The 55,668-nt window shown below is 61.3% G+C and carries 56 protein-coding genes and 1 pseudogene; 41 read left to right on the forward strand and 16 right to left on the reverse strand.

What is annotated here, in order from left to right; genetic code table 11:
• Positions 1-73 precede the first annotated feature (73 nt).
• From glmU to VJX68_RS18360, 3 genes are read right to left on the reverse strand one after another with little or no spacing between them, the layout of a single operon-like run.
• Positions 74-1,510, reverse strand: coding sequence for a bifunctional UDP-N-acetylglucosamine diphosphorylase/glucosamine-1-phosphate N-acetyltransferase GlmU (glmU, locus tag VJX68_RS18350; RefSeq protein ID WP_324097179.1), 1,437 nt, complete (start codon positions 1,508-1,510; stop codon positions 74-76).
• Positions 1,497-1,925, reverse strand: a complete 429-nt coding sequence (locus VJX68_RS18355; RefSeq protein ID WP_324097180.1) for a hypothetical protein — start codon at positions 1,923-1,925, stop codon at positions 1,497-1,499. The genes glmU and VJX68_RS18355 overlap by 14 nt, the downstream gene beginning before the upstream one ends.
• The gene (locus tag VJX68_RS18360; RefSeq protein ID WP_324097181.1) at positions 1,922-2,125 is read right to left on the reverse strand and encodes a hypothetical protein; all 204 of its coding nucleotides are present in this window, start codon (positions 2,123-2,125) and stop codon (positions 1,922-1,924) included. The genes VJX68_RS18355 and VJX68_RS18360 overlap by 4 nt, the downstream gene beginning before the upstream one ends.
• Before the next feature lie 202 nt (positions 2,126-2,327).
• Between VJX68_RS18360 and VJX68_RS18365 the strand changes: the two genes are divergently transcribed.
• The 15 genes from VJX68_RS18365 (at position 2,328) to VJX68_RS18435 (ending at position 16,496) form a co-directional block, all read left to right on the forward strand.
• Positions 2,328-3,254 (forward strand): tyrosine-type recombinase/integrase, encoded by a 927-nt coding sequence (locus VJX68_RS18365; RefSeq protein WP_324097182.1) that lies wholly within the window; start codon positions 2,328-2,330, stop codon positions 3,252-3,254.
• Positions 3,235-3,807 (forward strand): ATP-dependent protease subunit HslV, encoded by a 573-nt coding sequence (gene hslV / locus VJX68_RS18370; RefSeq protein WP_324097183.1) that lies wholly within the window; start codon positions 3,235-3,237, stop codon positions 3,805-3,807. Before VJX68_RS18365 ends, hslV begins: the two co-directional genes overlap by 20 nt.
• Positions 3,808-3,832: 25 nt before the next feature.
• Positions 3,833-5,203, forward strand: a complete 1,371-nt coding sequence (hslU, locus tag VJX68_RS18375; RefSeq protein ID WP_324097184.1) for an ATP-dependent protease ATPase subunit HslU — start codon at positions 3,833-3,835, stop codon at positions 5,201-5,203.
• A 119-nt stretch (positions 5,204-5,322) separates the two neighbouring features.
• Positions 5,323-6,264, forward strand: coding sequence for an acetylglutamate kinase (gene argB / locus VJX68_RS18380; RefSeq protein WP_324097185.1), 942 nt, complete (start codon positions 5,323-5,325; stop codon positions 6,262-6,264).
• Complete coding sequence (locus VJX68_RS18385; protein ID WP_324097186.1) at positions 6,261-7,448, forward strand: aspartate aminotransferase family protein; 1,188 nt, start codon at positions 6,261-6,263, stop codon at positions 7,446-7,448. The genes argB and VJX68_RS18385 overlap by 4 nt, the downstream gene beginning before the upstream one ends.
• Complete coding sequence (argF, locus tag VJX68_RS18390; RefSeq protein ID WP_324097187.1) at positions 7,445-8,386, forward strand: ornithine carbamoyltransferase; 942 nt, start codon at positions 7,445-7,447, stop codon at positions 8,384-8,386. Before VJX68_RS18385 ends, argF begins: the two co-directional genes overlap by 4 nt.
• A gap of 13 nt (positions 8,387-8,399) precedes the next feature.
• Entirely contained in the window at positions 8,400-9,620 is a 1,221-nt protein-coding gene (locus VJX68_RS18395) for an argininosuccinate synthase (protein WP_324097188.1), read from the forward strand.
• Between the two features lie 2 nt (positions 9,621-9,622).
• Positions 9,623-9,799 carry a hypothetical protein gene (locus VJX68_RS18400; RefSeq protein ID WP_324097189.1) on the forward strand — a complete coding sequence of 59 codons (177 nt, stop codon included), beginning with the start codon at positions 9,623-9,625 and terminating at the stop codon, positions 9,797-9,799.
• A 34-nt stretch (positions 9,800-9,833) separates the two neighbouring features.
• Positions 9,834-11,216 (forward strand): argininosuccinate lyase, encoded by a 1,383-nt coding sequence (gene argH / locus VJX68_RS18405; RefSeq protein WP_324097190.1) that lies wholly within the window; start codon positions 9,834-9,836, stop codon positions 11,214-11,216.
• Positions 11,213-11,719 (forward strand): hypothetical protein, encoded by a 507-nt coding sequence (locus tag VJX68_RS18410; RefSeq protein ID WP_324097191.1) that lies wholly within the window; start codon positions 11,213-11,215, stop codon positions 11,717-11,719. Before argH ends, VJX68_RS18410 begins: the two co-directional genes overlap by 4 nt.
• A gap of 92 nt (positions 11,720-11,811) precedes the next feature.
• Positions 11,812-13,071 carry a diaminopimelate decarboxylase gene (gene lysA / locus VJX68_RS18415; protein ID WP_324097192.1) on the forward strand — a complete coding sequence of 420 codons (1,260 nt, stop codon included), beginning with the start codon at positions 11,812-11,814 and terminating at the stop codon, positions 13,069-13,071.
• 15 nt (positions 13,072-13,086) lie between these two features.
• Positions 13,087-13,977, forward strand: a complete 891-nt coding sequence (gene dapF / locus VJX68_RS18420; RefSeq protein WP_324097193.1) for a diaminopimelate epimerase — start codon at positions 13,087-13,089, stop codon at positions 13,975-13,977.
• A 22-nt stretch (positions 13,978-13,999) separates the two neighbouring features.
• Positions 14,000-14,872: a 4-hydroxy-tetrahydrodipicolinate synthase gene (dapA, locus tag VJX68_RS18425; protein ID WP_324097194.1), complete on the forward strand. Its 873-nt coding sequence runs from the start codon at positions 14,000-14,002 to the stop codon at positions 14,870-14,872.
• Between the two features lie 13 nt (positions 14,873-14,885).
• The gene (locus tag VJX68_RS18430) at positions 14,886-15,692 is read left to right on the forward strand and encodes a methyltransferase domain-containing protein (RefSeq protein ID WP_324097195.1); all 807 of its coding nucleotides are present in this window, start codon (positions 14,886-14,888) and stop codon (positions 15,690-15,692) included.
• Positions 15,693-15,725: 33 nt separating this feature from the next.
• Positions 15,726-16,496 (forward strand): DUF1499 domain-containing protein, encoded by a 771-nt coding sequence (locus VJX68_RS18435; RefSeq protein ID WP_324097196.1) that lies wholly within the window; start codon positions 15,726-15,728, stop codon positions 16,494-16,496.
• Between the two features lie 8 nt (positions 16,497-16,504).
• On the opposite strand, the gene VJX68_RS18440 is transcribed toward VJX68_RS18435, so the two are convergent.
• On the reverse strand, positions 16,505-17,440 hold the full coding sequence (locus VJX68_RS18440) for an LLM class flavin-dependent oxidoreductase (RefSeq protein WP_324097197.1): 936 nt from the start codon (positions 17,438-17,440) through the stop codon (positions 16,505-16,507).
• A gap of 204 nt (positions 17,441-17,644) precedes the next feature.
• On the opposite strand from VJX68_RS18440, the gene VJX68_RS18445 reads away from it, so the two are divergent.
• The gene (locus VJX68_RS18445) at positions 17,645-18,061 is read left to right on the forward strand and encodes a hypothetical protein (protein ID WP_324097198.1); all 417 of its coding nucleotides are present in this window, start codon (positions 17,645-17,647) and stop codon (positions 18,059-18,061) included.
• Between the two features lie 65 nt (positions 18,062-18,126).
• On the opposite strand, the gene VJX68_RS18450 is transcribed toward VJX68_RS18445, so the two are convergent.
• Positions 18,127-19,479, reverse strand: coding sequence for a sigma-54-dependent transcriptional regulator (locus VJX68_RS18450; protein WP_324097199.1), 1,353 nt, complete (start codon positions 19,477-19,479; stop codon positions 18,127-18,129).
• 218 nt (positions 19,480-19,697) lie between these two features.
• On the opposite strand from VJX68_RS18450, the gene VJX68_RS18455 reads away from it, so the two are divergent.
• The 9 genes from VJX68_RS18455 to ilvA all read left to right on the forward strand — a co-directional run bounded on the left by VJX68_RS18455 (position 19,698) and on the right by ilvA (position 27,216).
• Positions 19,698-21,740, forward strand: a complete 2,043-nt coding sequence (locus VJX68_RS18455; protein WP_324097200.1) for an APC family permease — start codon at positions 19,698-19,700, stop codon at positions 21,738-21,740.
• Between the two features lie 67 nt (positions 21,741-21,807).
• Positions 21,808-22,107, forward strand: coding sequence for a PepSY domain-containing protein (locus tag VJX68_RS18460; RefSeq protein WP_414643501.1), 300 nt, complete (start codon positions 21,808-21,810; stop codon positions 22,105-22,107).
• Positions 22,108-22,200: 93 nt separating this feature from the next.
• Complete coding sequence (gene hisH / locus VJX68_RS18465; RefSeq protein ID WP_324097202.1) at positions 22,201-22,821, forward strand: imidazole glycerol phosphate synthase subunit HisH; 621 nt, start codon at positions 22,201-22,203, stop codon at positions 22,819-22,821.
• A 2-nt stretch (positions 22,822-22,823) separates the two neighbouring features.
• Entirely contained in the window at positions 22,824-23,624 is an 801-nt protein-coding gene (gene hisF, locus VJX68_RS18470; RefSeq protein WP_324097203.1) for an imidazole glycerol phosphate synthase subunit HisF, read from the forward strand.
• Entirely contained in the window at positions 23,605-24,042 is a 438-nt protein-coding gene (gene ribH, locus VJX68_RS18475) for a 6,7-dimethyl-8-ribityllumazine synthase (RefSeq protein ID WP_414643502.1), read from the forward strand. Before hisF ends, ribH begins: the two co-directional genes overlap by 20 nt.
• A gap of 93 nt (positions 24,043-24,135) precedes the next feature.
• Positions 24,136-24,960, forward strand: a complete 825-nt coding sequence (locus VJX68_RS18480; RefSeq protein WP_324097205.1) for a tetratricopeptide repeat protein — start codon at positions 24,136-24,138, stop codon at positions 24,958-24,960.
• A gap of 323 nt (positions 24,961-25,283) precedes the next feature.
• Positions 25,284-25,643 (forward strand): hypothetical protein, encoded by a 360-nt coding sequence (locus VJX68_RS18485; protein WP_324097206.1) that lies wholly within the window; start codon positions 25,284-25,286, stop codon positions 25,641-25,643.
• Positions 25,640-25,990, forward strand: a complete 351-nt coding sequence (locus VJX68_RS18490) for a hypothetical protein (protein ID WP_324097207.1) — start codon at positions 25,640-25,642, stop codon at positions 25,988-25,990. The genes VJX68_RS18485 and VJX68_RS18490 overlap by 4 nt, the downstream gene beginning before the upstream one ends.
• Before the next feature lie 8 nt (positions 25,991-25,998).
• Positions 25,999-27,216, forward strand: coding sequence for a threonine ammonia-lyase (ilvA, locus tag VJX68_RS18495; protein WP_324097208.1), 1,218 nt, complete (start codon positions 25,999-26,001; stop codon positions 27,214-27,216).
• Between the two features lie 608 nt (positions 27,217-27,824).
• Here the strand turns inward: ilvA and VJX68_RS19205 are convergent.
• Together VJX68_RS19205 and VJX68_RS18505 are read right to left on the reverse strand one after the other, a co-directional pair.
• Positions 27,825-28,115, reverse strand: a pseudogene (locus VJX68_RS19205) (YfhL family 4Fe-4S dicluster ferredoxin); the annotation flags it as partial.
• Between the two features lie 67 nt (positions 28,116-28,182).
• Positions 28,183-28,488, reverse strand: a complete 306-nt coding sequence (locus VJX68_RS18505; protein ID WP_324097210.1) for an ASCH domain-containing protein — start codon at positions 28,486-28,488, stop codon at positions 28,183-28,185.
• A 126-nt stretch (positions 28,489-28,614) separates the two neighbouring features.
• On the opposite strand from VJX68_RS18505, the gene VJX68_RS18510 reads away from it, so the two are divergent.
• Genes VJX68_RS18510 through VJX68_RS18520 form a run of 3 tightly spaced genes read left to right on the forward strand, consistent with a single transcriptional unit; the run spans position 28,615 to position 31,947 of the window.
• Positions 28,615-29,802, forward strand: coding sequence for an acyl-CoA dehydrogenase family protein (locus VJX68_RS18510; RefSeq protein ID WP_324097211.1), 1,188 nt, complete (start codon positions 28,615-28,617; stop codon positions 29,800-29,802).
• A gap of 8 nt (positions 29,803-29,810) precedes the next feature.
• On the forward strand, positions 29,811-30,917 hold the full coding sequence (locus VJX68_RS18515; protein ID WP_324097212.1) for an acyl-CoA dehydrogenase family protein: 1,107 nt from the start codon (positions 29,811-29,813) through the stop codon (positions 30,915-30,917).
• 10 nt (positions 30,918-30,927) lie between these two features.
• Complete coding sequence (locus VJX68_RS18520; protein ID WP_324097213.1) at positions 30,928-31,947, forward strand: LLM class flavin-dependent oxidoreductase; 1,020 nt, start codon at positions 30,928-30,930, stop codon at positions 31,945-31,947.
• A gap of 8 nt (positions 31,948-31,955) precedes the next feature.
• On the opposite strand, the gene VJX68_RS18525 is transcribed toward VJX68_RS18520, so the two are convergent.
• Both VJX68_RS18525 and VJX68_RS18530 read right to left on the reverse strand, forming a co-directional pair.
• Entirely contained in the window at positions 31,956-33,737 is a 1,782-nt protein-coding gene (locus VJX68_RS18525; RefSeq protein WP_324097214.1) for a chloride channel protein, read from the reverse strand.
• A 37-nt stretch (positions 33,738-33,774) separates the two neighbouring features.
• Positions 33,775-34,056: a hypothetical protein gene (locus VJX68_RS18530; RefSeq protein WP_324097215.1), complete on the reverse strand. Its 282-nt coding sequence runs from the start codon at positions 34,054-34,056 to the stop codon at positions 33,775-33,777.
• 522 nt (positions 34,057-34,578) lie between these two features.
• Here VJX68_RS18530 and VJX68_RS18535 point away from each other — a divergent pair.
• The 5 genes from VJX68_RS18535 to VJX68_RS18555 all read left to right on the forward strand — a co-directional run bounded on the left by VJX68_RS18535 (position 34,579) and on the right by VJX68_RS18555 (position 41,161).
• Positions 34,579-35,061 carry a response regulator gene (locus VJX68_RS18535; RefSeq protein ID WP_324097216.1) on the forward strand — a complete coding sequence of 161 codons (483 nt, stop codon included), beginning with the start codon at positions 34,579-34,581 and terminating at the stop codon, positions 35,059-35,061.
• Between the two features lie 152 nt (positions 35,062-35,213).
• Positions 35,214-36,455, forward strand: coding sequence for an aspartate aminotransferase family protein (locus VJX68_RS18540; RefSeq protein ID WP_324097217.1), 1,242 nt, complete (start codon positions 35,214-35,216; stop codon positions 36,453-36,455).
• 75 nt (positions 36,456-36,530) lie between these two features.
• Entirely contained in the window at positions 36,531-39,917 is a 3,387-nt protein-coding gene (locus VJX68_RS18545; protein WP_324097218.1) for an adenylate/guanylate cyclase domain-containing protein, read from the forward strand.
• Between the two features lie 24 nt (positions 39,918-39,941).
• A complete protein-coding gene (locus tag VJX68_RS18550; protein ID WP_324097219.1) occupies positions 39,942-40,613 on the forward strand; it encodes a chromate transporter in 672 nt (223 codons plus the stop codon).
• Positions 40,610-41,161, forward strand: a complete 552-nt coding sequence (locus tag VJX68_RS18555; protein WP_324097220.1) for a chromate transporter — start codon at positions 40,610-40,612, stop codon at positions 41,159-41,161. Before VJX68_RS18550 ends, VJX68_RS18555 begins: the two co-directional genes overlap by 4 nt.
• A 210-nt stretch (positions 41,162-41,371) precedes the next feature.
• Here the strand turns inward: VJX68_RS18555 and VJX68_RS18560 are convergent, their stop codons facing one another.
• From VJX68_RS18560 to VJX68_RS18575, 4 genes are all read right to left on the reverse strand, one after another.
• The gene (locus tag VJX68_RS18560; RefSeq protein ID WP_324097221.1) at positions 41,372-41,920 is read right to left on the reverse strand and encodes a P-loop NTPase family protein; all 549 of its coding nucleotides are present in this window, start codon (positions 41,918-41,920) and stop codon (positions 41,372-41,374) included.
• Positions 41,921-42,283, reverse strand: coding sequence for a DOPA 4,5-dioxygenase family protein (locus VJX68_RS18565; protein ID WP_324097222.1), 363 nt, complete (start codon positions 42,281-42,283; stop codon positions 41,921-41,923).
• Between the two features lie 17 nt (positions 42,284-42,300).
• On the reverse strand, positions 42,301-42,732 hold the full coding sequence (locus VJX68_RS18570; RefSeq protein WP_324097223.1) for a nitroreductase family deazaflavin-dependent oxidoreductase: 432 nt from the start codon (positions 42,730-42,732) through the stop codon (positions 42,301-42,303).
• Positions 42,733-42,797: 65 nt separating this feature from the next.
• Positions 42,798-44,207, reverse strand: a complete 1,410-nt coding sequence (locus VJX68_RS18575; RefSeq protein WP_324097224.1) for an amidase — start codon at positions 44,205-44,207, stop codon at positions 42,798-42,800.
• A 279-nt stretch (positions 44,208-44,486) separates the two neighbouring features.
• On the opposite strand from VJX68_RS18575, the gene VJX68_RS18580 reads away from it, so the two are divergent.
• Both VJX68_RS18580 and VJX68_RS18585 read left to right on the forward strand, forming a co-directional pair.
• Positions 44,487-45,179, forward strand: a complete 693-nt coding sequence (locus VJX68_RS18580; protein WP_324097225.1) for a TetR/AcrR family transcriptional regulator — start codon at positions 44,487-44,489, stop codon at positions 45,177-45,179.
• 29 nt (positions 45,180-45,208) lie between these two features.
• The gene (locus tag VJX68_RS18585) at positions 45,209-46,402 is read left to right on the forward strand and encodes an LLM class flavin-dependent oxidoreductase (protein ID WP_324097226.1); all 1,194 of its coding nucleotides are present in this window, start codon (positions 45,209-45,211) and stop codon (positions 46,400-46,402) included.
• 160 nt (positions 46,403-46,562) lie between these two features.
• Here VJX68_RS18585 and VJX68_RS18590 read toward each other — a convergent pair whose 3' ends face one another.
• The 3 genes from VJX68_RS18590 to VJX68_RS18600 form a co-directional block, all read right to left on the reverse strand.
• On the reverse strand, positions 46,563-47,108 hold the full coding sequence (locus VJX68_RS18590) for a hypothetical protein (protein ID WP_324097227.1): 546 nt from the start codon (positions 47,106-47,108) through the stop codon (positions 46,563-46,565).
• A 102-nt stretch (positions 47,109-47,210) separates the two neighbouring features.
• Positions 47,211-48,410, reverse strand: a complete 1,200-nt coding sequence (locus VJX68_RS18595; RefSeq protein ID WP_324097228.1) for an amidohydrolase family protein — start codon at positions 48,408-48,410, stop codon at positions 47,211-47,213.
• 38 nt (positions 48,411-48,448) lie between these two features.
• Entirely contained in the window at positions 48,449-49,375 is a 927-nt protein-coding gene (locus VJX68_RS18600; RefSeq protein ID WP_324097229.1) for a cyclase family protein, read from the reverse strand.
• A 111-nt stretch (positions 49,376-49,486) separates the two neighbouring features.
• Between VJX68_RS18600 and VJX68_RS18605 the strand changes: the two genes are divergently transcribed.
• The 6 genes from VJX68_RS18605 to VJX68_RS18630 all read left to right on the forward strand — a co-directional run bounded on the left by VJX68_RS18605 (position 49,487) and on the right by VJX68_RS18630 (position 55,283).
• Positions 49,487-51,007, forward strand: a complete 1,521-nt coding sequence (locus VJX68_RS18605) for a SagB/ThcOx family dehydrogenase (RefSeq protein ID WP_324097230.1) — start codon at positions 49,487-49,489, stop codon at positions 51,005-51,007.
• A 120-nt stretch (positions 51,008-51,127) separates the two neighbouring features.
• Positions 51,128-52,210: a sensor histidine kinase gene (locus tag VJX68_RS18610; RefSeq protein WP_324097231.1), complete on the forward strand. Its 1,083-nt coding sequence runs from the start codon at positions 51,128-51,130 to the stop codon at positions 52,208-52,210.
• Positions 52,207-52,635 carry a response regulator gene (locus VJX68_RS18615; RefSeq protein WP_324097232.1) on the forward strand — a complete coding sequence of 143 codons (429 nt, stop codon included), beginning with the start codon at positions 52,207-52,209 and terminating at the stop codon, positions 52,633-52,635. The genes VJX68_RS18610 and VJX68_RS18615 overlap by 4 nt, the downstream gene beginning before the upstream one ends.
• Positions 52,632-52,838, forward strand: a complete 207-nt coding sequence (locus VJX68_RS18620; RefSeq protein WP_324097233.1) for a response regulator transcription factor — start codon at positions 52,632-52,634, stop codon at positions 52,836-52,838. Before VJX68_RS18615 ends, VJX68_RS18620 begins: the two co-directional genes overlap by 4 nt.
• A gap of 354 nt (positions 52,839-53,192) precedes the next feature.
• Positions 53,193-54,692 carry an ammonium transporter gene (locus VJX68_RS18625; RefSeq protein ID WP_324097234.1) on the forward strand — a complete coding sequence of 500 codons (1,500 nt, stop codon included), beginning with the start codon at positions 53,193-53,195 and terminating at the stop codon, positions 54,690-54,692.
• A 168-nt stretch (positions 54,693-54,860) separates the two neighbouring features.
• Positions 54,861-55,283: a hypothetical protein gene (locus tag VJX68_RS18630; RefSeq protein ID WP_324097235.1), complete on the forward strand. Its 423-nt coding sequence runs from the start codon at positions 54,861-54,863 to the stop codon at positions 55,281-55,283.
• Positions 55,284-55,668 lie beyond the last annotated feature (385 nt).

A 55,668-nucleotide genomic window follows, 5' to 3' on the forward strand; every position in this document is an offset into this window, starting at 1 on the left:
AGTATCAAGATCACTCGAGTGCGGCGGCGTTCCAACGGCATCGGAATTCAAACTGACCCACTACGGTCTGGTCTTATTGATCCTTCTTGCGCCGCAAACTGCCGTCGGGGCTGTCGTTGTGGCGTTTGCGCCAGGTTGCCATCCAGCCGGACTTTTCGCGCTGCGGATGATGCGACATCACGAGCGCGCCGTCGGGAACCTCGCGGATGATCGTCGTGCCGGACGCGACGTAGACATCGCTGCCGACCTTGACCGGCGCGACGAGTTGCGTGTCGCAGCCGACCATGCAGCGATCGCCGATTTCCGTGTGATGCTTTTCGTAGCCGTCGTAGTTCACGGTGATGACGCCGCATCCGATGTTGGTGTCGGCGCCGATAGTGGCGTCGCCGAGGTAGCTTAGATGGCTGGCTTTGGTGCCGCGGCCGAGGCGCGCTTTTTTGGTCTCGACGAAATTGCCGATGCGATTGTGGCCGGCGAGTTCGGTGCCGGCGCGCAGGTTAGCGAACGGGCCGATTTCGGACTCCTCGCCGATGATGCAATCTTCGGCGCGCACGCCCAGCTTCAGATGGCATCGCGGGCCAATCGTGACGTTGCTCAGCCATGCGGTGCCGTCGATTCGCACGCCCTCGGCGAGCTTGCACGCGCCGAGAATCTGGACGTTGGGACCGATCACGCAATCGGCCGCGATTTCCGCTTGCTCAGAAATGTAGGCGGTCGAGGGATCAACGAGTGTGACGCCGGATTGCATCAGCTTTCGGTTAACGGCCGCACGAATTTCGGCTTCCATATTTGCCAGCTCCTCGCGCGAGTTGATGCCGGCGAACTCCACCGGGTCGTCAGCAGCCCACGCTTCGACTTTTTCGTTTCCACAGCGCGCACGCGCAATCGCGACGATATCGGTCAGGTAGTACTCATCCTGGGCATTCGCCGGTTTCAGCTCGGCGAGCGCAGAGCGAAGCAGGGCGCTATCGACGATGTAACAGCCGGTGTTGATTTCCTTGATGGCGCGCTCGGCGGGTGACGCGTCGCGGAACTCGACAATTTTGTCGACGTTGCCGCGCGCGTCGCGAATCACGCGGCCGTAAGCGGCGGGATCCTCGAGAATGATGCTGATGAACGATAGCTTTGCGGCGCGCTTTCGATGGGCGTCGAGGAAAGCGCGCAGAGTTGACCCCTTGATCGCGGGCATGTCGCCGTAAGTGATTAGCACGTCGCCAGTGAAGTCCGCGGGAAGCTGGCCGAGACCGCATCGCGCGGCGTCACCCGTGCCGCGCTGCGGCTCCTGGAGCGCGAATCGCGCGTTCGAGGAATTTACGGCGGCCTCGACCTCGCGCGCTTGGTGGCCGACGACGATCACGATTGGATCGGGCTTAAGTGCGGCGACGGCTCGAACCGCGCGCGCGATCATCGGCTCTCCGCAGAGTTCGTGCAGGACCTTGGCGCGCTCCGAGCGCATCCGGGTGCCTTTGCCGGCGGCGAGGATGATAGCCGCGACGTTACTCGTAGTCATCGAAGTTCGAGACTTTCCAGGTGTCGGCGTCCTTGCGTGCCGTGATCAGCCAGTTGCGATTGAAGGTGCCGCCTTCGGGCACGTCGATGGTCGCGCGAAACAGGAACTCGATATGGTCGGTGGCGTCGCGCTCGGCAGTGAGCTTGTAGTGCACGACGGGCTTGCGGGTGTTGGCGTCGATTTTCTGATTACCGATTAGTTGAATCTCGTGACGCAGCTTGTCGAGTGCCAGCCCCGTACAGAACGGCTCGGCCGCTTTCAGATCGATCGCGACATAGTATTGGTCGATGAACCGATCGACGACGCCGCGCGCGCTGTTCGCCGGATGGCATCCGATCGCGACGATCGAAGCGAACGCCGTGACGAAGAGAAGCTGGGCGCATCGGTCATGAAGCTGGGATTTGCGGGACGTCATGATCTTTTCTTGAAGAGAGCCTCCAGCTTGTCCTGGGCGCCCGTCTTCGTTTTCAATTGCGCCTTAGCGGCGGCGTCTCCCGGGATAAAATATTCGCAGAAGTTGAATCGTTCCTTGTCCACCACCCGCTCCGAGATCGTCTCGCGGCAACTGTTGTTGTAGGCCAGATCGTAAAATCCGCAGTTGCTGCACGAGTGCATCGCGCGGCCGCATCCAGGGCACTCGTCGCGAAAACCGACACGATCGCCAGTTACAATCTCTATTTTTCGGGCGCAATTCCAACAGTTCATCGGGAAGCGGCGAGTTCTTCGTGCGGCATGGTGCTCCGCGGGACTGGAATGCGAGGGGCTTGGAAATGCACGCTTTTTCGGCCGAATCGCCGCTGATAGCATAGCCGCTCAGATGGGTGCGCGCGAGATGATGGAGGTGGAGGTCGAGGCGTTTGCCGCGGCGCTGAGAAAAGCGTCGCGCGCGGCGGACAATACGGTGACGAACTATCGCCGCGACCTGCTCGCGTTCCGAAGTTTCCTGCTCGAGCGCGCGGCGATATTGGGCAAACGCGTCGATGAAATCGACGTCGCGAGTATCACGGCGGATCATATCCGGAGCTATCTTGCTGAATTGATGAAGACAGCAAAACGGGCGACCGTCCAGCGCCGACTTAGCGCGATCAAGGCGTTCTTTCGATATCGCGAAACGACGATTGGCGTGGCGAGCCCGGCGCGATCGATTCGCTCGCCGAAGAACGAACGGCGGCTGCCGTCGATATTGCAGGAGGACGAAGTTCGCCGGCTGCTCGAGTTTTCGTTGGCGCCGCACGACTCGACGCCCGCGTCGATTCGCGACCGCGCGATATTCGAGACGCTGTACTCGTCTGGGCTGCGCGTCGGCGAGTTGGTCGGGCTGGACTGGCGCGATATCGACGAAGAACTCGGGATGGTGATGGTGCGGGCGGGCAAGGGCAACAAGGATCGGCTGGTGCCGCTCGGCGAGCCGGCGCTGGACGCATTGAAAAAGTGGAAGACCGCAATGCCGATAGCGTGGGAGCATAACGGTCCCGTGATTACGAATCTTCGCGGCGGACGGCTGACCACGCGCAGCGTCGAGACGATACTGCAGAAGAGAATTGAGGCCGCGGGCGTGAGCTCCGGTGTCACACCCCATGGGCTGCGTCATTCTTTCGCAACGCATATGCTTGGCAATGGAGCCGACTTACGGTCGATACAGGAAATGCTCGGTCATGCGAGCCTAGCGACGACGCAGCGCTATACTCATGTCAGCGTGAATCATTTGAAAGAGGTTTATCGACGTGCCTTCCCACGAGTCTGACAGGGGTATCGAGCCGGGCGCCGAATTTCGCCACACGACGATTCTGAGCGTGCGCCACGAGGGGCACGTCGTCATGGCGGGTGACGGGCAGGTGAGCGTCGGACAAACGATCATGAAGGCCAAGGCGAAGAAGGTGCGCCGGCTGCATCAGGATCGCGTGCTGGCGGGATTTGCGGGATCGACCGCGGACGCGTTGACGTTGTTCGACAAGTTCGAATCGAAGCTGCAGGAATACAATGGAGTGCTGCGGCGCGCAGCCGTCGAGCTGGCCAAGGACTGGCGCACGGATCGAATCCTGCGGCGGCTCGAGGCGATGCTGGTAGTCGCGGACAAGGAGAGCTCGCTGCTTATTTCGGGCGTCGGCGACGTGCTCGAGCCTGACGATGGAATCCTCGCGATCGGATCGGGCGGCAATTTCGCGCTGTCTGCGGCACGTGCGCTGATTCGCCACGGCTCCGGCATGACTGCGCGCCAGATTGCGGAAGGCGCGATGAAGATCGCGTCGGAAGTCTGCGTTTACACCAACGACCAATTCGTGTTCGAAGAATTGTAGCCACAAAATCCTGGAATCCAACAAGATGGCAGTTCCACAAGTGATGACGCCGCGCGAGATCGTCTCGGAGCTCGATCGCTATATTGTCGGGCAGCATGACGCGAAGCGCGCAGTTGCGATCGCGCTGCGCAATCGATGGCGGCGGCAGAATGTCGCGCCCGAGTTGCGCGACGAAATAGCGCCGAAGAATATCCTGATGATCGGGCCGACCGGCGTCGGCAAGACGGAGATTGCGCGGCGGCTGGCGCGGCTGGCGCAGGCGCCATTCGTCAAGGTGGAAGCGTCGCGCTACACCGAGGTCGGCTACGTCGGGCGCGACGTGGAGTCGATGATCCGCGACTTGGCGGAGTGTTCGGTCAAGATGGTGCGCGACGAAGCTCGCGATCGCGTCGCGGTCAAGGCGCGCGAGAATGCCGAAGAACGATTGCTCGATCTCCTGTTCCCCACGCCCACCAAGGTTCGGCGTCCTGCCGGTATAACGCCGGAGGGGCATCTCGAGGCGATCGACAGCGACTCGCACAAGGACACGCGCGAGAAGTTGCGCAAGCTGCTGCACGGCGGCCATCTGGACGATCGCGAGGTCGAGCTCGAGGTCAGCGCAAACGCCGCGCCGAATATCGAGGTCTTCACGCCGCAGGGTATGGAAGAGATGGGCCTCAACATGAAAGAGCTGATGAATCAGCTCATGCCCAAGAAGACGCGCACGCGCAAAGTGAAAATCCCCGAGGCGCTCGAGCTGCTGACGACGGAGGAAGCGGCGCGGCTGGTGGACATGGAGGCGGTGGCGCACGAGGCGATCACGCGCGCCGAGCAATCGGGGATAGTGTTCATCGACGAGATAGACAAGATTGCCGGGCGCGAGTCGCACGGGCCGGACGTCTCGCGCGAGGGCGTGCAGCGCGACCTGCTGCCGATCGTCGAAGGATCGACGGTCAACACGAAATACGGCGCGGTGAAGACCGATCACATTTTGTTTGTCGCGTCGGGGGCGTTTCACACGTCGAAACCGTCGGACCTGATTCCCGAGTTCCAGGGACGCTTCCCGATTCGCGTCGAGCTGAAGGCGCTGACGCGCGAGGACTTCATCCGCATCCTGACCGAGCCCGAGAACGCGCTGACGCGGCAGTACGTCGCGCTGATGGAAACCGAGGGCGTTCGTATGCGCTTCACCGAGGACGGGGTCGCGGCGCTGGCGGAGATTGCGGCCAAGGTGAACGCGCGCTCGGAAAATATCGGCGCGCGCCGGCTGCATACGGTGCTCGAGCGGCTGCTGGAAGAGCTGTCGTTCAACGCGCCGGAGATGCAGGATCGCGAGCTGACTATAGACGCCGCGTACGTTCACGGCCGCCTCGACGAGATCGTCAAGGACGAGGATCTGTCGCGCTATATTCTGTAGCTCGCGTCTGCCCGTTACACTGGTATTAGCTGCCCGGCAGGCGATGGATTGCGCCGCGCGCGCAATACTGTTTTGATTTCCCTTTTCGGCTTTCGGGTTTCGGCGAGGTTCTTTGAGGCGTGAAAGAGGCCATCCATAATCGAGCCGACGTGCTCATCGAAGCGCTGCCCTACATTCGGCGCTTTCGCGGCAAAACGTTCGTCATCAAGTACGGCGGCCACGCGATGCAGACCGAGGAGATGCGCGAGAGTTTTGCGCGCGAGGTCGTGCTGCTCGATCTGGTGGGCATCAACCCGATAATCGTGCACGGCGGCGGGCCGCAGATTACGGAACTGATCGGCAAGCTCGGGCTGAAGTCGCGGTTCGTGCGCGGGATGCGCGTGACCGATCCGGCGACGATGGAAGCGGCCGAGATGGTCTTGCAGAGAATCAACAAAGATCTCGTCGCGACGATTTCGCGCATGGGCGGGCGCGCGGTCGGGCTGTCGGGCAAGGACGGCGACCTGATCAGATCGCGCAAGATGCGGATGGTCGTGACGGACGACAACGGCAAGCGCTCGCGCGTCGATATCGGGTTGGTCGGCGAAGTCGATCGGGTGAATCCGGAAGTGCTGCGCACGCTCGAGGCGAGCAACTTCATCCCGGTGATTGCGCCGACCGGGTTTGGGCGCGACGGCCAGACCTACAACATCAATGCCGACACTGCGGCGGGCGAGATTGCAGCCGCGCTCAAGGCGGAAAAATTGATCCTGCTGAGCGACGTCGAAGGCGTGAAAGACAAGGACGGCAAATTGCTCTCGACGCTCGACGCGGCGGAAGCGCGGCGCCTGATCGCCCGCGGCGTGATCCATGAAGGGATGATTCCGAAAGTCGAGTGCTGCATCGAGGCGCTGAATAAGGGTGTCGCGAAGACGCACATAATCGACGGTCGCAATAAGCACGCGGTGCTGCTCGAAATCTTCACCCGCTCGGGAATCGGCACTGAAGTCGTCCAGCGCCGCGCAAAGGTTTCGGCGCTGAGCGATACGGCGCGCAGCGCGGAGGGCGGCAAAGCTCGATGAACAACACCGAGATAATAGAACTCACGCATCGCAACATGGTCGATGTTTACGGATGCCTGCCGATCGCGTTCGCGCGCGGGCATGGCGCGTACCTGTACGACGCCGACGGTAACCGCTATCTCGATTTTTTCTGCGGGCTCGCGGTCACCAGCCTCGGTCATGGAAATCCGCGCGTCGTGCGCGCGATCAAGGAGCAGGCGGAAAAGCTCACGCACGTTTCCAACGTGTTCCACACCGAGCCGACGGCGCGACTGGTCGAGCGGCTGGCGAATCATTTCGGCGAGGGAAAAGTCTTCCTTGGCAACTCGGGCGCTGAAGCCAACGAGGCCGCGATCAAGCTCGCGCGGCGATGGGGCAGCGGACGTTTCGAGATTTTGACGACACTGGGATCGTTCCACGGGCGCACGCTCGCGACAGTGAGCGCGACTGGCCAGGAGCGGTACCATCAGGGGTTTCAGCCGCTGATGCCCGGTTTCAAGATGATCCCGTTCGACGATGTCGCGGCGCTCGATCGCGCGCGGCGCGACGAAACCGTCGGCGTGATGGTCGAACCGATCCAGGGCGAGGGCGGCGTGGTCGTGCCGCGCGCGGATTACCTGAAGCGCGTGCGCGACTGGTGCGATCGCAACAAGATGCTGCTGATTCTGGACGAAGTGCAGACCGGAATGGGGCGGACGGGAAAATTCTTCGGGTTCGAGCACGCCGGTGTCAAACCGGACATCGTGACGCTGGCCAAGGCGCTGGGGGGCGGGCTTCCGATTGGCGCGATGATCGCGCGAGCGGAGATTGCGTCGAGCTTCACGCCCGGCAGTCATGGCAGCACGTTCGGCGGAAATCCAGTGGCGTGTGCGGCAGCGGTTGCCGTGATCGACGCGCTCGAACAGGACGGCGTGCTCGAGAACGCGACGAGCGTCGGCGGTTACATGCTCGAACGCCTCGGCAAGTTCGCGCGCACTTGCGATCGAATCGTCGAGGTTCGCGGACTCGGAATGATCATCGGCGTGGTGCTCAAGCACGACGCGCGTCCGATCGTCGAGGAGTGCCTCAAGAATCGGCTGCTCGTCAACGCCACCGCGGGCAACGTGCTGCGGCTGCTGCCGCCGTTGAACCTCACGCGCGAGGAGGCCGACGCCGGACTCGCGATCATCGAAAACGCATTCAAGAACGCGCTGATTCCGAAATGAAACGCGATTTTCTCGATCTCAGCTCGCTCACGCCGGCTGAACTCGACGGATTGCTCGCGCTCGGCGCGCGGCTCAAGGCCGAGCTCAAGATAGGACTTGAGCATCCGTACCTGCGCGGGCGGACGCTCGCGATGGTGTTTCAGAAGCCGTCGCTAAGGACGCGAGTTACGTTCGAGACCGGCATGGCGCAGCTTGGCGGGCATGCGATTTATCTCGCGCCGAATGATATCGGTATTGGCGAGCGCGAATCGGTGAAGGACGTCGCGCGCAACATTTCGCGGGCCGTGGATTTGATCATGATTCGCACGTTCTCGCACGAGACCGCGGTCGAGCTTGCGCGCGAGGCAACGGTGCCCGTCATCAACGGGCTCACCGATTTGCTTCATCCATGCCAGTTGCTCGCCGATCTGATGACGTTGCAGGAACGCTTCGGGCGCGACCTCAGCAAAGTGCGCGTCGCGTTCGTCGGCGACGGCTTCAACCTCGCGCAGAGCTGGATCGAGGCGGCGGCGCTCGCGGGTTTCGAGCTGCGGCTCGCGTGCCCAAAAGGCTACGAGCCTGAGAAGGAGTTCATGAAGCGGCTGCGCAACGAGGAGGTCGGTACTCTCACCGACGATCCTGCCGAGGCGGTGAAGGACGCGGACGTGGTTTACACCGACACGTGGACCTCGATGGGCCGTGAGAAGGAAGCGGCGCAGCGCCGTCGCGACTTCAAGGGCTTCCAGCTCAACGACGCGCTGCTGAAGAACGCGCGCAAGGGCGCGATCGTGATGCATTGCCTGCCGGCGCATCGCGGCGAGGAAATCACCGACGACGTGCTCGACGGCCCGCGCTCGGTGGTGCTCGATCAAGCGGAGAACCGGCTGCATGCGCAGAAGGCCGTGATGGTCTGGCTGATACGTCCTGAAATTTTGCGGATTTCGCCGTCGCCGGAATGATGACGTAGGAATCGTGGCAACTGAGAAAATAAAAAAGCTGGTGCTTTCGTACTCGGGCGGACTCGACACGTCGGTGATGCTGCGCTGGATCAAAGATCATTTCGGATGCGAAGTGATCGCATACTGCGCGGAAGTCGGTCAGGGCGACGAGACCGAGGGTCTCGAAGAGAAGGCGCTCAAGACCGGGGCGAGCAAACTTCATATCGTCGATCTGCGCGAGGAGTTCGCGCGGGACTTCGTATTCCCGATGCTGCGCGCGAACGCTGTGTACGAGGGCTATTACCTGCTTGGCACGTCGATCGCGCGGCCGGTGATCGCCAAGAAGTTGGTCGAGATTGCGCGCGAGGAAGGCGCCGACGCGGTCGCGCACGGTGCGACCGGCAAGGGTAACGACCAGGTGCGATTCGAGTTGACGTTTGCGCGGCTCGCGCCGGATCTGAAGATCATCGCGCCGTGGCGGCGAACCGATTGGCCCTTCGTGGGCCGCGCCGACATGCTCGCATACGCCAACGAAAAGAAGATTCCCGTGCCCGTGACCACCGAGAAGCCGTACTCGATGGATCGCAACCTCGTTCACGTCAGCTACGAGGGCGGTATCCTCGAGGACCCTTGGCGCGAGCCTTACAACGATATGTTTCGCATGACGGTGTCCCCCGAGGACGCGCCGAACAAGCCGGAGTACGTCGAAATCGAATACGCCGGCGGCAATCCGGTCGCTGTCAACGGCGAGCGGCTCGCGCCCGCGCGAATCATCGAGCGCGCCAACGAGATCGCGGGCCGCCACGGGATCGGCCGCGTCGATTTGGTGGAGAACCGCTACGTCGGAATCAAATCGCGCGGAGTTTACGAGACGCCCGGTGTGACGATCCTCTTCCACGGGCATCGCGCGGTTGAGCAACTCACGCTCGATCGCGAGGTGATGCATCTGCGCGACTCGCTTATCCCACGCTACGCGGAAATGGTGTATTACGGATATTGGTTTGCGCCCGAGCGTGAGGCGCTGCAGGCACTGGTGGACGATACGCAGAAAAACGTGAACGGTGTGGCGCGGCTGAAGCTGTTCAAGGGCGGCGTGTGGATCGCCGGCCGCAAATCGCCCAACTCGCTGTACGATCCGAAGATCGCGAGCTTCGAGGAAGCGGGCGGTTACAACCAGGCCGACGCCGACGGATTCATCAGGCTCGCAGGCGTGCGGCTTCGAGCGCTGGCTCGCGCCACTAAAAAAGGCGGATAGAGTTGGGAAAAGTCATCCAGTTCAAGCCGCCGCGCACACAGCCCAAGCTCGTGCCCCGACCGCGCACCGGAGATTGCGATCACTGCCATCACAAGATGGACGTCCACATCACGCATCCCGACGGTTCGATGAGTTGTGCGGCGCGCGGATGCTCGTGCCAGCTGCGGCCCCTCAATTGATTCGCTCGTCGCGGATTACTCCGCTCGTTTCACAATGAAAGTGGGGCGCAGCCGGAAAAATCTCATACGGGGAAGATTTGCGCGGGGACGTCTGCCCGAAGTCGAGGCGTTCACCGCGTCGTTGCCCTTCGACCGCCGGCTTTTTCGGCACGACATTCGCGGATCGATCGCGCATGCGCAAATGCTCGCGAAGGTCGGGCTGCTCAAGGCCAGCGAGTCGCGCGCGATCGTTGGCGGGCTCGAGCGCATCGAAAGTGAAATCGCGGATGGCCGCTTCAAGTTCGATATCGCCGATGAGGACATCCATCTGGCTATCGAGCGCCGGTTGATCGCGCTGATTGGCGAGCCCGGGCGCAAGCTCCACACCGGGCGTTCGCGCAACGACCAGGTCGCGCTCGATATGCGGCTATATCTCCGCGACGAGATTGCCGGCGTGATTGCGCTGGTCGCCGGGCTGCGCGCGACGCTCATTCGGCTCGCCAGGCGCCACGTCGCGACGATCATGCCCGGCTATACGCACATGCAGCGCGCGCAGCCGGTCACGCTCGCGCATCATCTGCTCGCATACGTTGAGATGCTTGGCCGCGATAGCGAACGCTTCGAGCAGGCGGCGGCGCGCACCTCGGTTATGCCGCTCGGCGCCGGCGCTCTGGCGGGGACGACGCTGCCGCTGGATCGCAAGATGGTCGCGCGGGCGCTGGGTTTCAAGGCGATCACCGCCAACAGCATCGACGCCGTGTCGGATCGCGACTTCGTCGTGGATTTTCTGTTGGCCGCCGCGCTCACGCAGGTGCATTTGTCGCGGATGAGCGAGGAAATAATTCTCTGGACGAGCGCAGAGTTCGGGTTCGCGTTGTTGCCCGACGAGTTTTCGACCGGCAGCTCGATGATGCCGCAGAAAAAGAATCCCGATCTGCTCGAACTGATCCGCGGCAAGACGGGCCGCGTGATCGGCGATCTGGTCGCGATGCTGACCGTGTTGAAGGGTCTGCCGCTCGCCTACAACTCGGACTTGCAGGAAGACAAGGAACGCGTGTTCGACGCGCTCGACGCGCTGAAGCCGGCGCTCGATCTGTTCGCGAAGCTATGGCCGGCGCTGCGGTTCGATGCGAAACGCATGCGCGCGGCGGCTGGAGGATTTGCGCTGGCGACGGATCTCGCCGAATACCTGGTCGGTCGCGGCACTGCGTTTCGCCAAGCGCATGAAATCGTCGGCGCGATAGTTCGCGAGGCGGCCGAGGCGGGCAGAACGCTCGAGGACTTGAGCATCGCGGAGTTGAAGAGGTACTCCAGCGCATTTGGTGCCGACGCGATCGCGATTCTTCGAGCCCAGAACTCGGTCGCGCGGCGCACGATCGAAGGCGGTCCGGCGCCGTCCACAGTCAAGCGCCGCCTCAAGGAGCTCGGACGTCGATGAATCGGAAACGCAACGGTGCGAACTGGCTGACGCTCGGGCTCATGATTGTTGCGCTCGCGAACGTGGCGTTCCTTGGATGCGGCGTGAAATCGCAGCCGATACCGCCGGAGGCCGCGCGTCCGGAGAAAATCCTGGGCCTCGAGGCCGCGAATGCGAAAGAGGGAATTCGGCTGACCTGGGATCGCCCCGACAATTACGCCGGTGGCGCAAAGATGAACGACCTCGGCAGCTTCTCAATCTCTCGCGCGCAGGAGGGCAAGCCGGCAGAAAAGATTGGCGACATCCAGGTGCATGACGAAGGGCGTTTCCAGGTGCAGCGCACATTTACCTTCATCGACGGCGCGACCATCATGGGCAAGACCTATCACTACCAGGTGACTTCTAGCACTACCGACGGTTACCTCAGCGAGCCGTCGAACGACGTGACGATCATACGCAAGCACGCATCGGCCCCGCCGAATCCCGAGAATTTCGTGGTGCCGACGCCGGTCCCGCTTAAGTAGAACAGGGTGCGAGTGGAGCCGCGGCGAGCGTCCGTTTATTCGCGGGGCCGCGCTATGATAAAAACGAGCCTCTACCGAATCGCCACATCGCAATGAACTACTTCGAATACCGCAGCGATCAACTTTATGCCGAGGACGTGCCGATCGCCGACCTGGCGCGGCGAATCAACACCCCATTTTTTGTCTATAGCGCGCGGACGCTCAGGCGCCATTTTCGAGTTTTTGACGAAGCCTTTGCCGGTACCGACCATTTGATCTGTTACGCGATGAAGGCGCTCTCGAATCTGAGCATCCTGAAATTGTTCGACTCGATGGGTGCGGGATTCGACATCGTCTCGGTCGGCGAGTTGATGCGATGCCTGCGAATCGGCGCCGACCCGCGCAAGATCGTGTTCTCCGGCGTCGGCAAGACCGACGAGGAAATCGCGGCTGCGCTCGAAGCCGGCATTCTGATGATCAACGTCGAGTCGCGCCCGGAACTGCATCGCGTGGCCGAGGTCGCGGGCCGGATGAAGCGTCGCGCGCCGGTCAGCCTGCGCGTGAATCCCGATCTCGATCCGGGCACGCATCCGCACATCTCCACCGGCCATCGCGACAGCAAATTCGGTGTGCCACTTTCGCAGGTGGACGAATATTACGCGGAAGCGAGCGCGCTGGCGCAGCTCGAAATCGTCGGTCTGAGCACGCATATCGGCTCACAGATAACCGAGATGGCGCCGTTTGCCGAAGCGGGACAGAAAGTTGCCGCGATTGTCGGGCGGCTGCGCAGCGCGGGAATCGCGCTCAAGTATCTCGATCTCGGCGGCGGTCTCGGAATCCCGTACCAAGAGCAGCCGCCTCCGCCCTCAGAATACGCAAGCGCGCTGCTGAAGCCGATCGCGGGTCTCGGGCTCAAGATTATCACCGAACCGGGCCGCGTGATGGTCGGCAACGCGGGCGTGCTCGTGACGCGCGTCCTCTACAACAAAGAGACCGACGTGAAGCGCTTCGTCGTTATCGACGGCGCGATGAACGATTTGATTCGTCCGGTGCTATACGAGGCCTATCACGAGATCGTTCCGGTCGATCGCCGGAAGCCCGGTAAAACCGTGACGGCGGACATCGTGGGTCCAGTATGCGAGAGCGGCGATTTTTTCGCGCGCGAACGTGAAATGGCCGAGCCGAAGGAGGGCGACCTGCTCGCGGTGATGAGCGCCGGCGCTTACGGATTCGTCATGTCGTCGAACTACAACAGCCGCCCGCGCGCGCCCGAGGTGTTGATTAACGGCGCCGACGTGCACGTGATCCGCGAGCGCGAGAGTTTCGAGGATCTGATTCGCGGCGAGCATATCGTTGACCTGAAGACGGCATGAGAGCGCATAAACGCGATGGCAACGCTCGAATTCACTAAGATGCACGGATGCGGCAACGACTATGTCTACATCGTTGCCATGCGCGCGCGTCCCGCCGATCCGTCCGCGCTCTCGGTCAAACTTTCAGACCGCCACTTTGGCATCGGCGGCGACGGCCTGATTATGCTCGCGCCGTCGAGCAACGCCGACATACGAATGGAGATGTACAACGCGGACGGCAGCCGTGGCGACATGTGCGGCAACGGAATCCGATGTCTCGCGCGTCTCGCTTTCGAGCGCGGTCTGGTGCGCGCGAATCCGATGGTTGTTGAGACCGACGCCGGGCTGAAGACGGTCGAGCTACGGCTGGAAGGCCGCCGCGTGGTTGGCGCGACGGTGGATATGGGTGAGCCGATTCTCGACGGGCGTGAGATCCCGGTCAATGCCGACGGGCGTATCATAGACTACCCGTTGCAGGTCGGAGGCCGTCTCGAGCCGATCACCGCGGTCTCGATGGGAAATCCGCACTGCGTCGTATTCGTCGGCGACGATGGCGTATTCAAACTCCAGGATCGCGATTTTGCCGCGCTGGGCAGCGAGTTTGAGCATCACCCGTTCTTTCCGCGCCGCGTGAATACCGAATTCATCCTGGCCACTTCGCGCCGCAATCTTAAGATGCGCGTGTGGGAGCGCGGCTCGGGCGAGACCTGGGCCTGCGGCACTGGAGCATGCGCGGCGCTGGTCGCGGCGGTTCTGACAAATCACTGCGATCGGACTGCGACGGTCGAGTTACGCGGCGGCAATCTTGAGATCGAATGGCGCGCCGACGGTCCCGATGCGAATCACGTTTTCATGACCGGCAACGCCGTTGAGGTTTTTCACGGCGCGGTCGAGTTGGGCGCCGGCGAGATGGTCCCGGTGAAATGAAAGAGTCGGGAGGCTTCGAACGATGTTCAAAGGCGCATTGACTGCTCTGGCAACGCCGTTTCGCGACGGCGAGGTGGACGCGCCGGCGTTGCGCGACCTTATAGAATGGCAGATTCAGAGCGGGATCGACGGGCTATTCCCGTGCGGCTCGACCGGGGAATCCGCCACGCTCACGCACGCCGAGCATGACAACGTAGTCAGGCTGACGATCGAGCAGGCGCGAAAGCGCGTCCCGGTGCTTGCGGGCACCGGCTCAAACTCGACCGCCGAAGCGATTCGACTGACCACCGCTGCGCGCGAGATGGGGGCGGACGGCGCGGTGTTGCTATCGCCCTATTACAACAAGCCCACCCAGGACGGCATCTTCAGGCACTACAAGATGATCGCGGCGAGCGTGGATCTGCCGCTATTCGTGTACAACATCCCGGGCCGCACGGCCTCGAACATCGCGCCCGAGACATTTGCGCGACTCAGCGAAATCAAAAGCATCGTTGGCATCAAGGAAGCGTCGGGCTCGATGGATCAGACGTCTGATATCCTCAAGCTGTGCGGCGACCGACTCGCGATCTTTTCCGGCGACGACGCCTTAACAGTGCCGCTGATCGCGCTCGGCGCGAAGGGAGTGATGTCGACGTGCAGCAACGTCGTCCCACGCGAGATGCACGATCTCGCGACGGCCGCGCTCGCGGGCGATTTTGCGAAGGCGCGCGAGATCCACTACCGGCTGCTGCCGCTGATCCGCGCGCTGTTCGTAGAGACGAATCCGATTCCCGTCAAGCAGGCACTCGCGTTCATGGGCAAGTGCGCCAACGAGTTGCGGATGCCGTTGGTGCCGATGACGGTTGGCCCAGCCGAGAAGTTGCGCATCGCGATGAAAGAACTACGCCTCGTCTGAGGACGCTTCGATTATGACCGAGCCTTACTACAAGCAGCACTGGGTCGATATCGACTCCGATCGCCACAGCGCGTATGACAAAATCCTCGCGTTTCATCCCGCGATGGAACCTCTCCTGCGCCCGCTCGATCTCAAAGCAGGTCTGCGCGTACTCGATGTCGGCTCCGGACCCGGCCACACCACCTTCGAGCTAGCGCGGCGCGTCGCTCCCGGCGGCAAAGTGACCGGCATCGATATCAACGCCGAGTTCATCCAACGATCCGGCGCTCGCGCACGCGAGGCAAAGTTGGCGGCGGAGTTCGTGCACAGCGCGTTTCCGCCGCTACCGTTTCCCGACGCTTCATTCGACCGCGTGTGGTGCAAAAATGTTCTTGAGTATGTCGATTCCGCGGCCGATACTGTCGCGGAAATGGCGCGCGTGACGGCGCCAGGCGGAGTGGTCGTCGCGGTCGACAGCGACTGGGACATGCTGGCGCTCGACATCGGCGCGGCGGCGCGCGAGCGCAGCGATCGAATCCTCGCGGCGTCGAAGGCGATTGCGATCAGGGAGCCGCAGATCGGGCGCCAGCTCTATCGGCTGTTTCACGCGGCCGGTCTTGACGACGTAAAAGTCGAGATTCACGCCGGCGCGGATATTGCGGGACGCTCGCTACCGATGCTGAAAGCCAGCTTCGCGCGGTACGCGCGCGACTCGGGCAGGATCGCGGCGGTCGAGGTCGAGGGATGGTTTGCCGACATCGATCGCGCCGTCGCAGCAGGATCATTTCTGTTCGTATTGCCACAGTTCGTGGTACGCGGAATCAGGAACCAGGCGTCTTAGTGTGAACGCAAATCTCTTTCGGGGAAAAAACGGATGACATTTGCATGGCTCGCATTTTTTGATGCGCTGTTGGCGATCACGATGATCTCGGTGGGAATCATCGGCGCGCACTTCTACTTGGTCGCGCCGTTCATGGGTTTCCAGCTGTTCGCGCTCGGGTTCCTGCTGAGCATCCTTGGTTCGTTAATCGGTCTGCTCGCCATTTTCCTGACCCGCAAGCCTCAACTGGCAGCCGGGCGCAATCGTGCATTGGTGGGCACGGTGATATGCGCGCTGATCGCGGTGCCGATGATCGTGATCGTGCTGGGCAGCCGCAAGTATTCGCCCATCAATGACATCACGACCGACTTCGACAATCCGCCCGAGTTCGTTTACGCGCAGAAGCTGCAGCCCGAGCCGAATCGCGACATGAAATACGACAAGGCGAAGTATGCCGACCGGCAGCAGGCCGGCTACGGCCCGATCGGTCCAATCAAGGAACGCCTGTCGCCGTCGGACGCATTCGCGCGCGTGACCGAAGTCGCTCAGGCCATTCCGACCTGGAAGATTACCTATTCGGATCCGGCCACGAATACGCTCGAGGCCGTCGCGACGTCAAAGATGTTCCATTTCAATGATGATGTCGTGATCCAGATTCGGCCGACTCCCGACGGCGCCAGCCTGATCGAGATGCGCTCGAAATCGCGCGACGGGATCGGCGATTTTGGCGTCAACGCCAAGCGCATCAAGCGCTTCTTCGATCGGGTCGCGCTCGCTCGCGGCCCCAGCGATCAGAACACCGGCGATCAAGAGGAGATGCCGTAAAGCTTCCGTTACTGCTTGAGAGCGCGGATCGTTCGCAGCACGGCGGCGTTGCGATCTTCGTTGACCGGATTTGTGAAGACGATCGCGGTGCCGATTCCCGGCGCGCATAATTCCTGCAGCCGCTCGCGAACCCGCGCCTCCGAGCCCACCAGCAGGGTCGCATCGATGAGCTCGTTGCTTACTGCCGCGATAGCTGCGTCGGCGTCGCGACCTGCGGCGCGAATCGCTCCGATTTCGCGCTCGAAGCCCGAATGCGCCATCATGTTGCCGTAGAACTTAAGCGCGCCGTAGCGTGACAGCAGCTTGCGCGCCGGACGGCGCGCGGCTTCGAGATCGTCCGAAATGAATGCGGTCGCGAACAGAGTCGCTTCGATCTGTTTGACGTCACGGCCGGCGATCTTCGCGCCCTCGGCCAATTCGCCCAGCGCTTCCCTGACCCGTGCCGGCGGAAAGAAGTTGAAGATGACGCCGTCGCCGATTTCGCCGGCCAGCTTCACCATCGGACGCGACACACCCGCCAGGTAAAGCGGGAGCTTGGTGCTGACGCGCGGGCCGGTCTTGCCGCCGTCGAGCGCCGCGCGGAGCGTCTTCACCGTTTCGCGCATGCGCGCCAGCGGAACTCCCATCTCGATTCCGAGCGCGGAATTGCCCTCGCGATGTCCTGTGCCGAGGCCGAGGATAAATCGACCGCCGGTAAATTCCTGGACGGCCGCGGCTTTCGCGAGCAGATTTGGATGGCGCAGATAGATGTTCGTGATCGCGGTGCCGAGCTTGATTCGCCTGGCGTGAAGTCCTAGCGCGAGCGAGCATGCCAGCGAATCGTTGTTCGACTCGGTCATGAAAACGCCCGAAAAGCCCGCGTCCTCCGCGGCCCGCGACCATTCGATCAAGCGCGCCGGCGGACTGTCGGGAAGAATAGTGCAAGCTAATGCTTTCTTGGCCATGGCGAATAATTCCTTTGTCAGACTCTCGGCGACACTTTCATTACGTAGCGGTTTTCGTCAAGCAGCTTTTCGCCGGAGCCGGATTCGTAGCAAGCGCTGGACTTTTTTGGCCGTGGGATCGTACAGATAAAAACGGCACTGCCAACGATGAGGCCGGGGCTTCCTTTTCACGGCGTCACATCTCAAACCTGGAGGACGAGTGCGATGAAACGATTTGCTGTGGCATTGATCGCGACAAGCATACTGATGACTGCGGCCGGAGTTGGATTCGCAAAAGACCTCAGTACGGTCGGAATCGAAGAGGCGTTCATCGACGCGGTTGGGACTTGCGGTCCGTCGAGCAACGTGGCGGGCTCACTCGGCAAGACTACCGATCCGCAGGTGAAGATCGAGTTGCGTGACGCGCTGATCACCGAAGCTGCCGACGATGCCGCTGGTGTCGCGGGCGCCAACCAGGCGCACAGCGACTGCACCAAGAAGGATCTGTCGGCGCGCGGATACAGTGAAACCGATATGGCGGCGCTACCCTATTGCGTCAAACACGACTGGCCGGATCCGTTCACCAGCCTGGGCACGTGCGTAAAGAGTCACAGCCGTCTCGAAGGCGCAATGAAAAAGTAGTCGCTCACATCGCTTGGTTTGAACTCCGGCGCGCTCCGTCTCGGAGCGCGCCGGTGCTTTGTCGTCTAGTCCAGTCCGTATCTCCGGCGCTTTCGCCATAGTGTCGCGACGTTGATTCCCAACATCTCGGCGGCTTCTTCGAGCGTCATCGCCTGTTCGAGGACTACCTCGATGTGGCGGCGCTCCATTTGCTCGAGCGTGTGACTGTGATCGAGCTTGTCGGGGGATGCGAGAATTTTGTCGGGCAGATCGCTTAGCGTGATTGTCTCGCCGCGGCTCAGGATTACCGCGCGTTCCATCACGTTGCGCAGCTCGCGGATATTGCCCGGCCACGAGTAAGAAACCAGCGCCTCGCGCGCCTCGGCGGCAAGCGCATGCGCCGGCTTATGATGCGTCTGTGCGGCTTGCGCGGCGAAGTGCTCGGCCAGCTTCAGGATTTCTCCCGGCCGATCGCGCAGCGCAGGCACCTGCAATTCAATCACGTTTAGGCGGTAGTAGAGATCCTCGCGGAAGCGCTTCTCCTTTACCAGTTGCTCGAGATGCTGATTGGTCGCGGCGATTATGCGCGCATCAACTTTGATCGTCTGCGCGCCGCCGACCCGCTCGAAGGTCCGCTCCTGCAGAAAACGCAGCAGCTTGGATTGAACGACCGGAGTCAGATCGCCGATCTCGTCGAGCAGAACGGTTCCGCCCTCGGCCGCTTCGAGGCGGCCGGGTTTGTCCTTGATCGCGCCGGTAAACGAACCGCGCACGTGCCCGAAGAGTTCGCTTTCCAGCAGATGCTCGCTGAGTGTCGTACACGCGACCTGCACGAACGGTCCGTCCTTGCGCGGGCTGAGGCGATGGATGTACGACGCCAGCATGCTCTTGCCGGTGCCACTCTCGCCGGTGATCAAAATGGTCGCGTCGCTGTCGGCCACTTGCGCGGCGATCTCCGCCAGCTTGCGCGAATGCGGACTGTAGGTGAGGAATGGCTCGGGCTCGGTCAGGGTCTCGATTCGATCGCGCAGCTCTTTGTTCTCAGCGCGCAGCTCGTGTACCTCGAGCGCGCGCGCAACCACGTGCACGATGTGGTCGGCGGTGAACGGCTTGGTGACGTAGTCGTAAGCCCCAAGGCGCATCGCCTCGACCGCGTCGGGAATCGAGCCGTAGGCGGTCATCATAACGACCGGCAGGGCCGGGTTGAGCCGCTTGAGCGATTCGAGCAGCTTCAACCCGCCCATCCCTTCCATCCGGACATCGGAGACGACTACTGCGGGGGCAGACGGGCCAAGCAGCTCCAATGCGCGCTCGGCAGTCTCAGCCACGGTCACTTGATGACTTGCGGATTCAAGGCTGGCCGCCAGAGTACGGCGGATATTGCGGTCGTCATCGACGACAAGAATGTTAGCCAAGTGCTTTCCCGGTGCGCTGTTCAATTACCATTCTAATGCTCAAGAGGGCCGGAAGCATCAAGAGAGCGTCAGAGGCTCTATCTATTGCAAGTTGCATGGCCTTAACCGACCAACACATTGCTGTTCGCAGGTTTAGATTTGGGAATCGCAATCAGATCATGCCTAATCATTGCGGTCTGCATCTTGCACATTGAAATCCCTACATCGCCCCTGTTTTCGGCGTTTGCGCGGGAGATTCATACTTGGCAGCGACTCCAAAAGTCCTTGGCGCCGAGCGGGCCCAACCACAGGCGACCTTCGGCAAACAAACCAAAGCAATCGTAGTTACCACCGGGATGCTCGCCTTTATCTCTTTCTGGCGCGCGTCCGCGATCGTGCTGTGCGACCTCGCTTCGACAGCCTACTACATCGGCGGCATCGTCGAGCAGGCCTGCGGACGCTCGGCGCCATATTTCATTCTCGCGGTCATGCTGTTCTCGTACGCGGTGCGCGCCGTGTACGTGGAGTCCTGTTCGATGTTCACGCGCGGTGGCGTTTATCGCGTTGTCAAAGAAGCGATGGGCTCGACGCTGGCAAAAATCTCGGTGTCGGCCCTGATGTTCGATTATATCCTGACCGGACCGATCAGCGGCGTCTCGGCCGGCCAATACCTGGTCGGTCTGATCAACGAGTTGCTCAAGCTGGCACATTTCAGCGTCATCCTGCCGCCCGATTTTTCCGCCGCCTTCTTCGCCATCGCCGTGACTGTGTATTTCTGGCGCCAGAACATTCTTGGCATCGAGGAATCCAGCGGCAAGGCAATGCGAATCATGCAAGTCACGACCGTGATGGCCGTGCTCATGATCGGGTGGTGCAGCTTGACGATTTACACGCGTGGGGCGCATCTGCCGCCATTCGAATTGAAGTTCACAAACGACTCGCTGGGATGGCTCAAGCACTTCCCCGGCGCGCGCACCATCGGCGCCTTGGGAATTCTGATCGCATTTGGCCATTCGATTCTCGCGATGTCGGGTGAGGAATCTCTCGCACAAATCAATCGCGAGATCGAGGCGCCGAAGCTCAAGAACCTGCTGCGCACAGGTCTCGTCATCTTCATATACAGCCTGCTGCTGACGTCGCTGGTGTCTTTTTTCGCGGTCATGATCATCCCCGATAGCGTCCGGATGTCCAACTACGGCGACGACCTGATCGGCGGGCTCGCGATGTTCATGGTCGGGCCGCTGTGGGCGCGAATCGCGCTGCGCGCGTTCGTGGTGTTCGTCGGATTCCTGATTCTCGCCGGCGCCGTCAACACGGCGATCGTCGGCTCGACCGGCGTGCTGACCCGCGTCGCCGAAGACGGCGTGCTGCTCGACTGGTTCCGCCATCCGCACAAGAAATACGGCACTAACTACCGCATAGTGAACATGGTCGCGATGCTGCAAATTGGCACGATTGTGCTCTCGCGCGGCGACATGTTCGTGTTGGGCGAGGCTTACGCATTCGGCGTCATCTGGAGCTTCGTTTTCAAAACGCTCTCGGTGCTGATTCTGCGCTACAAGGACAAGTACCATCGCTTGTGGCGGATGCCGCTGAACCTGACCTGGTTCCGCCCCGGCGGCAAAGACTTTCCCCTCGGTCTCACGCTCACGTTCGTGGTGCTGCTGGCAACCGCAATCATCAACCTGTTTACCAAGCAGGTCGCCACGATCTCCGGTATAAGTTTCACCTTTGCGCTCTTCCTGATTTTCGAGATTTCGGAAAAGATCAACGGGCAGGTCGCGCACGCCTACGGCGAAGAACCCGAGAAGTTCAATTTGCAACTGATCGAGGAAAGCCAGATCGATTCGATCGGTCTCGGCCTGTTCGCCACGGCGAAGAAGCTGATTGCGATCCGCGATCCGAACAATCTCGCACATCTGCATCGCTACTTGTCCGAGCACGATGAGGCCGAGCTGATCGCGCTGACCGTTAGAACCGAGAAGGGACTTGCGTCGAGCGACGGCGGCCAGATTTTCAGTGACGCCGAAGAAAAATTGTTCAGCAAGGTCGTCAAGGTTTGCGAAGATCACGGCCGGGCCGTCACTCCCCTGGTGGTTGTCTCCAACGACCAGGTCTATGCGATCGCGCGCATGGCGTTCCTGCTCAGCGTCGATGAAGTCGTGATGGGGGTGTCGGAGCGCTTCAACCCCGACGTCCAGCTTGAGAACTTCGCGATGCACTGGGGATCGCTCGGCGACTCGGAAGAGCATCACGTAAACGTGCGCGTGCTTTCCGACCAACGGGACATCCGCGCCGAAATCTGATCGGATTTGTCTCGTCCTGTTCAGCATAGGGGCCGGAAGCGTAATCGGCTATGATCTGGTCATGCTTATGTGTCGTCGATTTTTCCTCAGCCTTCTGACCGTGACTCTGTTGACCGGGACCGCCTTCGCCCTGAACGGTGAAAAGTATCTCCCGGACGCAAGCGTTACACTGGCGCAGGCACGCGAGACCGCACTCAAGACCTACCCGGGCAAAATCATCTCGGAGGAACTCGAGAAGGAATCCGGCGGCAGCGGACTTCGCTACTCGTTCGTCATTCGCCATCACACGGCCAAGCACGAAGTCGGAATCGACGCGAAGACCGGCGCCGTGCTGGAGAACTCGGTCGAGGGCAAGAATCCCGATTAAGGTCTCGCCTCGTCGAGCTCGTGCCGTGCCTGCCAGCGCCCGCCTTGGGTGGCGATGCGACACCAGCTATGATCGCTTTTCTGGATTAAAGCGATGATCGCAATCGTCGACTACAAGGCCGGCAACCTCACCAGCGTTCAGCGCGCGCTCGAATTCCTCGGTCACAAATCCGAGATTACAGATCGCGCCGAGCGCATCATCGCCGCCGATCGTGTGATACTGCCGGGTGTCGGAGCGGCCGGCGCCACGATGGAAAATCTGCGCGTGCTCGGCCTCGTCGAGGTTCTCCGCAGTGACGTCGCACGCGCCGGCAAACCGTTCCTCGGCATCTGCATCGGTATCCAGGTCCTGTTCGATCGCAGCGAAGAGGACGGCGCCGAATGCCTCGGCATCATCGCGGGCCGCGTCGCACGCTATCCGCGCTCGATTGACGGACGCCCGCTCAAGGTCCCGCAAATCGGATGGAACCGCGTGCGCCAGACGCGGTCGCATCGAGTGTTCGCGGGCGTGCCCGACAACACCCACTTCTATTTCGTCAATTCCTACTATCCGATTCCCGACGACCCTTCGATCGCGATTGGCGCGTCCGACTACGGCGTTCAGTTCACTGCGGCGGTCGCGCACGACAACGTGATCGCGACGCAGTTTCATCTCGAGAAGAGCGGCACCGCCGGACTCAAGCTGCTCGACAACTTCTGCCGGCTGAGTTGCTGACGATGCTCGCGAAACGAATAATCCCGTGCCTCGACGTGCGTGACGGCAAGGTCACCAAGGGCGTGCAATTCCTGGAGAACGTGGACGTCGGCGATCCGGTCGCGATGGCGCGTTACTACTATAATGAAGGCGCCGACGAGATCGTCTTCTACGACATCACCGCGTCCAACGAGCGCCGCGGCATCATGCTTGATGTAGTGCGCGCGGTCGCGCGCGAGATTTTCATTCCGTTCAGCGTCGGCGGCGGACTGCGCACCCTCGACGATATGCGCGCGGTCCTGCTCGCGGGCGCCGAGAAGGTCTCGATCGACTCCGGCGCGGTGCGCAATCCCGCGATCATCTCGGAGGGTGCGCGCGCGTTCGGCAGCCAGTGCATAGTGCTCTCAATGCAAGTAAAAAAAACCGGCGTGCGCCCCGAAGTGCCGACCGGTTACGAAGTCGTGATTGACGGCGGACGCCAGCCCACCGGCCGCGACGCGCTGGCATGGTCGCTCGAGGGCGAGCGGCTCGGTGCCGGCGAGTTGTGCATCAACTCGATCGATCGCGACGGCACCAAGCTCGGCTACGATCTTGAAATAACGCGCCGCATCAGCGAAGCAGTTTCGATCCCGGTGATCGCGTCCGGCGGCGCCGGCGAACCTGCCCATCTGCGCGACGCGTTTACCACCGGTATGGCAGACGCTGCGATCGTCGCCTCGATCGTTCACTACGGAGAGCATCCTATCCCCGCGCTGAAGTCGTATCTCAAGAGCAACGGCGTTGAGATTCGCGACGCCGTCTCGGTTGAGCTCGGCGCACAGTGAAAAAATGAAAATTGCGTTCGTCGTTTCGGAGTTCAACTCCGAGGTCACTACCCCGATGGAACAGCGGGCGCGCCACCATGCCGAGTCGCTCGGCGTCGAGGTCGCGCGCGTGGTTCACGTCCCCGGCGTGTACGACATGGCCCCGGTCGTAAAGGCGCTCCTGCAGCGCAAAGAGATCGAGGGCGTCGTGATGATCGGCGCGGTAATCAAAGGTGAGACCAAACACGACGAGCTGATCTCGCACGCGATCGCGAGTGCCGGCATCCAGCTCTCAATCGAATTCGACAAGCCGGTCGGCCTCGCCATCACCGGCCCGGGCATGACCGACGACCAGGCCGTCGCGCGAATCGACAATGCCAAAAACGGCGTCGAGGCTGTTGTCCGAGTCGCTCGCGCGCTCAAGGAAATCCGCGGCTAACTTCCTGACGCTCCACAGGTGTTGAGAAACCCCGCCGCCCCTCGTTGAGAGCGCGCGCTCGACTGCTTATACTCTTCGACGTTGGTGGTGAAGATGATGGCAGAGGCGGGCGGCGGGGGCGAGACTTTTTCCACGCGCACGGCTGCGAGAATTCTCGCGGTCACGCCTGAGCGTATTCGCTACTGGGTCAAGCGAAATCTCGTGCGCCCGTTGAATATGGGGGGCCGCAATTATCGTTTCGCGTTCAACGATCTGCTCGAGATGCGCATGGCCAAGGAACTGCTCGGCACCCGCCAGCATATCGATCCGATTCAGCGAACACTCGAGCGAGTGCGCACGCTCGTGGATCCCGATCGCTCCGTCACCTCGCTGAAACTCGTCAACGACGACGGGCGCATCGTCGTGCGCGACGGTCCGTCGCTGATCGAAGCTGAGACGGGGCAGTTGATTTTCGACTTCGAGCGCAGCTATCAGCCCGGCAAGGTCGAGGACGGCTTCGGGCCCGCCCGCGTGCGCGAGCGTTTCGAGGAGGCGCGCCGCGTCGCCGACGAGGATCCGCTCCGCGCGCTCACTATCTACAGCGAGCTGGTCGGCCGCGAGCCCGGCAACTTCGAGGCGCATCTGCGGCTCGCCACGCTGCTCGAACGCGAGGGCGACCTCGCCGGTGCGCTGCGCCATCTGCTCGGCGCGGCCACGATCGTTCCCGCCAGCGCCGATGTGCACCTGAAGCTCGGCCTGCTCTACCGCAAGAAGGACGAGCATCAGAATGCGCTGCGAAGTTTTCTGCGCACGCTCGAATGCGACCCCACCAACGTTGAGGCGCATCGCAACGCCGCCGAGGTGTACGAAGCGATGGGCCGCAAGCGCGACTCGCAGCGCCACCTGAGCGCCATCCATCGCCTGATCAGGGGCGACTAACTTCTTCCCCTCTCCCTGCAAGGGAGAGGATGGAAGGTGAGGGTCGAATTCAGCGCGCGCTTCGCGCGCGATTAGATTCCGCTCTCTAATCCATCTCCGTCTTCTACTTGAGCGACTAGGGGGATGAACTTCTTGGCCTGACGATACCGACGAATACGTGCTAAGTAATGACTATGAAGCGCCTTATCCGTCGCGCACAAATCTCCGAATCAAATGCTCTGCGCAGTCCGAGGGTCCCGCATCCTTTGCGAAAATCGTATTTTGACGGAACGAAACTACCCTTGGTGGTGCGCCTGCCAGAGAACCACAACCGGTAGTAGGTTTTGACGCAATCCAAGGACGACATGTCACGCGATTCGCTGAAACCTATCGACATCCTGCGCCACGAACTGAAAGCGTTGCGATTTATCCTCGACAACTTTCACGCGGGCAAACTCGGCGCCGAGGGCCTGCCGCCCCGCGAGGATTTCCAGTCCGTGCAAGGCCGTGCGCTCTACGATTCGATCGTCAAAGCCTCCGACCGCAAGTCTGCGGAGGGCGCGATTGCGGAACTCGAGCTCGACGACGTTGACATCGATTCGTTCCTGCACCTGAGCGGCGAGCACTACTACACGTATCCGGCGCTCGTCCGCGAGCGCGCGGCCGCAATTCGGATGGGCAAACTCACGGTCGAAGGCACGTGAGCGCATCGATCCCCAAGGAGTTGCATCTGCTGCTCGATTCGGCAGGCGCGCTGATCGTCTTTCAGGAAAAAGGCGCGCCGTGGGCGGGAGTGCTCGCGTTTTCGAGCGAAGACAATGCGCGCGAGTTCTGCCGCATCAGCAATCTCGACGCCGCCGAAGTCGCCGCAATCTCGACTGACGATCCTCAGGCCGTCTCAGGCTTGATCGCGTCGATCAAGCGCCGCGCCATCCGCAATCTCTTGCTCGATCTCGACTACAAGACCGGCGCCTGCACGCAAATCGACTTCGACGGCGACTCGTTCGGCACCGCGGCGCCGCGTCAGTTCACTCCGCCCGCTCATCATTAGATCTTCCGATGCCATCTATCCGCTCCTCGATGCTGGAACAGATTGAACAGGCGCGCGAACGTCTCGCCGGCATCATCAAGCCGACTCCGCTGATGCGCAGTGCGACGCTCGATCGCATCCTCGCCGCTCAGGTGCTCATCAAGCCGGAAAATTTGCAGAAGACCGGCTCGTTCAAAATTCGCGGCGCCTACAACCGCCTCATGACGCTCACCGGCGAGCAAAAATCGCGCGGCGTCGTCGCCGCGAGCGCCGGCAATCGCGGCCAGGCGCTCGCCTACGCCGCCACTCGCGCGGGCGTGACCGCGACAATCGTGATGCCGGCGACCGCGGCGATTGCGAAGATCGACGCGACGCGGAGCTACGGCCAGTCGGTCAAGCTCGAAGGCGTCGACTACCAGGAGGCGCGCGCGGCGGCGAAGATGTGCGCCGAGCGTGGCGCGAGCTTCGTCGACGCCTACGATGACGCGTATGTGATCGCCGGGCAGGGTACGGTGGGATTGGAAATCGCCGACGAAGTCACACCTGACGTTGTGCTCGTCCCCGTGGGCGGTGGCGGATTGATCTCAGGAATCGCGGCCGCGCTTGCAACATACGCACCCGCCGCCGAAGTGATCGGTGTCGAGGCGGGAGGCTCGCCGCAACTGTCCGCGAGTCTCGCCGCCGACGCGCCCGCGTCGATCGGCCGTCCTGTCGATACCATCGCCGACGGTCTCGCCACCGGCCGCGTCGGCGCGATTCCATTCGAGGTGATGCGCGGTCGCGTCAAACGCGCCGTCACCGTCGATGACTTCGAAATCGGCGAGGCCGTCCTCCTACTGCTCGAGCGCCTGAAGCTTCTCGCCGAAGGCGCCGGCGCGGCATCGCTCGCCGGCGCGCTCAAACTCAAGGACGAACTGAAAGGCAAGACCGTGGTCCTGGTCGTGAGCGGCGGCAACATCGATATCAACCTGCTCGATCGGATTATCGGCCACGGCCTGGTGAAGGTCGGGCGGCTGTTTCGAGTCGCCGTTGATTTGCGCGATCGTCCCGGCGAGCTAGGCAAGCTGGTGTCGATGATCGCCGCGACCGGCGCCAATGTTCGCGCGATCGATCACGATCGCACCCGCCGCGACATCGCGATCGGTGGCGCCCGCGTGATGCTCGAATTGGAAACCCGCGGCCCCACGCACATCGAGGAAATCCGCGAGCAACTAAAGAGTCGTGGGTACGTGTTTGAAGTCGGTTGATCCCTCGCCCGTTACTTCACGGGAGAGGTTAGGTGAGGGTTCTGCGATTCGTGCACCGTCTACGTGAACATCGAGGCAATGCCGGTCGGTCTCACCAACTTGCCCGCTGGCTTCATCGAATGCGCGAGCGCTTCGAGCTTTTGCTTGAACGCTTCCATCTCGGCTGCCTGCTTCGCTTCGAACGCCGCGGCCTCGCGCACGCGTTTGCGCTCGAACGCTTCGCGATCGGCGCGCCGGCGATTGTAGAAGCCTTCGAAGGTTTCTTTCACCGCGCAGTACATCGCGGTTTTCGGCACGAACGATCCCGAGCATGACGGGCAATGGAACACGACGCCGCGTTCGAACAGCCGATACGGAATCGTCCACGGCTCGCTGCAATCCTTGCAGATGACTGGCACTTCCCACGCGAGCGGATTGAATTCCTCGCTCGACGCTGACGTTGGCGCGGCCGCTGCTGGAGCAGTCGCCGCTGGAGCTGCAACAGTCGCGGGCTTTGGCGCCGCTGCCGGCGCCGGTTTGGGCGCTTCCGCTGCCGCCCTATTCGCTGCGGGCGCTTCGGCGCCGCCCTCCTTGCGGAAGCGCGACGGCGCATCGTCCGGGAATGTCGTCTCGGGATGCAGTTCACGCGCGCGCTGGAGCAGCACCGCTTCAGTCTCGAGGTTAGCCGGATCGGGGATGCAACAATCGACGGGACACACTGCCGCGCACGCTTCATGATCGTGAAAGCCGACACACTCGGTGCACTTCGACGGGACGATGTAATAGATGTCCTGCGCGATCGCGGGACTGGTCGCGCCGTTGAGCTCCCACGGCACTCCGCCCGCGTATATCGCCGTGTTGGGACATTCCGGCTCGCACGCGCCACAGTTGATACATTCGCTCGTGATCGTCGTCGCCATCTATCTGAACCCCGGTCTATTGCCGAATCTCGATTGTGATCAATTCCAAACTCTAACAACGCTGATTTCAGCGGGCAATCGGTCGCCCACGGCGGGTGTCTGCATGGTACGCGAACTCGATCAGATAGACATTTTCGCCTGGCCCATGTTTTGCCACCTTCAAGAGATCGACAACACCCACAAAGCCGGAGCGTCTCGCCAGTTCGGGCGTGATGTCGGCGAGCGTGATGCGTCGCAGCGAGGTGACCTCGATGAACCCGTCGCCCAAGCGGTAGTGTCCTCCCACCTTGACGTGCGGCCTGCGCCAGATCCGGACGCTGCACGTAATTTCGCGGCGCATGACGGGTTCGCGCAGCCGCTTCGTGAACATCATCGGACTATCCGTAGCGCAACTGCGGGTCGGGTGCGATCCACGTTTTCGCGGCGCCGCGGTTTTGACTATGCTGGGCGCGAAGCCGCGGTACCAACGCTTATCACGACCGCAGGAGTAGCTCAGGAAATGGATCTTCAATTCACGCCCGAGGAAGAAGCATTTCGATTAAAGGTCCGCAGTTGGCTCGCCGAGAACATGCCGACCAGCGGGATGTCCGACGATCGCGAGGGCCGCGACGACAAGACCTGGCTTGCGCGCGCGAAGGCGTGGCAGCGCCGCTTGTACGAGGCCGGCTACATCGCGCTCGCATGGCCGAAGGAATACGGCGGGCAGGCGATGGATCCCGTGCGGCAATCGATCGTTAACGACGAGATGGTTCGGGCGAAGGCACCGTACAACGTCGGCGCGTCGGGGCTCGGGATGCTCGGGCCGACGCTTATCTCGTGGGGCAGCGAAGAGCAGAAGCAGCGTTACCTGCCGAAAATTTTGACCGCCGAAGAAATCTGGTGCCAGGGTTACTCCGAACCCGGCGCGGGCTCCGACCTTGCGTCGCTGAAAACGCGCGCGGAAATCGTCGGCGATGAGTTCGTCGTCAACGGGCAGAAAGTCTGGACCTCGGGCGCGCAATACGCCGACATGATGTTCTGCCTGGTACGCACCGACCCCGAGGCGCCCAAGCATCGCGGCATCTCGTACATCCTCATCGACATGCGCACGCCCGGAATCACCGTGCGCCCGCTGGTTCAGATGACCGGCGATCGCGGCTTCAACGAAGTCTTCTTCGACAACGTCCGCGTGCCGCGGAAAAACCTGGTCGCCAAGCTCAACGAAGGATGGATCGTCGCCAACGCCACGCTATTTCACGAGCGCAACATGCTCGGCTCCGCCAGCGGCAGCGAGCAACGCTTCAACCGCCTCCTCGCGCTGGCAAAATCGATCACGCGCGGCGGACGACCGCTCACCGAGGATTCCGTCTTCCGCCAGCGGCTCGTGGAGCTGGAGATCCGCGTTGAGGCAATGCGCTTTCACGCGCTGCGCCAGCTTACCGATCAGATTCGCGGCAAAAATCCGGGAGTCGAGGCGATGATCAACAAGCTCGTCGGCACCGAGCTGAATCACGACCTTGCCACCGCCGCGATGGAGGCGATGGGCGACTACTCTATGCTCTCGCGCGACGACGAAGCGGCACTCGATCACGCCTACTGGCCATACGAGTGGATGTTCTCGCTCGGCCTGGTGATCGGCGGCGGCACCTCGCACATCCAGAAAAACATAATCGCCGAGCGCGGCCTGAAAATGCCGAAGTCGCGCTGAGGACAACAATGGATTTCGGACTAAGTGAAGAACAACAACAACTCAAGGAAAGCGCGCGAGCATTCCTGAGCGGCGAGTGCCCGACGACGTTCGTGCGCAAAACAATGGCCACCGGTGAGGGCTATCCGCGCGAACTCTACGATCACATCGCAAAGCTCGGATGGAGGGGGCTGATCGTGCCCGAGAAATTTGGCGGGGCGGGACTCGGGATGCTCGACATGGCTGTGATTCTCGAAGAAGGCGGTTACGCGGCGATGCCGGGGCCGTTCCTGTTCTCATCAGTGCTCGCGGCCAGCGCACTCAAACTCAGCGGCTCCGAACAGCTTAAGGCAAAGTGGCTCACCCCGCTCGCGGAAGGCAAGGCAATCGGCACCGTCGCAATCGTCGAGAGCGCCGGCAGCATCGATCAACGCGACATCAACGCAACTGCGACAAAAGGTGGCGCTGGTTTCCATCTCACCGGCGCCAAGATGTTCGTGCCGTATGCCAACGTCGCCGACTTCGTCGTTGTCGCCGCGAAAAATAATGCTCGTGAAATCTCCCTGTTCGTCGCCGATGCGAAAGCGCCGGGCGTGACGATCCGCTCGCTGAAGAACCTAGATCTCACGCGCCGCGTATCGAACGTCGAGTTGAAGGGCGCTCCGGCCGAGCAGCTTGGCGGCGGGGACGACCTCTTTGCGAAACTGATCGACGTCGCTGCAATCGCCGTCGCTGCCGACTCGCTCGGCGGCACTGAACGCGCGCTCGAGATGGCCGTCGATTACTCGAAAGTCCGCGAACAGTTCGGCAAACCGATCGGATCGTTCCAAGCGCTAAAGCATGCCGCCGCCGAAATCGTCGCGGACGTCGAGCCCGCGCGTGCGATGCTCTGGTACGCCGCCTACGCGCAGGACACGGGCGCCGCCGACGCAGAGCGCGTGGCCTCGATGGCCAAGGCGCGCCTGTGCGATATCTACAGCCGCGGCACAGACCGCGCCGTTCTGATGCACGGCGGAATCGGCTTCACCTGGGAGCACGATATGCATTTGTGGTTCAAGCGCGCGCGCTTCAACGAGTCCTACTTTGGCTCGCCCTCGTTCCATCGCGAGCGCGTCGCCGTGCTCGGCGCGTACTAAGGCAGCCCGCGTGAAGTTCGACATCTTCTACCAGCTCCCCGAAGCCGCGAATCAAATCACCACCGAGCGCTATCGCGATCTGATCGCCGAAGCGGCCGAGGCCGACCGCCTTGGATTCAACACGGTGTGGCTCGCCGAGGTGCATTTCGCGCCTCGCTTTTCCGTGATGCCGACGCCGCTGATGCTGCTCGCGGCGATAGCAGAGCGCACCACCAACATCCGCCTCGGCATGGCCGTCAACCTGATGCCGCTGCATCATCCGATCCGGCTGGCCGAGGAGGTTGCGACGCTCGACGTGCTGAGCGGCGGCCGCGTCGAGTTCGGCGCCGGCCGCGGCGCGTTCCCGCTCAACTATCGCGGCTACGGCGTCGAGATGGCGGACAGCCGCAAGCTGTTCGAGAATGGCCTCGGAAAGATCAAGGCGGCATGGACGCAGCAGCGGGTGGACGGAGTCGAAGTGGTACCTAAGCCGATCCAGCGGCCTCATCCGCCGATTCGCCTCGCCGCCAACAGCGCCGACACGTTCACCTTCGCCGGCGCGAATCGCTATCCAATCTTCGCCGGCGGTCCGGTGAATCCAATTCCCGTGCTCGCCGAGCGGCTCAAGATTTATGAGAACGCGCTAAGGGCCGCGGGGCACGAGCGTCCCGACGATTGGCTGGCCGCGGCGCTGATGGTGTTCGTCGGACGCGATCGCGCGCAGGTAAGAGCGACGATCGAGCCAAGCCTGCGCAACTACTTCAACGCCGTCAGCGAAATCATCGAGCCCGAGAGTCTCGCCGCCGGCCATCAGGCCGAATTCCAGAAAGTCCGCGACCGCCTGCGCACGATCGACTACTCGACTGTCGATTCAATCATGGGAATTTTCGGCGACCCCGAATACTGCATCGACCGCATCGCGCAACTGAAAGAGCAATTCGGTTTCTCGCGCCTGGTCTGCTGGTTCGAAATAGGCGGAATCAGCGGCCACCAGAACGTGCTCTCCGCAATGCGCCTGTTCGCGGATCGCGTGATGCCCAAATTTCAATAAGCGGGCGGTCAGCGCCAGCGTATGGTTTGCTCCGCCTGATGAGCTTCGTCGAGGCGTTGCCGGTTCGCTGATCTGATATCGCTCCCGGAGAGTATCGCAACGACCTCGCGCGGGTTTTCACGCTTCACCACCGGGAGGCGGCCAAGCCCTTCTCGCACCATTAGGTCGCTCGCTTCCCGCAGACTGTTATCCTCGAATACGACCGCGCAAGGGCCGCTGACGATGTCGCCGATTCGCTTCGTGGCCGGCTCGCTCGCATCCAGCAAGGCGCGTTGACTCACCAAGCCGACAAGTCCGCGCTCCTTGTCCACGACCGGATAGCCATGGTGGTTGCTCTCTTGAAGACCTTGGGCGATCCGCGAACGAACTTCCCCTAAGGTCAGGCCGGCCTCGAGCGAGACCACCTTATATGTTGCCACGTCGCGCACGAGAATTTGCGAGAGGAAGTCGGCAGCATAGTCGGCAGGTACAGCGATTCCGCGGCGCGTGATCTTCTCGGTCATAATCGTTTCTTTCATGAGCAGGCTGGAAACGAGGTAGGCAGCCGTGCAGCCCGCCGCGAGGGGCAACAACGCGAACGGTTGCAGCGTGGTTTCAAACGCAAACACTATTGATGCGAGTAGCGCGCGGGATGCACCAGCAAACATCGCCGCCATTCCGATCAGAGCGGCGACGCGCACGTCTAGGCCAGCGTGCGGAAACAGCGCACTCAACTCGCCACCGAGGGCCGCCCCTAGAGCGCCACCCATGATGAATAGTGGAGCGAGCGTTCCTCCTGATGTACCGCTTGCGAGCGAGACCGACCAGGACAGAAATTTGAAAACGCAGAGCAGGACGAGAGCTTGCTCAGTGAGGGTTCCCGAGAGCTCGAACCTTATGTTGTCGTATCCCACGCCCAAGGTCTGAGGAATCCAGTACCCGACTACGCCAACGACAATGCCGCCAAGCGCAGGCCACCACATCCAGTGGATTGGTAACGCGGCGAAGGCATCCTCGATAAGGTAGACAGCGCGTGTCACGCCTACCGAAGCGACCCCGACTATAGCCCCAAGCAGGATATACAGAACCAATGCGGTTTGATTCGGCGGTCCCAGAGTGGGCATCTCAAAGATCGGTGAGGAGCCCACAAATGTCACGCGAACCGCAGTAGCGGCCACGCACGCGAAAGTGACCGGAATCAACGAACGGGGACGGAACTCGAAGAGCAGAAGCTCGACTGCGATCAGGACCCCGGACACTGGGCTCCCGAAAGTCGCTGCCATCCCGGCTGCCGCTCCCGCTGATAGGAGGATCTTTCGTTCGTCGGCGGTAGTCTTGAGCAACTGGCCAATCAGAGAGCCAAGAGCTGCCCCGGTGGCGATTATGGGACCTTCGGCGCCGAAAGGGCCGCCTGTCCCGATAGCAATGGCCGCGGAAACCGGCTTAAGAAAGGTGATGCGAGGGCGGATTCGGCTTTGGTTACGAAGCACCTGCTCCATTACTTCAGGAATTCCATGCCCGCGGATAGCCTCCGAACCGTAGCGCGCCATCAGGCCGACGATTAGACCACCTGCAGCGGGGACGATGATCACAAACAGGCCGAGATGGTTCGCGGCGGGCGAAACGAATTGCGTCGTCAGACGGCCATAGAAAGCCAAGTTGGTTATGAGACCAATCAGACGCAGCAGGATCTGTGCGACGAGGCCAGCCGCCACCCCAATTGCAACCGCGATCACGGTGAGGAAGACGACGCGGCTATCTACGGCTGTCGAGCGCTGAGGTGTCACTAGCGACTCGAGTACCGGCCCCATCGATGGAGCAATAGGCAAGCCCTCCGTAGACGATGAATCAGCGATCCTGTGGTCGGTCATTCGGTACCCTCAGACCGCTCGTGGCGTCGGTCTCATCGGAGGCGGCCTTGCCTTCATTTCGATCTTGGACTCGCGTCTTCGCGATGCGCAATATCAGGCCCGTCACAAAGAAGCCGGCGACGAGTCCGACCACGATTGCCCAATGATAGCCAAGATAGTAGGGAAGTAGTGCCGCCCAGATGACGTCGAGGACGAGCACAGCGATGCCTGCGATGATGAGGCCGGCAGGATACCGATGATAGGCGCGACGAGAAGCCATTTCTGGATGTCGCGCGAGTACGTTGCCGTCAGGTCTTCATTGACCAGGGCGGTGTATTTTCGCAGCAATGGATGTTTAAAGAATCTCGAATCCCGGAAATTCGCCAAAATTCCCAATGCTGTGATCCTTTCCCTCCCCGGAATCGGGTCCGCCAGTCATGAGCTTTAATGTTTAGCACTATGTCTCCGGGTGGCACAGTCGCAGCAACGCCTGTAGCAGATTTGCCACATGCAACCGGTCGGGGATCATTCATTGATCGAAGATTCGGCGGAGGTGTGCGGGATGAGAGCGATATTCAATGCCCAAATCGGGGATTGGCGGGTTATCGAGGGCTTCACTTACCCTCGCAGCATCATATGACAACTAAGCGCGACGTTTCTCGTCAAGTCGTAGGCTCGAATAGATGGCACGGCAATTGGATCATACGCTTACAAGAGATTTCACCCGGCTTCGTTCAGGCAACGTTTAGTGACACGATATTGAAACCCGGCTGCCCGGATTTCGTCAGAGTGACGGGGGACTATGAGCGACCAAGATAAAGAGAAAGAACAAGACAAGGATCTGGGCACGTTGAATCCCGCAGTCAGGATTTTTCTCGTCGAAGACAACCCGGACCATGTCTTCATCGCGCTCACGGTGGTCAGGCAGGTGCTCGGCGACGATATCGAATTGGTGCACGCGTCGAATGCGGACGAGGCGCTGCTCATGATCGCGCAGTTCACCGAGCATGATCGTCCGGATCTGTTCCTGGTTGATCTGCGGCTGCCCGACAACGGCGGTTTCTCCGTATTGCAGGCGGCGCGCGCGAACGAGGCGCTTACTGCGGTGCCAATGTTCGTGATCACCAGCTCGCTCTATGATCGCGATATCGCGGAAAGCTACCAACTCGGCGCGTCCGCCGTACTCTGCAAGCCGCTCTCGCGCGCCAAGCTGCGCGACGAGCTGGTGCGCGTCGGCGCGCTGCCGCTCTCGCAGCGGCCGAGCGACCCGGCATATCGCCACTAGTCAAGATTAATCGCATATCTACACGGGCTGTGAGTTGTAACGACTCGCGGCCCGTTTGCTTTTGCAGGCTTGACGCTCGCGACTGCAAATAGGATTCTCGCTGACGGTCTGCTCGCTACAGCAGACGCGACCTGAATAGCACAGGAGTTGCCGTGAAACCCTACACATTCGAGCATAGCGACGCGCTGATGGAGCGCGCCAAGAAAGTTGTTCCCGGCGGCATCTACGGCCACCAGACGCCGCTGGTCCTTACCAGGGGCGCTTATCCGTCATTTTTCGCGCGCGGAGAGGGTTCGCACGTCTGGGACGTCGATGGCAACGAGTACATCGACTACATGTGCTCGTACGGGCCGATCGTGCTCGGCCATCGGCATCCTAAGGTCGAGGAAGCCGCGCGTCGGCAGATGGACCTCGGCAACTGCTTCAACGCGCCGGGGCCGGTGTGGGTCGAGCTCGCGGAGCATCTCGTGTCGATCACGCCGTTTGCCGACTGGACGGTGTTCGCGAAAAACGGCTCCGACGTATGCACCTGGGCGACCGAGGTCGCGCGTCACGCGACCAGGCGCCCGAAGATCGCGATGTGCGCAGGCGCATACCACGGCACTCATGCGTGGTGCACGCCGATGCCCGGCGGAGTGACGCCGGAAGATCGCGCGAACGTGGTTTATTTTCGTTACAACGATCTTGAGAGCTTGCGCCGCACGGTCGAAGAGAACAGCGGCAAGATCGCGGGCGTGATCGTGTCGCCGTTCAAGCACGATGCGGGTCACGACTCGGAGCTGCCGGTGGAAGGATTTCTGTCGGGCGTGCGCAAGATCTGCGACGACAACGGCATCGTCCTCATCCTCGATGACGTTCGCGCGGGCTTTCGCCTGCACATGGGCGGCTCGGGCGAGTTGTTCGGAGTGCGCCCCGACCTCGCGACTTACTGCAAGGCCATAGCCAACGGCTATCCGCTGGCCGCATGCCTTGGGCGCGACAGCCTGAAACAGGCGGCGCAGGAAGTGTTCTTCACGGGATCGTACTTCACCAGCGCGGTGCCGATGGCGGCGAGCCTGGCGAATCTCAAGGAGCTGCAGGCGAGTGGCGGAATAGAGAGGATGCGCGCGACCGGCGAGAAGCTGCGCACCGGTCTGCTCGCGCAGGCTCGCAGCGCCGGACTCGAGGTGACGTACTCGGGGCCGCCGGCGCTTCCGTACATGACGTTCAAGGCCGATGCGGGGCATTTCGATCGCGCGAAAGTATTCTGCGGCGTGTGCTCGCGCAGCGGCGTGTACTTCGCGCCGCGCCACAACTGGTTCATCTCGGCCGCGCACACCGAGCGCGATATCGAGCAGACGCTAAACGTCACCGAGCAAGCGTTCGAGGCCGTGCGCAAGCAGTTCGGCGCATAGTCCGCGGCAGCTTAGACGCGGCTGCCGAAAACAGGCGAAAGGGGTTGACCCTCCTCTCTCCCGACGGGCAAATCGATGCGGTGCACGAATTGCGGTACCGAAAACGTCGCAGGCAAGAAATTCTGCTCCCAATGCGGCAGCGGGCTGGCGAGTCGTTGCCCGAAATGTGCGTCTGAGAATGCACCCGCCGCTAGATCTTGCGGAGATTGCGGCGCCGCGCTCGCCGGCATTGCGGAACCCCCGGCCGCCAATTCCTCTCAAACTGGATCGACAGTTTCCAAAATTCGAGTCACGCCCGAGGGGCTTGATGCTACGGCGCTCGAAGGCGAGCGCAAGACGGTTACCGCGCTGTTCGCAGACATCAAGGGATCGACCGAGCTCGAGCAGGATCTCGATCCCGAAGAAGCGCGCGCGATCGTCGATCCTGCCCTCAAGCTGATGATCGACGCCGTGCACCGCTACGACGGTTACATCGTGCAATCGACGGGTGACGGCATCTTCGCGCTGTTCGGAGCGCCCGTCGCGCACGAGGACCATCCACAGCGCGCTCTCTATGCGGCGCTTCGCATGCAGGAAGAGTTGCGCCGCTGCAGCGACAAGTTGCTCGCCGACGGCCGGGCGCCGCTTGAGATTCGGGTCGGCGCGAACACCGGCGAAGTCGTGGTGCGTTCGATCTCAACCGGCGGCGGACACGTCGAGTACACCCCGATCGGGCACACCACGAATCTCGCCTCGCGGATGCAGACGGTGGCGCCAACCGGATCGATCGCGATAACGGAGCATACCCGCCGACTGGTGGAAGGATACTTTGCGCTCAAGCCGCGCGGGCCGACACGCGTAAAAGGAGTCAGCGAGGCCGTCAACGTTTACGAGGTGACGGGCTTGGGGCCGCTGCGCACGCGCCTGCAACGCTCGGCGGGGCGGGGACTGACGAAGTTCGTCGGGCGCGAGCGCGAGATGGAGGCGATGAAGGCCGCGGCCGAGCGCTCAAAGTCGGGCCGCGGACAAATCGTCGCGACGATGGCGGAAGCGGGGACCGGAAAGTCGCGGCTGTTCTTCGAATTCAAAGCGGTCTCGCAATCCGGTTGGATGGTGCTCGAAACGTTCTCGGTCTCGCACGGTAAAGCGTCCGCTTATCTGCCGGTCATCGACTTGCTCCACACCTACTTCAGGATCGCCGGAGAAGACGATCAGCGCGTCCGGCGCGAGAAGGTCGCCGGCAGGCTGTCGATCCTCGACCCATCACTCGAGGACACGCGGCCCTACCTGTTCAGCCTGCTCGGGATTGTCGAGGGTGACGATCCGCTGGCGCAGATGGACGGACAAGTCAGGAAGCGGCGCACGCTGGATGCGATCAAGCGGATCATCCTGCGCGAGTCGCTCAATCAGCCGCTGATGGTGATCTTCGAGGACCTGCACTGGATCGATGAACAGACCCAGGAGTTACTCAACCTGCTTGCTGACTCGATCGGAACCGCGAAACTTTTACTGCTCGTGAACTACCGCCCCGAGTACTCGCATCAGTGGGGATCAAAGACCTACTACACGCAATTGCGGCTCGATCCGTTGGGCAAAGAGAGCGCCGAGGAGATGATGTCCGCGCTGCTCGACGGCGGCAAGGATCTGATTCCGCTCAAGCGGATGATCATCGAGCGTACCGAAGGCACGCCCTTCTTCATGGAGGAGATCGTGCAGTCGCTGTTCGACGACGGCGTGCTCATGCGCAACGGGACGGTGAAGCTCGCCCGCTCGATGAATGCGGTGAAAGTCCCGGCCACGGTGCAGGGCGTGCTCGCCGCGCGTATCGACCGTCTGCCGGCGGAAGAGAAGGAGCTGCTGCAGACGCTCGGGGTGCTGGGACGGGAATTTCCGCTCGGCCTGGTGCGTAGCGTGACGCTCAAGGCGGACGATAACCTCAATCGGATGCTCGGCGATTTGCAGCTCGCCGAGTTCATCTACGAGCAGCCCGCCGTCGGCGACACCGAATATACTTTCAAGCATGCGCTGACCCAGGAAGTTTCCTATAACTCGCTCCTTATCGAGCGCCGAAAGCTCCTTCACGAGCGCGCGGGACAAGCACTCGAGTCGATGTTCGCCGAGCAGTTGGAAGACCATCTGGACGAGCTCGCGCATCACTACAGCCGCAGCGACAACGTCGACAAGGCGGTCGAATACCTTGGGCGCGCTGGTAATCAGGCGATGCAGCGCTCGGCCTATAACGATGCGATCAACGGCCTGACCTCGGCGATAGATCTGCTCCAAAGGCTCCCTGACTCTCCCGAGCGCACGCGGCGGGAATTGCTCCTCCAGTTGGCCGTCGGCCCCGCTTCGATCACAATCAAGGGGTGGGGCGCGCAGGAAGTCAGGCGCGCTTATACTCGCGCGCGCCAGCTATGCGCGCAACTCGGCGATCCTCCGGAGGAGTTTTTCCCCACCCTGTACGGACTTTGGCTTGAGCATTTAATACGAGGCGAGTTACCGAGGAGCTACGAGCTGGCCGAGGAGTTTTTGCGTCGGGCGAATAGCGCACAGGACCCCGCGCTACTGCTGTATGCCAATTATGTTTTGGGAGACACTTGGTACTTCATGGGGGAGTCGATTTCCGCACGGGAGCATCTAGAAACCGCGATCGCCCACTATGATCCTGAGCGCCATCGGACCCTCGCCCTGCGCTTTGAAGGGTATGATGCAAAGCTAATTAACCTCCTGTTGTTGAGCTGGGCGCTGTGGACTCTCGGCTATCCCGACCAGGCACTCCAGCGAAGCAATGAAGCGCTGGCGTTCGCTCAAAGCCTGTCCAATCCCCGTGATTTGACTCGGGCTATTATGTTTGCCGCCATGGTTCACCTGTTTCGCCGCGAAGTACGTGCAACTCAAGAGTCTGCGGATGCCGTGATCGCACTCAGCGCCGAGCACGGGACAACCGAGTGGTTGCCTTGGGCAACTGCTCTACGCGGCTCGGTGATGGCCGCACAGGGGCACCACGAAGAGGGGATTGCGCAGCTATACGAAGGCATGGCCATGTCTCGCGCGACTGGGATTGAACTGTTCCGATCGGGTTTTCTGTGCCTGCTGGCTGAGGCATGCATGCAAGCCGGCCGCCTCGATCATGCGCTTAGTGCCTTGACAGAAGCGGAGACGGCCGCAAATCAGCGTGAAGAGCGGCTGCTGGAAGCTGCTGAAATATTTCAGCTCAAAGGCGAGTTGCTGCTTAGACGGGACGATCCCAACGTCGCGGAAGCCCAGCGATGCTTTGAGCGCGCGATTGAGATTGCGCGCAAGCAGAGCGCCAAGTCACTGGAATTGCGCGCGAGGATGAGTCTCGCACGCTCGCTCGATCTTCAGGGCAAGCGCGACGAGGCGCGCGTGATGCTCGCCGAAATCTACAACTGGTTCACCGAGGGCTTCGACACCGCCGACCTCAAAGACGCCAAGGCGCTGCTCGAGGAATTGACGAGATGACCGGGGAGGAAAGAATGGACCGCCATGAATGATGCGTCGACCAGGGCGCCAGACGTCAGCCTCGCAAAGCTGTTCGGGGTTTTTCTCTACATAGGTGCGACCAGTTTCGGCGGGGGCGTGGTCGCCTATCTGCAGGAGCATCTCGTCACCCGCCAGAACTGGCTCAACGACGATCACTTCCTGGCGGCTCTCGAGATCGGGCAGACCGTCCCGGGCCTGATCTCGACCAACGTCAGCGTGATCGTTGGCAGCCGCCTGCGCGGAGTGGCCGGATCGATCGTCGCAGTGGCCGGCATGACGCTTCCCGGTGCAATCGTCGTGTTCGTCCTCGGGCTGCTGTATTCGCACTTCAAAAATAATCCTGAGGTGGGCGCGGTGCTGAACGGCGTGGGTGCGGCAGCGGTCGGATTGATCCTGGCGGTGACGCTGCAGTTCGGCCGCCGGGAAATCAAAAAATGGCAGGACTGGATCATCCTGATTCCGGCGTTCGTGCTGGTTGGGATTTTTCACATCTCACTGGTGCCGGTGCTGGTAGTGCTCGCGCCGATCGCGATCCAGCTCAACCGGCCCGACCGCGCCGAGCTCGCCGCGTATCATTCGCAGCAAGCCGCGTATCACGCGCAGTTGGCTGAACATCACGAGGAAGTCGCGGCGCGGCACGGCGCGGCCGACGCCGGCGCGGGGACACCATCATGAATAAGCTGGTCAACATGGTTAACGTGTTCGCGCTGCTGTCGCTGCTCGCGGTCGGCGGCGGAACCGCGGTGCTGCCGCAGATGAAGCACGACGTAGTCGTCACGCATCGATGGCTCAGCGCCGAGCAATTCACCGACATCTACAGCCTCGGGCAGTTGTCGCCGGGACCCAACATGAACATGGTGGCAGTGATCGGCTACCACGTCTCGGGGATCGCGGGCGCGATCCTGGTGCTGCTCGCCTTCTATGTGCCGTCGTGCACGCTGGTGTTCGCTGTAGGGAAATTCTGGGACCACTTTGAAGGCTCGCCGTGGCGCGACTCGGTGCAACGCGGGATGGCGCCGATCACGATCGGCCTGATGATGTCGGGCGTGTACGCGATCGGCCGGACGGCCACGATCAATCTCGACCGTTCGATGCGCTTCAACGAAACCACGGTCGCGATTACGCTGATAGTGACCGCGATCCTGCTCAAGCGTCATATCAATCCCGCGCTGCTTATCCTCGCAGGCGGGGCCGTGGGATGGTTCGCGTTGCGGATGGTCTGAAAACTCCGATGACCTAAGCTGCGGGCTCCCGAGCGGTCAGAAATCGGTACGAGCCTTTGGAAGTGTTGGATGCCGCGTTCGCGCGACAGCATTAAATGTCCATGCTCGAGCGCAGCTCGCGCTGCACCGATTCGCAGAGCACGATGTCCTCGCGGGTTACCGGGTCGCTGAATTCATGGTTGAAGCCATAACCATGTCTCTCAGTAACGCCTACCTCTGAATCGCTGAACAAACTTCCTTTACCAGGTCGGGTAATGCACGAGTTCCATCGAGACGCACGACGCGACATTGCAACTTCGCGAGCCATGCCTGGTGCCGCGCGAGATTGCGCCCCTCCCGACTGCCGTCATCGTAGTGTGAAGCCCACTCAATGAATTCCTCCGCTTGCTGATGCAGCGAGCCGTTAGGAGCAACCGCATCGGGGCCGAGGCGCCGAGCCTCGCGCGCGCGCAGTCGCTGCAGGCGAATCTCGGTCGGGGCGTACAAAAATACCACCAAATCCAGGTGCGGAATGATGGGGTCGCCCCAACCGTCGAGCGAGCCGCTCAGTACCCATTCTGATCGATCGAGGAACACCTCGCGCATAAGGCGGAGACGATCGGCGACCTCGCGCATCTCGCGATACGGCGGGTTCGTCGGCCGCCAGAAGTAATCATCCGTGTCGTGATGCGGGACGGCCAGAGTATCGGCCAAAGCGCGACCGAGGCTTGTGACGCCGGCGCCAGAAGCTCCCATGACGTGAACGCGCCTGGTCTTCATCTAACCACTTTTGTGATTGCGGAGGATGTCGAGGCGCAACTGCAGTTTTTCGCCGAGCCATAGTGCATTGATTGCGTGATCGGTGTAGGCGTCGGTGGTCTCGGGATGGACCAGGATGTTTAGGCCGGCGCGGTTCAGCATCAGCCACGGGACGATTTTCGCGAATTCATCCGGATCGAATTTTACCTGGTACATCGACTGCGGATGCGGACCCGCTGGCGCGTCCCGCCATCGGCCCATTACCACTTTGAAGGTGCGCTCGATCGATTCGCGCAGCCGTGCTGCGGTGTCGCGCGACGCATCATCGTAGTAGATGTGCGCGTGATAGCAACTTATGATCGATGGATCGATCGGGTCCGACATCGTGATTACTCAGTCGATCATATTCGTTGCAGAGCGATCACCGGGATCTGACGCGTCGTGGCCTTTTGATATTCCGTAAAGTTGGGCATCACTTTGGCTTGCGCGTCGAACAGGCGCTGACGCTCGGGGTCGGTTGTGATGACAGCCTTGGCCTGGAACTTTTCCTTGCCGAGCTCAATCGTAACCGTCGGGTGAGCCTTCAGGTTGTGGAACCAGGCGGGGTTTGTCGGGAAGCCACCCTTTGACGCGATTATCACGATTCGATCGCCATCCTTCGTGTACACGAGCGGAGTGGTAAAGGGACGGCCGCTCTTGGCGCCGGTCGTCGTCAGCAGAAGCAAGGGCGCGTTCACGAACGGGCCGCTCAGAACCTTGCCGCCGTTGGCGCGAAATTCCTTGATTAGATTCTGATTGAATTCATGCATTGCTTTTTCGTTGAACTCAGCCATGGTGGTCTCCTCTTTTCAGGAAAGTTGTGTCTGTCGTTAACCCGCTCCCGCAGCTTATGCCTGATCTAAATCTCGGGCCATTTGTTGTTCCATGGGCGCGCTTGTTCGTAGGCGTACGAGGCTTGCAGGACGAGGTCCTCGCGATGGCGCTCGGCGACGATTTGCAAGCCGCATGGCAGGCCGGAGTCGGCAAGGCCCGCGCGCACCGACGCCGCGGGATGACCGCTCATGTTGAACGGATAAGTGAACACCACGGCGTCGAGCGGATGTTTGAGCGGCTGGCCGTTGATCTCGCTAGGCATCGGACCTTTGGCGGCAAACGCCTCGGTCGGAAGCGTGGGTGTCAGCAGCAAGTCAAAGCGCTCGAAGATGCGCTGGCACCAATCGTTGAATTCGCGGCGCCGTCGATACGCGGCGCCGTAACGCTCCCACGTGATGCGCGGCGCGCCGTCGAAGCCGGCGGCGAATGCGCGGCCGAAATTCTCGCGATCGCGTTCGAGCCACTCGTGCAGCATCGCATAGGTCTGAGACGTGCCGATTAGCATCCAGGCGCGGCCGGTATCGGGCACGGGGTCGTCGATAGTCGTCACCTCGTGGCCGAGGGCCTTGAAGACGGCGGCGGCCTTCGCGATTTCGCGCGCGACATCGTGCTGCACGAGCTGGCCGAAGTCAGGATGAAACGCGATGCGAAGTTTTTTCGGGATGCCCTCGAGAATCGCGGAGTAGGAAATTCCCGGATGTGGCAGCGAGTCGGGATCGGCCGGGTGATAGCCGACGACCGCGTCCATAAAGAGCGCGGCGTCGCGCACGGTGCGAACTATAGGACCGTGCACGGAAGTATCGTTCCATTGTTGCATCCCGAGCGTCGGGTCGTTCGGAATCCTGCCGTAGTTCGGCTTCAGCCCGTAGCATCCGGTGTAACATGCGGGGATTCGCACCGAGCCGCCACCGTCGGAGCCGGTTGAGATAGGCACGACGCCGCCCGCGATTGCCGCCGAAGTGCCGCCAGAAGAACCGCCGGGCGTGCGCTCGAGATTCCACGGATTGCGGGTGACGCCGAAGAGCAGGTTCTTGGTGAATGCGGGGGCGCCGAACTCGGGTGCGTTGGTCTTGCCGATCACGATCGCGCCGGCCGCCTTAAGCCGCGCTACCTGGATCGAATCCGTCTTGGACATGTTGTCCTTGAACGGCTTGGACCCATGGCTGTTCACCAGACCGATCGTGTCTTCGAGGTCCTTGACGCCGAGTGGCAACCCGGCCAGCGTGCCGACTTTCTCGCCGCGCGCGATCTTCTCGTCGAGCGCGCGCGCCTCGGCCATCGCGGCGTCAGCGCGCAGCGCGACAAACGCATTGATCTTCGGATTGGTCTGCTCGATTCGCCTGATCGTCAGGTCCATCAATTCGCTCGGCTTAATCTCCCGCTTGCGAATCAACGCGGCAAGTTCATGCGCTGGCTTCCAATACAGTTCGGTCATGGCGGACACCTCCGAGGAATAATCACCTGCGCGGTGGGCGGCAGGGGCGACCCCTGCACCCAATGAAAGACGCGAAGACGCGAAGAGGCGAAATTCGCGCAGTGCGGCTTTCGCGAAGGGTTTATGTGACGACTGGCGCTTTCGTCGGGTTCTGTCCTAATGCTTGAAACAAAACCTACTATGACAAGCCCGGAATCATAAAGGAAACCGGACGCAGGTGCCCAGTGGGGGTGCGGTTTGACTCCCTAACAGACGTTAGATAAATTTTTCGATAAACCAGTGCGAGGCGTTTCCAAAAATTCAGCCGCGCGCGCGAGCGCCAAGATCGTTGACCTGCGGCGGCCTACGGACACGCGCGACCGCGTGCTGCAAGTCGCGCAGGCGCTGTTTGCGGAGCGCGGCTATCGCGGCACCAGCCTGCGGGATATCGCGAAGAGAATCGGAATCAAGGCGCCTTCGCTGTTGCATCATTTTCCGTCCAAGCAGCAGCTCTACCTCGCGGTGCTCGACAAGATGTTCGAGAGCCTCGAGGACGCGGCCAATGCGATCGCGTGGGGGCGCGAGAGCCGGCAGGAGCGGATGCGCCAGGCGGTCGGCGACGCGATCGACTTTATCGCGAGCCATCCGGATTTCGTGCGAATCATGTGGAAAGAGATGGCCGACGAAAGCGGAGTCGGGCGGCAAGTGCTCAAGCGCCGGCTGCCGCCGCTGTTTTCCACCGCGGTTAATTTTATTTTCCGCGGGCAGCGCGACGGCGAGTTCCGCACCGAAGTCGATCCGCTGCATTTCATGTGGAGCCTGAATTCGATCACGATCGGCTACTTCACGACGGCGGCGATGATCCTGCGGCTGTGGAGCATGAACCTGCTCGAACCTGCAATGATCGAACGGCGCAAGCGCGAAGTGATCGACATGGTCGAGCGCACGCTGTTCACGACAGGCCCACGAACGCCTGAATCACCGCGGGAATAGATACTGAAAAAAAGGAGAGAATCGCGCTTATGAAGTTGGGAACTTTCTATGAGCATCAGCTGCCGCGGCCGTGGAAAGAGGGCTCGGAGCTGAAGCTGTTTCAGGACGCGCTCGACCAGGTCGAACTCGCGGACAAGCTCGGCATCGACCATATGTGGGAAGTCGAGCATCACTTTCTCGAGGAGTATGCGCACTCGTCAGCGCCCGAAATTTTTTTGGCGGCGGCCAGTCAGCGGACAAAGCAGATTCGGCTTGGTCACGGAATCGTGCTGCTGCCGCCGGGGTACAATCATCCGGCGCGGGTGGCGGAGCGGATCGCGACGCTCGACCTGGTGAGCGGCGGGCGCGTCGAATTCGGCACCGGCGAGTCGTCGGCGGAGCTCGAGCTCGGCGGCTTTCGCATCGCGCGTGCGGACAAGCGCGAGATGTGGCAAGAGTCGCTCGGCGCGATCGCGCGGATGTTCGTCGAGGATCCGTTTCTCGGGCATGAGGGCAAGTACTTCTCGATGCCGGTGCGCAACGTGGTGCCGAAGCCGGTGCAGAAACCGCATCCGCCGCTATGGGTCGCATGCTCGCGGCGTGAGACGATTCATCTCGCGGCCAAGCTTGGAATCGGCGCGCTGACCTTCGCGTTCGTGTCGCCGGAAGAGGCGCGGCAGTGGGTTAACGACTACTACACGACGCTCGAGAATGAATGCGAGCCGATCGGATATGCGATCAATCCAAATATCGCGATCGTCACCGGGTTCATGTGCGATCAGAACGCCGAGCTCGCGCACAAGATGGGCGAAGAGGGGCTGAAGTTTTTTTCGTACGCGCTCGGCCATCATTATGCGTTCGGCAAACACGAGCCCGGCAAGACCAATATCTGGAATAATTTCAAATCCAGTCCGATCAGTTTGCCAGGCATGGACGGCACGAATTCATGCGTCGGCTCGCCCGACCAGATTCGCACGCGGCTGCGCGAGTTCGAGGAAGCCGGCGTCGACCAGGTCGTGTTCATCTCGCAGGCCGGCAACAACAAGCACGAAGACATCTGCTCGTCGCTCAACCTGTTCGCCGAAAAGGTGATGCCGGAATTCAAGGAGCGCGAACAAAAGCGCGCGCATCAGAAGGCCGAGCGAATCGCGCCGATCCTCGAGAAGGCGATGAAGCGCAAGCCGGAACCGAAAATCCCGAAGAGCGACGGACCCACCGTCGTGCAGGCAGGGATGCTCGTTTAGCGGGAGGCAAAAGGAGCTCGCGCAGCTCGCGATTCAAGAGACCGGAACCGGCTTCGCGTGGCGCGAAGGTGTCCGAGGTCCTTCCTCAGCTCGCGCTGCTCGCATCGTCAGGATGACAAGAGAGGACCGTCCCGAGCGGGGCGGCCTTTTTGTTTTCGCGTCAGTGCTTGACCGGCGCGGTCGGGGCGGGTCCGACGCGCGTGAACGTCACCGGGAAGCCGTGGCAGTCGCCCGGAGTGACGAGTTCTTCACGGAAGTGGCTCGCGTCACTGACGATGATTCGTGCCTTCACCCATCGCGCCGATTGGAATCCATGATCGGCGCAAATCTGATCGGCCCTCACTATGCCAGGCACGTTTTGATCGAGCGTTCCCTTCCATACGACCTGGCCCGCGGGGATACTTTTGTTGCCGTCAATGAGAGTCGCGACGTAGTTTCGGCCGCGTAGCATCTGGTCGAGACCGATTACCACTCGAAGCGGACCACCCGGATAGGTGGCCATCCAGTTTCCATTGAGCAGCCTCGCTACGTTCATCGGCGGCGGGGGCGGCTGCACGGGAGCGGGCGGAGCTACCGGCATCGAAGGTCCGGTCGATTGTTGGAACGACTGCGAATTGCACGAGGAAGCGACGCACACGAACAGAATTGCCATCGATGCAATGGCGGCGGGTGAAGTTAGTGACTGGCGGCGGATCGGACGCGGCATAGATTCCTCCGGCGGACGGATGGTCAAGTATAGACTGCGCTGCGGCGCAGCACAGCATAGCCGCGACCGGCGAGGGAAATGGATGGCGGGTTATGATTCTGACTAAATTAGTTGATATGCGCGCGCGACGTTTTCGCCAAGGATACCGCGGTGTCCCGACTCCGTCATCGGCGCGATCATCCCCTTCAGCTCATCGAGATAATTGCCCGGATGATCGGGATGCGGATAGTCAGTCGCCCAGAAGAACTTGTCCTCGCCGACAATCTGCATCATCGCCGCAATAGTACGTTCGTCGGGATCCGCTGAGATGTAACACTGGCGCTTGAAGTAGTACGAGGGCTTCTCTTTGAGGCGAACCGTAGCGCCGAGCGTGGTGCCGTTGAAGATGGCGTCGCCGCGATCGAGGAAGTAGCCGATCCATCCCGCCTGCGATTCGAGCACGACCACGCGCAGCTTCGGGAAGCGGTCGAATACTCCTAGCTGGAAGAACGTTCCGAAGGCGTGCTGCACGCCCTGGCCTGCGAACAGATCGTAGTACCACGCGGCCCAGCCGAAGTTGTCGTAGCGATGATGGATGCCGAAGCTGGCGGGCTCGAAGGTTGGATGAATCGCGAGCGGGACGGCGAGATCCTGCGCCGCCGCGAAGACCGCGTCGTGGCGCGGGTCGCCGTGCGGAACGCGGGTGATGGTGAAAGGGCAGACGAAGGCGCCCTTGCATCCGTCCTTCACGGCGCGCTCGAGTTCGCGCGCGGCCTCTGCGGGGTCACCGAGCGAAAGATGAGCAATCGGGATCAAGCGTCCGCCCGAGTCGCGGCAGAAGTCGGCGATCCAGCGGTTGTAGGCGCGGCAGTATGCGGCCGAGAGCTCGGCGTCGAAAAGTTCCGCTTCCCAGAGCAGTCCAATCGTCGGATAGAGAATCGATTTCGCCATCCCCTCCCGGTTGAGCAGCTCGAGCCGTTCCTTCATGACCATGGTTCCGAAGGCCGCCCCCTTTAGGTAGGTGTCCTCGGGTTTCGGCGCGAGCATCCGCACCTGCTCCGGCTTGACGTCGCCGCGCGTCGAGGACTCGCGCAATTTTTTTGCGTCCTCGACTTTCTTGCCCATGCCGCCGAGTGAGCCAAGCAGGCCGGGCGCGGTCATCTTGGCGCGCTTGCGATCTATTTCGAGATACTCGAAGCCGTCGTCGCCGACGCGAATGCGCATCGCGCGTTCGCGATATTTGGCGTCGATGTACTTCTCCCAGAGGTCGGGCGGTTCGAGGATATGCCCGTCGCAATCAATAATCAGTTCTTCAGTCTTCATAGTATCAACTCCCGCACTACTAAGTAGTCACTGACTAATCAAAAGATCGCGAGCGGATTTACCGGCGATGCGGTGCCGCGCTCGAGGATCAGCGGCGCCATCGAGAACATGAACTCGTTGCGGCCTAGGCCGGCGCAAGCCGACGACAGCGCGTCGAGGTCGGCATTGTCGATCAGATGTATGCCCATCGCGACGAGCGTGCCGACATGGATCGGCAACGCAACGCCGTCATAGCCGCTGGGGATCACGTCGCTGACTGCGTCACAGCCGAGGACTGCGATGCGCCGCTCGTGGAGCCACGGCAAGCAGGCGGCTTCGAGGCCAGGCAGACCGACGCGCATGGGATCCCATCCGCCTTTGACCTTGCGCATCGCGGCGCGGCCGGTGCGAACCATCAGCACGTCGCCTTCTTCGACGTGAACCTTCTGCGCTTTTTCGGCGGCGTCGAGATCTTGTGGCAGAATTTTTTCGCCGGGCTCCATCCATTCGATCTTTTTGAGGCGCGGAATATCCAGCAGGACGCCGCGGCTGACGATACCCGCGCGGGTGACGTCGATCGCGCACTTTTTTGCGCCATGCGATCCGACCTCGCTGGCGTCGAAGCCGTTGTACATTTTGTTCTGCCAGAAGACGTGACAGAGCGCGTCAATATGAGTATTCGCCATTCCATGCGGCGCGATCGCGAAATAGTCACCGGAATAAGGCAGCGCCTGCTCGTGCGAGTCGGCGCCCGCCTGCACCATCAAGTGAGTAACCGGGTTTGGATTGTCGGGCGCGGGGATCGTTGCGAGCGGCAGCGCCATCGAGACGCTTTCGCCGGTTTGCACGAGGCGCGCTGCGGCGGCGCGTTTCTGATTGGTGATGAAGTTCAGTGCGCCGCGCTGATCGTCCTTGCCCCAGCGCGCCCAGTTGCTGAGCTTCTCGAACATTCCAATCACGTCCGAAGGCGAAAGCTTTTGCCCCATGATAATCTCTCCCGCGGTACAGGATGCGTGGAAAACCCCGTATAGCACGCCCGGCGGCGGGCCTGTCAATTTGAACGATCGGTATGGATTCGCGGGATCCGGAGAGACCAGTTGGGTAACGACTACATCGAAGCGGCGCGGATTTTTCACGAGGTCACCAAGCATTCGTACACCAGCGTGCGTTCGTCGCCGCACTTTCTGGACTGGGACATCAAGCCGCTCCCGTACAAGATTTATCCGGGCGCCGCGTCGGTCGCGTTGCCGCGCGACCTGAATCTTTCCTCGACGCCGACGCTGGCCGCGCTGTCGTCGTACGTACCGGCGGATTTTTCCGCGCCGATCGATACGCCGGCGCTGACGCGTATCCTGTTCTGTGCCGACGGCCTGACGCGGCACAAGCGAGTCGGTGCCGACGACTATCATTTCCGCGCGGCGCCGTCCGCGGGCGCGCTGTATCCAATCGAGATTTACGTCGCGGCCAGTGACGTGGACGTGCTCGAGAACGGGCTCTACCACTTTTCGCCGGCTGATTTGCGGATGACCGGGCTCAGGCGCGGCGATTGGCGCAGTTACATTGCCGAGGCTGCCGCACAGCGCCCGTCGATTCGGCACGCGAGTGTGGTGATCGCGCTGTCGGCGATCTACTGGCGCAGTGAATGGAAATATCGCGCACGGGCGTATCGGTATTGCTACTGGGACGCGGGAACTCTGCTCGCAAATCTGCTTGCAGCGGCGGCGGCCGAGGAAATATCCGCGGAGGTGATCACCGCATTCGAGGATCCGGCGCTCGAAAAGTTACTCGGAATCGACGGCGAGCGGGAAGGCATGATCGCGCTTGTTGCGCTTGGAAGATCAGACCAACCGGCCACGCCGTCGCCGCAAATCGAGCCGTTGACTCTCGAGTCGATTCCGCTCTCGGCGAAGGACGAGGTGTACCAGGACAGAGTCAAGATGCATCGCGAGTCGCGGCTAGTCACCGCCGATGAAGTCGCGATGGTCTCCGCGGCGAAACTGGAATCAGCGCCATCTGAATCGCCGCCGAGTGCGAACGCGCTTCATCTTGAAACTATAACTTCGGAGGAATCCGCGGGACTCGGCGAGACGATTTTGCGCCGCGGATCGTCGCGGGCATTTGCGCAGCAGGCGATTACTGCCGAAGAGCTCGCGACCATCCTGGCCGCTTCAAGCGTGCATCCGCAGGCTGACTTTCCGGCGTTGACCGAGATTTATCTAATCGTCAACGCGGCCGAAGGATTGGAACCCGGTGCGTACTACTACAACCGAGATGGGCGCGCGTTCGAGTTGCTGAAGGCGGGCAATTTCCGGGGTGAGGCTGGGTACTTGTGCCTCGAACAGCCGCTCGGCATGGATTGCTCGGCGCTTGTTGTTTATATGGCCGATCTCGAGCGCGCGCTGCACGCGTTGGGAAATCGCGGCTACGGCTATGCGCATCTCGAGGCTGGAATTCTTGGCGGCCGTGCGTACCTGGCGGCGTATTCGCTCGGCCGCGGCGCGACGGGACTGACGTTCTACGACGACGATACGACCAAGTTCTTCGAGCCGCACGCGGCAGGAAAGAGTCCGCTATGGATGGTGGCGCTCGGAATTCCCCGTTCGCGGATGAAATCGTAGCGAGCCCAAAGAATCGCGCGTGCGGTGCTGATGACCGTCTGGCAAGCGAGTGCCCGCTGGCGTCCACCTATGTTCACCAGATTCGATCTGGTTATTCTTTCGCAGAGATTGATAGGTTGCATGAATCTGCCTGAGTTCCAGGATTTGGATCTCAGTATCGCCCGAGCCCGAATTGCTTTGTCGCTCATTGCGATGCTGTCCCTGTACATCGATCCCAGCACCGCCGGTGGCCTCTTCCACCTGAACATTTACGCGTTGACAACCCTGCTCTGCCATCTGGCGTACAGCGTTGGAATGTATTTCGCGCTCAGCCGCCGACTGGCGGACGGGAATCTTCAGGTGCTTTCAACCAGCTTCGACCTGTTCTTCGCGACCGTGGTCGCATTCATAACCGAGGGGCAAACGAGCGCGTCGTACGTCTTCTTTGTGTTCGCGATTGTCGCAACCGGAAGCCGCGCGAAGTCTCGTCCAATAGTCACGGTGACGCTTTTGAGCGTAGCGCTGTATTTGCTGGTGATAGTCCTGACGAGGGGGATAACCAGCGTTTACGATATGCGGGCGGTGTACCTGGCGATCACCGGATATTTGATCGGCTTCTTTTCGCAGCAGCGCGCCCTGTTTGAAGCGGAGGTACGCGAGTTGGAAACGCGCGCCGAGCGACAATCGATCGCGCGATCATTGCATGACGGTTACGTCCAGGCCCTGGCCGGAGTTAATTTGCGGCTCGAGACCTGCCGCGCTCTCCTGAACAGGAATCGCCCGCAAGACGCGCTCCTGGAAATCACGGATCTGCAAACCGGCGTCGCCCGAGAGTATGATTCGGTGCGAATCTATCTGCGCTCGCTCGCAGGGATCGACCAGGGCTCTACTGCGGATCTCGCCGCGCGATTTTCTGATCCAAACTTTGAAGTTCTAGCCGCGTTCAGTGGTCGCAGTCTTCTCGGCGAGCATATACTGCAGATCATGCTTGAAGGCCTGCGCAACGCCAGGAGCCACGGATTGGCTAACCTGGTAAGGATTGACGTGCATGAGGCCGACGACAAGGTTTCGATCAGTATCGAGGATGATGGTGTGGGCTTGTCAGACTCGTCGTCGCGGCCATGGGCTATAGCCTCGAGGGTCGCGGAGTTGGAAGGGCACATGAGCATGCACAGCGATGGCCGCACCCGGTTGCAAATCGAACTCCCGAACAGCCAGGTATGAGAACGCCGCTGCGTCTCATAATCGCCGACGATCACGCGCTCTTCCGGCAGGGACTGAAGTCGCTGCTGCTGCTTCAACCAGACACTCAGGTCGTCGCCGAAATAGAATCAGCGGATGATGTAGAGCCGGTCGTTTCCGACACGGACAGTGACATTCTTCTGCTCGATCTGCAGATGGACCGCTGGATGATGGAAGACATCGCGCGACTCAGCCGCCTGACAAACGTGATCGTGCTGACCGCGAGCGAAAGTGCCGAAAATGGAGTTAGAGCCTTGCGACTCGGCGCCAAGGGTGTTGTGCAGAAGCGATTTGCGATCGAGACGTTGATGATGGCGGTACGCTCTGTCGCCGATGGAATGGTCTGGATGCCGCCAACGGTGCAAACCGAGTTTGCAAGACAGGAAAGCTCGAGTGGAAAAGAATGACACCGCGGGAATCCGAAATCGTCCGCTACGTCGCCTCTGGCCTAAGGAATATCGAAGTCGCCGAGCGGCTCTCGATAACCGAGAGCACCGTCAAAACCCATCTCAACAATATCTTTCAAAAGCTCGCCGTGCGCGATCGTCTTGAGCTGACGCACTACGCGATCAAGACCGGAATGGTCGCGGTACTCGATCGCAATCGCTGACAAGCCGATCGCAGTGATGCGCATATGACAGGCATTGCCGCTAGATGCGGCATCGTCATTCTCCCAGAATTTCTCGGGCCAGCAGAGATAACTCCTAGTTAAGCGAAAATTTGAAACCTAAGGTGGATCGCTCGCTCCATCGATAGGTCTACAACTTGATTCATCGTTGGATGGACTCGGGATCATTGGCGCCGAGGCATACGTCTTGCTCCAGGGGAAAAGTGAGTTATCAGCGCGTTCGTCGCGCCGCGCGGAGGCGCATAGCCAACGCAAATCAACCTTGGAGGGAGATGATCGATGTACTCAGGAGTAACGGGACTTTTGGAGAGAATCCGCGAAGCCTGGCGAGACCCGATGGTCCGCCGCAACGCGGGTTACTTGATGGCCGGTAAAATGATCGGGCTCGGGCTCGTACTCTTGCTGATCTCGAAATGGTATCTGCCCGCCTCGGCATACGCGGACACCGCACCGGCCTTGCCGCCGCCGAACGTCAACGCGATCAACACGGTATGGACGCTGGTAGCTGCGTACCTGGTTTTCTGCATGCAGGTCGGCTTTGTCATGCTGGAGTCGGGATTCGCGCGCTCGCGTGAGACCGTCAACATTCTCGTGGAAGGAATCGCCGACACCTGCATCTGCGGCGTCACCTTCTGGCTGTGGGGCTTCGCATTCATGTTCTGTCCGGGGACGCCGTGGATCGGCACGACCGGCTTCATGCTGCACGGCCTCGCTCCGACCTATGGCACCACGGGAGTGCCGCTGCTTGCGTACTGGGTATTCCAGTATGCATTCGCCGACACCTGCTCGACGGTTACCTCGGGCGCGAGAATCGGCCGCTGCGACTTCATCGGCAACCTGTTGTACAGCGTGGGCGTGACGGGCTTCATCTATCCGGTCATCGGACACTGGGCATGGGGTCCGGACGGATGGCTGGCAAACCTGAACCCGGTTAATTTTCACGACTTCGCCGGATCGACGGTAGTGCACACGATCGGAGGAACGATCTCTTTGGCCGGGGCAATCGCGCTCGGACCTCGGCTTGGTCGCGTCTTCAAACGTGATGGCGGCGAGCCGATGAAACCGCATGACCTGATAATCGGCGCGACGGGCGGTCTGATCCTGTGGTTCGGGTGGTACGGATTCAATCCTGGCAGCACCCTTTCCGCGATGGATGCACAGGGCATTGGCCGCGTCTCCTTCAACACGACGATAGCCGCCTGCTCAGCGGGCCTGACTTCGCTCTATTATTCGTACTACAAGGCCGGCAAATGGGATCTCGCGTTAACCGTCAACGGATTCCTGGCGGGCCTGGTCGCGATAACCTGCCCTTGCTACTGGGTCGATCCTGAAGGTGCGTTCCTGCTCGGAATCGGCGCCGGGATTGTGGTGGTCTGGGGAATCGACCTGCTCGAATACCTGCGCATTGACGATCCGATCGGCGCCGTCCCGGTACATATGATCGCCGGAATCTGGGGCACGCTCTCGCTTGGCCTGTTCGCCGCCGGTAAATACGGCGCGCCGACAGCGACAGGAGCGGACACCAGCAGCGTCGTCACCGGTCTATTCTACGGAGGCGACCTGGGCGTTTTGAAAGCACAGATGATCGGCAGTTTCTCGATCACTATCGCGACCTTCGTGGCCTCGATGGCCCTGATGTACGCGGTGAAGTACGCCTTCAGACTCCGCATTCCGACCGAGGGAGAAATCGAAGGACTCGACTTGCACGAGCACGGCTTCCCCGCGTACCCGGAATACGTCGTCACCGGTAACGACGGCTGCCCGAAGAGCATCGACGACGTACCGATCGGCAGGCGCACCATGGCGCGGCCTTCAAAAGTCAAGAAGGTTGCCTAGGACCCTGCGCGATGTGGACCGCAGCACGGAGACTTTACGGGAGTCATCCAAGTGCTTGGATCAAACGGGCCGGCCTCTGTCGGAATCAGCCACCGACTCGGGGCCGGCCCGAGCATCCGAAGATGGAGCTGGACAGTGATAGGGGCCGCGAAAAAGTTCGTAGCGTACTTGGCGCAGCAGCGACTACGGCGCAAGGTAATCGGCGCGCTCGAAGTCAATCGGCGGGCGGGAGTTCGCAACGACGGCCTCTCGCTCAGGAGCATGCGCAATCGGCTCGAGGTCGAATGGCAGGCCCGGGAGATTCATCCTTGGGATCAAGGTTTGGCGCCCGAGCGATCTGCACAGAGATTCGTGCAGCAATGCCTCGAGGATGTGGACGCGGCAATCTCCCGGTTGTTCGCGACACTGCCCGACACCGATGAAATTGTGCTGCGAGTGCTCGACCCGGCTTCCGGAGATCCTATCGTGACGGGCACGGTTAGCCGTGCGGAAGCGTCCGCGGCAACGGCTGGGTCCGTCGGGATGAAACTGAAATCGCTCGGCCTGGTGTATCGACTGGCAAATTGGCAGTTCGAGTCGCTCGGCAACTGAAAGAGTCGGTTGGGAGGGAATCTCGACTGGCCTGATGACTGCCTGATAAGCGGATGCCTGCTGTTTGAGCAGTCACATTGCATTTTTCATCAATATTCATTCGATTTTGAAATGGCACTTTTCATGCTTTGAGCCCCTGTGCTCCCGTAACGGGAGTTCACGTGCGCACGGCGGACAACCACCTCCGCCGCGAATCGAAGGAGGCAAGATGGCTGAAGAACAGAAAAAGATGGTGCCGACCCTCGGCTTGACCGGAGTCACGGTCAACGCGATGGCGCTCATCGCCCCGGGAGCATTCCTGTGGATTACCTTTGTCCAACAGGCGGGCTACGCATTTCCGTCGGGGATGGCGATGTGGGCCGGAATTTTCGTGGCGCTGATGCTG

The sequence above is a fragment of the Binatus sp. (SeqCode) genome, assembly GCF_035272065.1.
In the GTDB taxonomy this organism is placed as follows: domain Bacteria; phylum Desulfobacterota; class Binatia; order Binatales; family Binataceae; genus Binatus.

Bases quoted from the DNA above. Each gene is read 5' to 3' on its own strand.
- VJX68_RS18620 (WP_324097233.1), top strand. From the start codon at position 52,632: ATGACACCGCGGGAATCCGAAATCGTCCGCTACGTCGCCTCTGGCCTA.
- VJX68_RS18615 (WP_324097232.1), top strand. From the start codon at position 52,207: ATGAGAACGCCGCTGCGTCTCATAATCGCCGACGATCACGCGCTCTTC.
- argF (WP_324097187.1), top strand. From the start codon at position 7,445: ATGAAACGCGATTTTCTCGATCTCAGCTCGCTCACGCCGGCTGAACTC.
- VJX68_RS18570 (WP_324097223.1), bottom strand. From the start codon at position 42,732: ATGGCTGAGTTCAACGAAAAAGCAATGCATGAATTCAATCAGAATCTA.
- hisF (WP_324097203.1), top strand. From the start codon at position 22,824: ATGCTCGCGAAACGAATAATCCCGTGCCTCGACGTGCGTGACGGCAAG.
- VJX68_RS18610 (WP_324097231.1), top strand. From the start codon at position 51,128: ATGAATCTGCCTGAGTTCCAGGATTTGGATCTCAGTATCGCCCGAGCC.
- dapA (WP_324097194.1), top strand. From the start codon at position 14,000: ATGTTCAAAGGCGCATTGACTGCTCTGGCAACGCCGTTTCGCGACGGC.
- VJX68_RS18585 (WP_324097226.1), top strand. From the start codon at position 45,209: ATGAAGTTGGGAACTTTCTATGAGCATCAGCTGCCGCGGCCGTGGAAA.
- VJX68_RS18505 (WP_324097210.1), bottom strand. From the start codon at position 28,488: ATGATGTTCACGAAGCGGCTGCGCGAACCCGTCATGCGCCGCGAAATT.
- VJX68_RS18435 (WP_324097196.1), top strand. From the start codon at position 15,726: ATGACATTTGCATGGCTCGCATTTTTTGATGCGCTGTTGGCGATCACG.
- VJX68_RS18365 (WP_324097182.1), top strand. From the start codon at position 2,328: ATGGGTGCGCGCGAGATGATGGAGGTGGAGGTCGAGGCGTTTGCCGCG.
- VJX68_RS18360 (WP_324097181.1), bottom strand. From the start codon at position 2,125: ATGCACTCGTGCAGCAACTGCGGATTTTACGATCTGGCCTACAACAAC.
- VJX68_RS18510 (WP_324097211.1), top strand. From the start codon at position 28,615: ATGGATCTTCAATTCACGCCCGAGGAAGAAGCATTTCGATTAAAGGTC.
- VJX68_RS18530 (WP_324097215.1), bottom strand. From the start codon at position 34,056: ATGGCTTCTCGTCGCGCCTATCATCGGTATCCTGCCGGCCTCATCATC.
- argH (WP_324097190.1), top strand. From the start codon at position 9,834: ATGAAAGTGGGGCGCAGCCGGAAAAATCTCATACGGGGAAGATTTGCG.
- ilvA (WP_324097208.1), top strand. From the start codon at position 25,999: ATGCCATCTATCCGCTCCTCGATGCTGGAACAGATTGAACAGGCGCGC.
- lysA (WP_324097192.1), top strand. From the start codon at position 11,812: ATGAACTACTTCGAATACCGCAGCGATCAACTTTATGCCGAGGACGTG.
- VJX68_RS18515 (WP_324097212.1), top strand. From the start codon at position 29,811: ATGGATTTCGGACTAAGTGAAGAACAACAACAACTCAAGGAAAGCGCG.
- VJX68_RS18595 (WP_324097228.1), bottom strand. From the start codon at position 48,410: ATGAAGACTGAAGAACTGATTATTGATTGCGACGGGCATATCCTCGAA.
- VJX68_RS18480 (WP_324097205.1), top strand. From the start codon at position 24,136: ATGATGGCAGAGGCGGGCGGCGGGGGCGAGACTTTTTCCACGCGCACG.
- VJX68_RS18525 (WP_324097214.1), bottom strand. From the start codon at position 33,737: ATGGGGCCGGTACTCGAGTCGCTAGTGACACCTCAGCGCTCGACAGCC.
- VJX68_RS18535 (WP_324097216.1), top strand. From the start codon at position 34,579: ATGAGCGACCAAGATAAAGAGAAAGAACAAGACAAGGATCTGGGCACG.
- VJX68_RS18440 (WP_324097197.1), bottom strand. From the start codon at position 17,440: ATGGCCAAGAAAGCATTAGCTTGCACTATTCTTCCCGACAGTCCGCCG.
- VJX68_RS18545 (WP_324097218.1), top strand. From the start codon at position 36,531: ATGCGGTGCACGAATTGCGGTACCGAAAACGTCGCAGGCAAGAAATTC.
- VJX68_RS18385 (WP_324097186.1), top strand. From the start codon at position 6,261: ATGAACAACACCGAGATAATAGAACTCACGCATCGCAACATGGTCGAT.
- VJX68_RS18430 (WP_324097195.1), top strand. From the start codon at position 14,886: ATGACCGAGCCTTACTACAAGCAGCACTGGGTCGATATCGACTCCGAT.
- VJX68_RS18560 (WP_324097221.1), bottom strand. From the start codon at position 41,920: ATGAAGACCAGGCGCGTTCACGTCATGGGAGCTTCTGGCGCCGGCGTC.
- dapF (WP_324097193.1), top strand. From the start codon at position 13,087: ATGGCAACGCTCGAATTCACTAAGATGCACGGATGCGGCAACGACTAT.
- VJX68_RS18590 (WP_324097227.1), bottom strand. From the start codon at position 47,108: ATGCCGCGTCCGATCCGCCGCCAGTCACTAACTTCACCCGCCGCCATT.
- VJX68_RS18445 (WP_324097198.1), top strand. From the start codon at position 17,645: ATGAAACGATTTGCTGTGGCATTGATCGCGACAAGCATACTGATGACT.
- VJX68_RS18550 (WP_324097219.1), top strand. From the start codon at position 39,942: ATGAATGATGCGTCGACCAGGGCGCCAGACGTCAGCCTCGCAAAGCTG.
- hisH (WP_324097202.1), top strand. From the start codon at position 22,201: ATGATCGCAATCGTCGACTACAAGGCCGGCAACCTCACCAGCGTTCAG.
- VJX68_RS18355 (WP_324097180.1), bottom strand. From the start codon at position 1,925: ATGACGTCCCGCAAATCCCAGCTTCATGACCGATGCGCCCAGCTTCTC.
- VJX68_RS18625 (WP_324097234.1), top strand. From the start codon at position 53,193: ATGGTCCGCCGCAACGCGGGTTACTTGATGGCCGGTAAAATGATCGGG.
- VJX68_RS18555 (WP_324097220.1), top strand. From the start codon at position 40,610: ATGAATAAGCTGGTCAACATGGTTAACGTGTTCGCGCTGCTGTCGCTG.
- VJX68_RS18460 (WP_414643501.1), top strand. From the start codon at position 21,808: ATGTGTCGTCGATTTTTCCTCAGCCTTCTGACCGTGACTCTGTTGACC.
- VJX68_RS18600 (WP_324097229.1), bottom strand. From the start codon at position 49,375: ATGGGGCAAAAGCTTTCGCCTTCGGACGTGATTGGAATGTTCGAGAAG.
- VJX68_RS18575 (WP_324097224.1), bottom strand. From the start codon at position 44,207: ATGACCGAACTGTATTGGAAGCCAGCGCATGAACTTGCCGCGTTGATT.
- hslU (WP_324097184.1), top strand. From the start codon at position 3,833: ATGGCAGTTCCACAAGTGATGACGCCGCGCGAGATCGTCTCGGAGCTC.
- VJX68_RS18565 (WP_324097222.1), bottom strand. From the start codon at position 42,283: ATGTCGGACCCGATCGATCCATCGATCATAAGTTGCTATCACGCGCAC.
- glmU (WP_324097179.1), bottom strand. From the start codon at position 1,510: ATGACTACGAGTAACGTCGCGGCTATCATCCTCGCCGCCGGCAAAGGC.
- VJX68_RS18410 (WP_324097191.1), top strand. From the start codon at position 11,213: ATGAATCGGAAACGCAACGGTGCGAACTGGCTGACGCTCGGGCTCATG.